We start from the raw sequence: 56,503 nt of genomic DNA on the forward strand, positions 1-56,503 counted from the left end.
ATTGTCTTTGCCCTTGTTCTTTTTGCTTCAACGTTCGCAATGGCGCAGAAAAATATTTATGAGAGCATACGGTTTGATGAATACACCGAAGACCATGAGGTATTGGCCATTGTTCCCTTTATAGCGCATTTGGAACTCAAAAAAGCAGTGGACAGGGACGAACTGAGCATATTGGCGGAAAAAGAAGGATATGCAGTACAGAACGCCTTGGAAACCTATTTCTCCAAGCGAAAAAAACGTAAAAAGTTCAATGTGGATTTCCAAAATATAATGAACACCAATGCCATATTGGCCCAAAACAATATTAACTACGAAAACATCGATACCTATACCACCCAGGAGTTATGTGAAATTTTGGACGTTGATGGAATCATTAGTGGCAATCTTAATCTCAACATTCTACTTTCCAAAGGCGTGCCCACCGATTTCAGTATTTTGGACTATTTTAGCGGGAATGCCAACTACGGAAGAATCGGCGTTAAAATAAGTGATGGCGAAACCGGAAAATTGCTTTGGAAGTACGAGAACGAAATTTCCAAGAAAACAGGTAAAAACACCATGGAGCTCATTGATAAAATGATGAAGACCGCCACCCGAAAATTCCCTTACGATAGGGAAAAAAGAAGAGACAGGAATTAATTAACTGTTCGCGAACTCTTTTAAAACTTCAACCACATAGTCAAGCTCTTCTTTGGTGTTGTACATGGAAAAAGAGAAGCGCAAACTTGGCTTTTCAAGTTCCTCGCCAGATAAAATCTCGTTGAGTACGTGGGAGCCTTGATTGCTTCCGGATTGGCAAGCACTTCCTTTGGAGCAGGCAATGCCCTTCATATCCAAATGGAACAAAAGCATCAACCCTTTTTGTTTATCGAACGGTAAGCGGATATTGGTCAGAGTATAGGTACTTTTTTCCAAATCTCCAGAAAGCCCATTGCATTGAGCTCCCGGAATTTCTTCCAACACCTTGTCCACAAAATATTTTTTAAGACTTTTTACCGTTTCAATTTCTTCGTCCAGGTGCTCGTAAGATTTTACAAAGGCCTCTTCCAGCCCGACTATATTGTGAAAAGGCTCCGTACCCGCCCTAAAGCCTCTTTCCTGTGACCCACCAACAATCATTGGCCTAAGTCCAGAATTTTTTCTGATAAATGCAAAACCAATTCCTTTGGGACCATGGAACTTATGGGCCGCAGCAGTCATAAAATCAATGTTTATCGCTTGTACGTCCCAGGGGTAATGACCTATGGACTGAACGGTATCAGAATGAAAAAGTGCATCGTTCAACTTACAAAGCTCACCAACAGCTGCAATATCCGTGATGTTGCCAATCTCATTGTTCACATGCATTAAACTTACCAATTTTTTGGAGTCATCATTTTGGAGCAATTGCTCCAGATGTTCAAGGTTGGGATTGCCAAATTCATCCAAATCCACATAAAGCAATTGGATGTTGTACTCTTTTTCGAGTTCTTCAACCGTATGCAGTACGGCGTGGTGTTCAATTTTGGAAGTGATAATGGTCTCAACCCCCAAATCCCTCACGGCACAACGTAAAATCATATTGTCGGCCTCAGTTCCGCCCGAAGTAAAAATAATTTCAGAAGCTTGTGCATTCAAGGTTTTAGCAATGGTCTTTCTTGCTTGCTCTACAGCGGTTTTTGCAGATCTTCCAAAGCTATGTGTAGAAGAGGGGTTACCGTACTGCTGTGCAAGGGCTTCTTGCATTCGCTTGATTACTTCTTCCCTTACCTGCGTTGTCGCAGCATTGTCCAAATACACTTTTTGCATGGTTGAGTTCACTTTTTAACAGGTGCAAAAATACAGGAAATAAAGTTAATTTCTTTTAAAGTACACTTTAGTATTGGCATAATAAAAAGGATTTGCGTTAAATTTGGCGCATGAGAAAATGTATCTTTTCAATGCTTACTTTGGTTCTGCTCTTTTCTTGCAGCGACGGTGATCTACAAATTGAAACTATTGATTTTGATAGTGTTTCCCTTCAATATTGCGCTGCCCCGGTCAGAAACGCAAAAAACCTGATGTTCAAAATAAATGAGAGCGAAGCCCTTATTTTAGAACTTCAAAGTGGCGCTCTTAACAACGGCGTTGTTGGGGAAACGGTTACTACGGAAAGTACCGTTCCCAGTCAGTCACAAGTCACATACCGGGTTTTTTCCGACGCTGTGAACAATGCTTATTTCTGCGATGATATTCCTGTAGTAAGTCCTACGGTGATTGATGAAGTTATTGCTGAGGACGGTCTGGTGATTATTGAAACGATTGTAGACCCTGAGGATGAGACGATTTTCGTCCATACCATAAGTTTGAGCGGCATTTCCTTTGTTACGGGCAACGGAGAGCGTATCACCAATTTGGCAATCAGCGAATTTGGCGAGGTAACCACTGCTATTCCCAACTAGCTATTCTGAAAAATATAAACTTCGGTTGCTCCGAGACCGTATTTTTGATAATCGGCATCGTAAAATTTCACATTGTCGTACCTATTGAACAAATAGTGGAGCTCTTCTTTTAAAACACCTTCGCCCACGCCGTGTATAAACACCACTCTTTGGATACGCTTTCGCATGGCAAAATCCAACTGTCTTTTGGCTGTGTCCAACTGAATGTTGAGGATATCGTAATTGCTCATTCCTCTGCTGGACTTTACCAATTGATGTATGTGCAGGTCCACTTCCATTTTGGGAGCACTGCGTTCCTTGGGTTTTACGGTTGGTGTTTTTCTCCGTTTGGGGAGTTCCTTTTGCTTTTTAACTTGGTCAGCTTCATAATTGCTCACCGAAATATCCCCCTCAATTTTAACCAGATCGCTGATGGAATACTGCATCGGAAAGCCATCTTCGGTAATCAAGGTGACCCTGTTTCCGTCCACTTTTTGTACAATGCCCGCAATTGCCTCGTCCAATACTTCTGCCCTATCTCCAATAGAAAATTTGCCCATAATTAGTTTTTGCGGTAAAAAATGATGTAAAAAATAAACTTGAATACAAAAATAATAGTATTTTTCGGTCGCTACAGACTATGATGCAACTAACACCGACCATAACCGCCATTAATTTAGAAGATTATATGCTGCCCTGTCTCAACAAGCAGCTACTGGGCCTGGATTGCCCTGGTTGTGGGCTGCAACGTTCGGTTGATTTGTTATTGCACGGTGAGTTTGTGGCCGCTTTTCAAATGTATCCGGCTATTTATCCGATATTGATATTGCTTTCTTTTTTGATCACGAGCAGTTTTGTGCAATTCAAATACTCCCGACAAATCAAGTTGGCTTTGATGCTGATGACAGCTGGTACAGTCATCATAAGTTACATCTTGAAAATGAATAACCTTTTTTAATCAAAAACTTAAAATTATGGAACAACAAAAACTTCCAAACGCAACATTGATCCTGGTATTCGGTATCATTTCAATCGTAACCTGCTGCTGTTACGGAGTAATTGGACTAATATTTGGGGTGATTGGACTAATATTGGCCAACAAGGCCATGAAGCTATATGCTGAAAACCCAGAAATCTATGAAGGCTTACAAACGGTAAAAACTGGTAGAATACTATCCATTATCGGTATTGTTCTTAACGTAATTTACTTGTTGTTGTCTATCTGGGCCATTTCTAAATTTGGTTGGGACACCCTTCAAGACCCACAAAGAATGCAGGAAATTCTTGAACAATATCAATAAGAAAATCATATGAGCCAACAACCCTTACCCGGGGCAAGCACAGTGTTGACAATGGGGATACTCTCCATTGTCGGTACTTTGTTCTGCTGTGGTCCTTTTGGGGCCATCTTCAGCATTATTGGATTGGTAAAAGCGAAGACCGCTGACCAACTATATCGAGAAAGCCCAGAAAATTACACGGATTACAGCAATGTAAAAACCGGCAAAATCCTTTCCTATATTGGATTGGCTTTGTCACTTATTTCCTTGGTGTTCGTAATTCTTTACTTTGGATTTATAATAGCGGCAATTACAACAGGAGAGTTGAGTGGCGAATTTTAATTCGCCACTTCACTTATAAATTTTAGTCGGTACAAACGGAGTTCTTCATCTTCGTAGTCACCATCAAATTCATCAACGGCAGCAGAAATGGAATCCGAATCCGCTTCCAAAAAGTAGTCGTGTATTTCTTCTTGTTGATCCTCGTCAAGGATTTCATCTATCCAATAACCGATGTTCAACTTGGTACCGCTAAATACAATTTGTTCCATCTCCCTGATCAATTCGGGCAGTTCCAATCCTTTGGCAGAAGCAATATCGTCCAATGCCAATTTTCTGTCCACGCTTTGAATCACATATAGTTTTAAGCCGGAATTGGCCCCTGTACTTTTTACTACAAGATCGTCCGGTCTTACAATATCATTTTCCTCCACATATTTGGAAATCAAATCCACAAAGGCTTTTCCATATTTTTTTGCTTTTCCCTCTCCCACCCCTTGAATATTGAGAAGCTCTTGCATGGTAACGGGATATTTTAGGGACATATCCTCCAAAGATGGGTCTTGGAAAACCACAAATGGCGGTACTTCTCTTTTTTGCGCCTCTTTTTTTCGGAGATCTTTAAGCAATCTCAATAAATTCTCATCGGCAACAGCACCATTGGATTTTTCTGCAATGACAATATTACCCGTATCCTCTTTGGAATATACATGGTCTTTCGTCATCATAAAAGATTTTGGGTTTTCCATGTATTTTTTTCCCAAATCGGTCAAGTGAAGAATTCCGTATCGCTCAATTTCCTTTTTTAGAAGACCGGCAACCAAAACTTGTCTGGCCAAGGCCATCCAAAATTCCTTGTCATGGTCCTTGCCTATGCCAAAAAAACTTTTTTCATCCGTTTTATGAGAGGATATCATAGCATTGGTCTTACCGATCAAAACCCTGACAATTTCTTTGGTCTTAAATTTTTCGTTGGTATCCCTTACGACACTCAAAAGCTTGACCACCTGTTCCTTTGCTTCTTCTTTGGGTTTAGGGTTTCTGGCATTATCGTCCATATCCGCCCCCTCACCGTTTACCTCATCAAAATCTTCGCCGAAGTAATGTAGTATAAATTTTCTACGGGACATGGACGTCTCAGCATAGGCCACAATTTCTTGTAGCAATGCATTTCCAATTTCTTGTTCCGCCACGGGCTTGCCAGACATAAACTTTTCCAGCTTTTCCACATCCTTGTAAGCATAGTAGGCCAAACAATGACCTTCGCCCCCATCCCTTCCTGCTCGTCCGGTTTCCTGGTAATAGCTTTCAATACTTTTGGGAATATCGTGGTGGATCACAAAACGCACATCAGGTTTGTCTATTCCCATTCCAAAGGCAATTGTGGCCACGACCACATCAACCTCTTCCATCAAGAACATATCCTGATATTTGGAACGGGTCTTGGCATCAAACCCAGCGTGATAGGGAACGGCACTAACACCATTCACCTGCAGTACTTGAGCCAGTTCTTCAACCCTTTTACGGCTCAAACAATATATAATCCCTGACTTTCCTTGGTTCTGCTTTACAAAACGAATGATATCGGCATCGACATCCTTGGTTTTGGGACGTACTTCGTAAAATAAATTGGGGCGGTTGAACGATGCCTTGAAGACTTTAGCATCCGTCATACCCAAATTTTTAATAATATCTTCTTGTACCTTGGGTGTTGCCGTGGCGGTAAGCCCGATAATGGGAATGTTGTCGCCCAACCTATTGATGATGCCGCGAAGATTTCGATACTCCGGTCTAAAATCGTGCCCCCATTCGGAGATACAGTGAGCCTCATCAACCGCAACAAAGGAAAGCTTCACTTTCTTAAGAAAATCTACGTTTTCCTCCTTGGTTAAAGATTCGGGGGCTACGTACAATAATTTGGTCACCCCATTGGCAATATCTTGTTTCACCTGTTTTACCTCGGTTTTGGTCAAAGAAGAGTTTAATACATGTGCAATGCCATGTTCCTCGGATATGCCGCGTATGGCATCCACTTGGTTTTTCATTAATGCGATCAAGGGTGAAACAATGATCGCGGTCCCCTCCTCCATAAGCGCGGGCAATTGATAGCACAAGGATTTCCCCCCTCCCGTGGGCATTATCACAAAGGTATCGTTGCCACTAAGTATATTTTGAATTACACCTTCTTGTAATCCTTTAAACTTTGAGAAACCAAAATATTTTTTGAGCGAGGAATGCAAATCAGTGTTTGTTAGGCTCATTTCCGCATTTTTCAATTTATAACAAGCAGCCTAAAAGGCAGTTAAAGCTTTCATATTTACCTTTCTTGTACAGATGAATGTATTCTCACTTCCATAATAGTCTGTAAAAGATAGTTTGATTAGTTTTGTAATCTTAAATATAACACATTCTTTTAGGAATACAATCAGTAAATCGGTTTATTACTTTTTAATACTTTGAGCGACATACAATCAATATTAGCCATTGCAAAACGGACCCTTGAAATCGAGAGCAAGGCCGTAGCCCATTTGATTGGCCTTTTGGATGATCAATTTGCGCATGCCGTACAACATATTTTGGAATCCGACGGAAGAGTCATTGTTTCGGGCGTTGGCAAGAGTGCCATTGTAGCATCAAAAATTGTAGCGACATTGAACTCTACGGGAACCCCGGCCATTTTTATGCATGCCGCAGATGCCATTCATGGCGATTTGGGCACCATTCAACAAAACGACGTGGTGATTTGCCTATCCCAAAGCGGAAACACTCCCGAGATCAAAGCTTTGCTTCCTTTGATTAAATCAGGAAATCACAAACTTATCGGTATTACAGGCAATATGGACTCCGTATTGGCCAAACAGGCCGATTTTGTCCTGAACACCTATGTGGAAAAAGAGGCTTGCCCCAATAATTTGGCACCTACCACAAGTACCTCCGCGCAAATGTCCATGGGCGATGCCCTTGCGATAAGTCTTTTGGAACTCAAAGGATTCAGCAGTTCTGACTTTGCCAAGTATCACCCTGGTGGAGCTTTGGGAAAGAAGCTATATTTGCGCGTCGCCGATATTGTGGTTAAGAATCAAAAACCCCAAGTCGATATCAATGCGGACATTAAAGAGGTGATCATGGAAATATCCGAAAAAATGTTGGGTGTTACCGCTGTGCTGGATCAGGGTAAAGTGGTTGGCATTGTAACCGATGGCGACGTGAGAAGAATGTTGAGTAAATACGATAATATAAGTGGACTGACCGCCAGAGATATCATGACCTCCAATCCCAAAACAATAGATACGGATACTTTGGCCGTAAAGGCTTTAAAACTATTGCAAGAAAAGAGCATATCTCAATTGTTGGCCTTTGACGGTGAAACCTATGCAGGAGTGGTCCACATCCATAACCTTATAAACGAGGGAATCCTATAATGGCAAAAAAAGAGAGAAAAAGCCCGGATGAAATGTCCTTTTTGGACCATTTGGAAGAATTGCGTTGGCATTTGGTACGCTCCACCTTGGCAGTTGTAATCATTGCCTGTGTGGCCTTTGCATTCAAGGGCTTTATTTTTGATACGATTTTATTTGGTCCTAAAAATATGGACTTTCCCACCTATCAGTTCTTCTGCAACATTGGAAAGTTTTTCGGGATAGACTCGGAATTTTGTGGGGACTCCTTACCGTTCACCATCCAGAGTAGATTAATGGCAGGACAGTTCTCCGCACACATCTGGACTTCCATTTGGGCAGGGGTAATTCTTGGATTCCCCTATATTCTGTGGGAATTGTGGAAATTCATCAGTCCTGGACTTTACGAGAACGAAAGGAAACATTCCAGAGGATTCATTATTACGGCATCGGGATTGTTTTTCCTTGGTGTATTGTTCGGATACTATGTGGTAGCTCCATTGTCCATCAACTTTTTGGGGTCGTACCAAGTAAGTAAAGAAGTATTGAACGAAATCGATTTGGCATCCTACGTGGGAACAGTAAGGGCATCCGTTATTGCCTGTGGTATCATGTTTGAGTTGCCGATCATTATTTTTTTCCTGACCAAAGTTGGACTGGTAACCCCGGAAATTCTTAAGAAATACCGAAAAATAGCCTTGGTAATTATTCTGATTCTATCCGCGATCATTACACCTCCGGATGTGACCAGTCAAATATTAGTATGCATACCCGTGCTTATTTTGTATCAGGTGAGCATATATATTTCCAAAATGGTAGTTAAAAACGAAGCTAAAAAAGAGAAAGCCAGAAACAATGCCAAATAAAGTAGAAGAGTTCAATGCCTATCGTGCAAAGATGAACGATAAGCTGCTTGCAGAGAACAACAAGCTCATAAAACGTATTTTCAACCTGGACACCAACGCCTTTATGGAAGGTGCCTTGGATGTCAAAACCAAAGAATTATTGGGATTGGTCGCCTCTGCGGTACTCCGTTGCGACGACTGTGTAAAGTACCATTTGGAAAGCTCCAAAGAAGCTGGCGCTGATAAAAAAGAGGTAATGGAAACCCTTGGCATCGCCACTTTGGTGGGCGGAACCATTGTAATACCCCATTTGCGACGCGCCTACGAGTATTGGGAAGATTTGGAGGAAAGCGAAGCTTAAAAAAAACCAAAAGACCATACAGCAGAAAAAGAATATGTTTAGTTTTGGCAAGTTCCTATGAAGCTACGCGCAGAAAACATAATGAAGGCCTATCGTGGGCGAAAAGTTGTTAAAGGCATTTCCCTTGAAGTAAATCAAGGGGAAATTGTTGGTCTTTTGGGGCCCAATGGAGCGGGTAAAACCACTTCGTTCTATATGATTGTAGGCTTGATAAAACCCAATAGCGGAAATATTTACTTGGATGGCACCAACATTACCAGTTTCCCTATGTACAAAAGGGCACAGCACGGTATTGGCTATTTGGCGCAAGAAGCATCCGTTTTCCGAAAACTGAGCATAGAAAAAAATATCCTCAGCGTGTTGCAGCTTACTAATTTGAGTAAAAAGGAACAACATATGAAGATGGAGTCCCTCATCGATGAGTTTGGTCTGGGACATATTCGCAAAAACCGAGGAGACCTACTCTCCGGTGGTGAGCGCCGCCGCACCGAAATTGCGCGCGCTTTAGCCACCGACCCTAAATTTATATTGTTGGATGAACCGTTTGCCGGGGTTGACCCGGTAGCCGTGGAGGACATTCAGCGCATTGTGGCCCAGTTGAAGAACAAAAACATTGGTATTTTGATTACCGACCACAACGTTCAAGAAACTCTGGCCATTACCGAAAGATCTTACTTAATGTTCGAAGGTGGCATCCTAAAAGCAGGGATTCCCGAAGAACTCGCTATGGATGAAATGGTAAGAAAAGTGTATCTAGGGCAAAACTTTGAGCTACGAAAAAAGAAGCTGGATTTTTAAAACTACTTTTCCGAAGGCATCAGCAAAGAAGCCAAAACATAAAAGAGAATTATCACAGGTATTGCCAAAAAACGCAGCGTTAGCAGCATTACCAAGCTTCCGATAATGAACAAGTAACGAATTCCATTGTCCTTAAAGCTTTTATTTTTGAATTTCAAGGCAAATAGTTTGATGGGAGAGTTCAACAAGTAAGAGCTCAAAACCGTCAAAAACACTAAAAACCAAGGATTTAGGATGATGTTGTTCAGCTCTTCGTTGTTATGGTACAGAAGAATCATGGGCAACGACAAAATCATAAGTGCATTGGCCGGTGTTGGCAGCCCTATAAATGAGGATACCTGATTTTCATCTACATTAAACTTGGCCAATCGGTAGGCCGAAGCCAGTGTTATAGCAAAACCAACAAAAGGCAACAGGGTAATCTCTGCATCGTGACCAATAAAACCAAGATTCCATCCACCTCGTTCGGCCATGCTCAACAATTGAAACATCACCACTCCCGGTACCAAACCGCTGGTAATTACATCTGCTAAGGAATCCAGTTGTATCCCAATTTCACTTTGTACATTAAGTGCCCTAGCTGCGAGACCATCAAAAAAGTCAAAGAAAATCCCGATAAACACAAAAAGTGCGGCCCATTCCAAATGATTCAGCACTGCAAACACCGTCGCAACACAGCCGCTCAACACATTGAGCAAGGTTAAAAAATTGGGAATATAGGACTTCATACAATTAAGATTTCCGTAAAAATAAAGGAAAAATTAAACTGTGGGCAACGTATGGCAGACCGAGTCGTTTTTATTCTGATATTTGCTTTGATAAAAATCAGAATGAGACGAAAGCTCCATCTATTATTTTTTTTCTTGATTATCGGGAAATTCCTTTTTTCCCAAGCCCCAGAACTTACCGAAAATTCAAAGATAAGCTTGCTTACCTGTGCAGCGGGTGACGAACTCTATTCCGCTTTCGGGCACACAGCTTTCCGTGTACAGGACCCATCACTTGGTATTGATGTGGTCTACAATTACGGTACTTTCGATTTCAATCAACCTAACTTTTATTTGAACTTCACCAAAGGTAGAATGATATATTCCCTTTCCCGGAGAAATTTTGAAACCTTCCTTTACGAATACGAACTGGAAAAAAGATGGGTGAAAGAACAGATTTTGGACCTTAATCTGGAACAACGCAATCAGCTCCTTGCCTTTTTTGAAGAAAACTATCTGCCACAAAATCGGGATTACCCCTATGACCCTCTATTGAACAACTGCTCCAGCATTACTGGCGATATTTTAAAAGAACAATTTGGAGATGCCGTTGTTTTTGACGACTCCCATCTCGAAAAACGATACACCTTCCGCCAATTGGTGCGTCAGTTTATGGATGTGAATACTTGGTCCATGTTTGGGATTGACTTGGCTTTTGGGTCACCAGTTGACAGAAAGGCCACCGTTCTGGAACATATATTTTTGCCCTATTATGCCATGGAGCAGATGCGAAACACCACATTGGATGGAGCTCCTTTGGTAAAGCGAGAACGCACCATTTTGGATTACAGCGAACACACGCAACAAAGTTTTTTTCCGCTATCACCATTATTTTGGTTCATTTTGCTATTGGCTTTCACTGGAATCATCACCTATTTTGATTACAAACACAAAGCACGTAGCCGTTGGCTGGACTTTTCGCTGTTGTTTATAACAGGTTTTGCGGGAACCTTCCTGTTCTTGCTTTGGGTAGCGGCCGATCACACCTCTACCCCGTACAACTACAATATTTTATGGGCATTCCCCATAAATATCATAGTTGCCTTTGCCCTGGTAGTTCAAGATAAGGTGCCACAATGGGTTTCAAAATATTTATGGTACGCCTTGGTGTTGATCGGCATAGTGTTATTGCTTTGGATAATTAAGGTCCAGATTTTTTCTCCTGTGCTTATTCCGTTACTTTTGACCCTGGCTATCCGATACCTGTACATGATCAAGTATTCCAAACTATAGGCTGGCGCACAAACAACACCCATGAACTTATTAACGGTCGAAAACATATCAAAATCGTATGGGGAGCTGGTGCTCTTCTCCGATATTTCTTTTGGAATCAATAAAGACCAAAAGATTGCCCTTATTGCCAAAAACGGAAGTGGTAAAACGTCCATTCTCAACATTATGGCAGGTAAAGATACCTCCGAGACAGGCCAAGTAACCACCCGAAAAGGTATCAAGATTTCATTTTTGGAGCAAGAACCCAATTTGAACCCCAATTTGACGATTGAGGAGACCATTTTTGCCACCGACAGTGAAATACTAAAAGTGATTTCCGCTTACGAAAAAGCCGTGGAGAATCCAGAGGATACCGATCAATACCAAAAGGCTTTTGAGGCCATGGAGCGCCACAATGCCTGGGATTTTGAAACGCAATACAAACAAATCCTTTTTCAATTACAGCTTTCCAAACTCGATGCCAAAGTGAGTACGCTTTCGGGCGGACAAAAAAAACGATTGGCCTTGGCCAATGCCTTGCTCAACAAACCCGATTTGTTGATTCTGGATGAGCCCACCAACCATTTGGACCTTGAAATGATCGAATGGCTGGAAGCTCACTTTGCCAAAGAAAATATCACCTTGTTTATGGTCACGCACGACCGTTATTTTTTGGACAGGGTATGCAATGAAATTTTGGAGCTGGACAACAATCAACTGTTCACCTACAAGGGAAACTACTCCTATTATTTAAGCGAAAAGGAGGCCCGAATGGAGCGTGAAGCGGTAGAACAGCAAAAATCTAAAATGCTGTACAAAAAGGAACTGGATTGGATGCGGAGACAACCCAAGGCCCGTACCACAAAATCCAAATCCCGTATTGATGATTTTGCTGAAATAAAAGCACGTGCCCACCAGCGTCGCCAAGAGCATGAGGTGCAACTGGAACTGAACATGGAACGCTTGGGAAGCAAGATTTTGGAATTGCACAATGTTTCAAAATCCTATGGGGACAAAACCATATTGGATAAGTTCGATTACAACTTCACCAAAGGTGAACGGATCGGAATCATCGGGAAAAACGGAACAGGAAAATCCACGTTTCTGAATATCCTCACACAACAGGAAGCTATTGAAGGGGGCAAGGTTGTGGTTGGCGATACCGTAAAATTTGGATACTACACCCAAAAGGGAATTCCTGTCAAGGAGGGCCAAAAAGTAATTGATGTTATTCGAGAGTACGGAGATTACATTCCATTAAAAAAAGGACGTCAAATCTCTGCGCAACAATTATTGGAGCGTTTTCTTTTTGACCGTAAAAAACAATATGATTTTGTTGAAAAACTAAGTGGTGGCGAACGCAAGCGTTTGTACTTGTGTACCGTACTGATTCAAAACCCCAATTTCCTTATTCTGGATGAGCCCACCAACGATCTGGACATTGTTACCTTGAACGTACTGGAAAGTTTCTTGTTGGATTTTCCAGGATGTTTGATCGTGGTCTCCCACGACCGCTATTTTATGGATAAAATTGTGGATCATTTGTTTGTCTTCAGAGGTGAAGGGATTGTAGAGGACTTTCCGGGCAACTACTCCGATTACCGGGTTTACGAGAATAGTAAAGTACTTGAGGAAAGGGAGAATAAGACCCCTTCTTCAGAAAAAACCGAAAATACTTGGAGGGACACCAGTGGAGGCAAACTTTCCTATGCAGAGCAAAAAGAATACAAACAACTGGAAAAGGACATCAAAAAATTGGAAGAGAAAAAAGGAGTGCTCCAAAGCAAATTCACAGATCCAGAATTGGATGGGGATCAAATTGCAGATCTGTCCATTGAACTAAAAGAAATCACGGACGCCATTGAAGAAAAAACAGAGCGCTGGTTCGAACTTTCTTCCATTATTGAAGGCTAAACAATGTGGTTTCGGTTTGTTTCATATCTAAAGTTTCTGGCCAAATCCACCAATCAACACGGGGTTCACTCCCCTTTTGTGTTCAGTTATGTGACCCAATGCCTCTATTCCAAAAAAAGGCTTCACAAGAACAAAAGCATCAATTTGCTGCTCAAGACCATTTCGTATTTCAATTTTGATGGTGTTTCGGTACATAATAAATCTATCAGGGAATTGGTAAAACAAAATTTTCCCGAGGTACAGTTTGATAAAAACACTGTTGACCTCCTTTTTATAAACGAATTGAGTGCTTCCAGCTTTGAAAAAATACTTTCCGAAGGAAAATTGCACAACGATAGTCTTATTCTGATCGATTCAATTTATGCCAATCAACAAAATTTGGAACAATGGAACCAGTTGATTGCCCTACCAGAGGTTACGGTAAGCATCGATATGTATTATTGCGGACTTATTTCCATTAGAAGGGAGCAGGTAAAGGAACATTTCAGGATTCGGATTTAAAGCGGTAATTTTAGGTTATGGAAAATATAGCATCAGATAACACCATTTGGTATGTATTGGCCGTTTTGGGGCTCATTTATTTAATTATCTTGTTCAGAAACAGAAAAGCAACAAAGCGAAGAAAGTCCCGAAAGTTTATGGAGGGCAAAAGACAACACGATAAAAACAATAAACAATGAGCAATGTACAGTAATCATTATGAAATTAACAATGACATTCCAAAATTCTGTAAACAGCCATTACGGATAATTGTTAATTGATTATTGAACATTGATAACTGACACTATGAAGATATATACCAAAACGGGAGATAAGGGCACTACATCGTTATTTACGGGCACCCGTGTCCCAAAGCACCACGCACGTATAGAAAGTTACGGCACCATTGATGAGCTCAATTCCCATTTAGGGCTTTTGCGTGACCAGGATATGGACAAGCACAGCAAAAAAACGCTCGCCTTGATCCAAGAAAAACTTTTTACGGTAGGTTCCATATTGGCCACAGAGCCCAAAAAGGACAATAGACTCAAAATTCCAAGAATCAGTTCTGAGGATATAGCGCTTTTGGAGCAGGAAATGGACCAAATGAACGAAGATCTTCCGGAAATGACACATTTTATCCTTCCGGGAGGACACACCACCGTGTCATACTGTCATATCGCCAGAACGGTTTGTAGGCGTGGAGAGCGTATGATTTCGTATCTGCATGAAAATGAGCCTGTACCGGACAATGTGCTTTCCTATATCAACCGTCTTTCCGATTATTTATTTGTTCTGGCACGCAAGTTGTCCAAAGATTTAAATGCTCAAGAGGTCAAGTGGATTCCTGAGAAGTTGGACTGACAAAATCGTTTTTTTATCCCAATTGTTTTGTCAACAATAAAATAATTTTTAAATAATTGTGTTTTTACTTGGCAGATTGAGTTTAAAAATTACTTTTGCAAAAAATTTAAAATCAAACCGTTACTATGTACTGGACTTTAGAATTAGCTTCATATTTAAGTGATGCGCCTTGGCCAGCAACCAAAGACGAACTGATAGATTATGCGATTCGAACAGGAGCGCCGTTGGAAGTTGTAGAGAATTTACAATCGATGGAAGAAGAAGGAGGCGAGATATACGAATCCATCGAAGAAATTTGGCCGGATTATCCCACCGAAGAGGATTACCTCTGGAACGAGGATGAATATTAGTTTCAAAAAACAAACCGCGTTAAAAAGTCTCATTTGAGGCTTTTTTTTATGTAATTTTGACAGCCTAGCGAAAGAATTGCATTGGAATCCCATCAATGGAACAGCTTTTGACATTCAATAGAAAAAATATTTCATGAGTTTTATTAATTCCGTACTTAAGGTATTTGTAGGAGATAAATCGGAGAAGGATGTAAAATCGTTACAGCCTTTGGTGAATGAGATAAAATCCTTTGAGAAACAACTAGAAGGATTATCACATGACGAACTGAGAGCAAAAACCGTTGCTTTTAAAGCAAGAATAGCCGAGGACTGCAAGGAAATTAACGATAAGATTGCCGAGCTAAAAGCAGAAGTTGAAAATTCCAACGATATTGACCGTAACGAAGAAATCTACGCTGAAATCGACAAGCTCAACGAAGAAGCCTATACAATTTCTGAAAAAACATTGGAAGATATTCTGCCCGAAGCCTTTGCCGTGGTAAAGGAAACTGCCAAGCGATTTGTTGCCAACGAAACACTTACGGTCACGGCCAGCGAATTCGACAGGGTACTTTCCGGAGACAAAGATTACGTTTCTTTGGACGGAGATAAAGCGGTTTGGCTAAACTCATGGGATGCAGCAGGAAAAGAAGTAACCTGGGACATGGTGCATTACGACGTGCAGCTTATCGGTGGTATTGCCCTGCATCAAGGTAAAATTGCCGAGATGCAAACGGGTGAAGGTAAAACCTTGGTGGCCACGCTCCCACTCTACCTCAATGCCTTGGTAGGAAAAGGAGCTCACTTGGTAACCGTTAACGATTACCTTGCCAAAAGGGACAGTGCTTGGATGGCTCCCATATTTGAATTCCATGGCCTTTCCGTGGACTGTATCGATAAGCACAAACCCAACTCCGATGGAAGAAGGGCCGCTTACAATGCCGATATTACCTACGGAACCAACAACGAATTCGGGTTTGATTACTTGCGGGACAACATGGCGCACACACCAGATGATTTGGTACAGCGCCCCCACCACTACGCCATTGTGGATGAGGTAGATTCCGTGCTTATTGATGATGCCCGTACGCCATTGATCATATCCGGTCCCGTTCCCGAAGGTGACCGCCACGAGTTCAATGAACTCAAGCCACAGGTATCCGACATTGTTCAAAAACAACGTCAACATTTAACAGGTGTTTTGGCCGAGGCCAAAAAACTGATCAAGGAAGGAAACACCAAAGAAGGTGGTTTCTTGTTGCTTCGCGTTCACCGCGGACTACCAAAAAACAAGGCACTCATCAAGTTTTTGAGTGAAGAAGGTGTAAAGCAATTGCTTCAGAAAACCGAAAACTTCTATATGCAGGACAACAATAGGGAAATGCCCAAAGTGGACGAAGACCTGTTGTTTGTGATTGATGAAAAGAACAATCAGATAGAGCTAACCGATAGGGGTGTCGAATATATCTCAACAGACCAGGACAAAGAGTTTTTTGTAATGCCCGATATTGGCAATGAAATAGCCAAAATCGAAAGTCAAGAACTGGACATTGAAAAAGAAGCAGAGCTTAAAGAAGAACTCTTTAAGGATTTCGCCGTAAAAAGCGAGCGTATCCATACAATGACCCAATTGCTAAAAGCCTACACCCTTTTTGAAAAAGATGTGGAGTATGTGGTAATGAACAACAAAGTCATGATCGTGGACGAGCAAACGGGCCGTATTATGGACGGACGTCGTTACTCGGACGGTCTCCACCAAGCCATTGAGGCCAAGGAGAACGTGAAAATCGAGGCGATGACCCAGACGTTCGCAACCGTTACCCTACAGAATTATTTTAGGATGTACAACAAGCTGTCCGGTATGACAGGTACGGCAGTTACGGAAGCAGGCGAATTTTGGGAAATTTATGAGTTGGACGTGATGGAGATTCCAACCAACCGACCCATTGCCCGTGATGATAGGCAAGATTTAATCTACAAGACCAAACGTGAAAAATACAATGCCATCATAGATGAGGTGACTAAAATGTCTCAATCAGGAAGGCCTGTATTGATTGGTACCACATCCGTTGAGGTTTCCGAGCTACTATCCAAATTATTGAGCGTACGCAAGGTTCCCCATAACGTATTGAACGCAAAACTGCATAAAAAAGAAGCCGATATCGTAGCCGAAGCCGGTAAAGGTGGCGTAGTGACCATTGCAACCAACATGGCCGGTAGGGGTACCGATATTAAATTGTCCTCCGATGTTAAGGAAGCCGGTGGTTTGGCCATTATTGGTACGGAGCGCCACGATTCCAGACGTGTGGACAGACAGTTGAGAGGTCGTTCCGGACGTCAGGGAGACCCAGGTAGCTCGCAGTTTTATGTTTCGTTGGAAGATAACCTGATGCGCTTGTTCGGGTCCGACCGTGTCGCCAAAATGATGGACCGCATGGGCTTGGAAGATGGTGAAGTGATCCAGCATTCCATGATGACAAAATCCATTGAGCGTGCACAGAAAAAAGTGGAGGAAAACAACTTCGGTATCCGTAAGCGTTTGCTGGAGTACGATGATGTAATGAACGCCCAACGGGAGGTCATCTACAAAAGAAGAAGACACGCATTGGAAGGTGAGCGCCTAAAAGTGGACATCGCCAATATGATCTATGATACCTGTGAAGCCATTGCCGAGAGCAATAAAATGGCGGATGATTACAAAAATTTTGAGTTCGAGCTCATCAAATACTTCTCCATCACGTCACCCATCAGTGAAGAGGAGTTCAAGAAAATGAGCTTCCAGCAAATCGCGAACAAAATCAATGATGAGGCCTACGATTTCTACAAGCAGAAGATGGAACGTAGCGCAACGGTTGCATTTCAGGTCATCAAAAAGGTATACGAGGATGAGTCCAACAAGTTCGAGCGCATCGTAGTTCCTTTTACGGACGGCATAAAATCCTTGAACGTGGTCACCAACTTGGAAAAGGCCTACAAGTCGGATGGAAAACAGTTGATCACCGATTTTGAGAAAAACATCACTTTAGCTATCATAGATGATTCTTGGAAAACCCACCTGCGCAAAATGGACGAATTGAAACAGTCCGTACAGTTGGCTGTTCACGAACAAAAAGATCCGTTGCTGATCTATAAGTTCGAAGCTTTTGAACTTTTCAAGGAAATGATCGACAAAGTAAATCGTGAAGTAATCTCTTTCCTTTTCAAAGGAGAGTTGCCTTCCGAGAATACGACTCAAATCCAAGAGGCGAGAAATGTTCGCAGACCAAAGGAAAACATACAGACATCTAAAGAAGAAATTCCGAACAGTGATGAATTGGCCGCACAAAATAGGGCTGCTGGCCAAACACAAGGGCAACGCCCTCAGGTAACCGAAACCATTGTTCGTGAAAAACCGAAAATTGGTAGAAATGAAAGGGTTACCATAAAAAATGTAATGTCCGGCGAGAGTAAAACAGTAAAATATAAGCAAGCTGAACCTCTTATAGACAAAGGTGAATGGGTCTTAGTAAACGACTAAACCCCCTCCGCAAAACCCACAAAGTGGCAGTTATTAAAGCTGCCACTTTTTTTATATCAAAAACATAGTTAGATTTACAGCTTAAAAACACCCCATTAAGTTACTCTACCGCACATTTTTAACTTTTTGTGGTAGGGGAATATTCACTCGCAGCATATGAAAGTTCCTGGTAAGGATACATATAGGATTCAAGACAAGATTGATTTGATACTTAAGGTTAATTATAACTCATCCTTCTTTGCTGCCATTTTCGGATTGGTGTGTTTCTTCTTTTTGGATATTAAGGGGGTTATTCCCTATACTTTTTTGGGCTATGCCTTTATCAACTTGTTGAACACATTGCTATACAAACAGCATGAAAAGTTGGTGTTCACCTACAATTCGACCTCCATCCTTTCCATGTTGGGCGCCATCATTATCACGCTTTACAGTGGGGGAATCGAAAGCCCGTTTGTTTTTGTCTTGGCCATCATTGTTTTTGCAGGATATGTGACCACCAAAGTGTTTGGCCAACTTTATTTGATTTTAAATTTAGCCGTGCTAACCCTTCTTTTTCTGTATGATATTGGAGATTTCAAAATATCCGAGAACACCGTTCCGGCAGAATCAAGACACTGGTTTGCTTATTTGAGCGCGATGTTTGCCGTGTATTTGCTGGGTGGAGTCTTTGGAAAGAATCTTTTAAGGGCCCATCACAGACTGTACAAGTCTCGAAACGAGATCCAGGAACGCATAGAGGAGAAAGAAACGCTTTTAAAAGAGGTCCACCACCGCGTCAAGAACAATCTTCAGACGGTTTCAAGCCTGCTGAGCCTTCAATCCCGTTCTATTGATGATAGCAAAATCAGCAATATCATCAAAAGCAGTCAAAATAGGGTTGTTTCTATGGCCATGGTCCACGAAATGCTGTACAAACGGGATGACTATCTGTCCAAAATAGAGCTTAAACCCTATGTGCAGGAACTGTGCGATTATTTAGTACGTTCCGTTAAGGGAAGTGGCAACAATGTCCATGTAAATCTTGACATTAAAAACTATAAGCTCAGTATTGACACCGTTATCCCGTTGGGACTGATTATCAACGAGACCATAACCAATGCTTTAAAATACGGTATTGCAGAGGTCCGTGATGGCAAAATCCATGTATCGGTAGAAAAAATAGCGGACAATAGATACAAAATGTACCTTGGAGACAATGGTATTGGCTATTCCGAGGAAATAAACCCCAAGACAACCAATTCGTTGGGATTAAAACTTATTTATAACCTGGCACGGCAGCTTAGAGGTTCCATTACCAGGGACTACGCCAAAAAAGGTACTCACTATACCATCGAGTTTGAGGAGGTCATTGAGCAGTTTAACTCAGTGGACCAATAGGCAACCCTATCTTTTTCAAAAAAAAAGGCCGGAATACACCGACCCATCTTTACCTATTCCAACATGAACTTAAACTTTAATTTTTTTTCCTTAAGGAAAATGCAATGGTTGCCAAAACAAAAGCAACACTAAGGAACAACACAAAAGGTATTACCACATCCAATATCATGATTATGCCAATTTTGCGCTATTCTTTTTAGTTTTGAAAGAAAGCTCCTTTTTTATACGGGAGTTTTTAAACTTGTACAACCTAGCTGTTTTTCTGTCCTTAATAACAGAATTATTGATTTCAATTTTCATTTCAACACCGATGGTAATGGTGTCCACCTTAGCTTCTTTGGAAATATCTTGGGCAGAAGCCATGGTTCCGAAAAAAGTTACTGCGATGATGGTGAAAATTGTCTTCATTTGTTCTGTTTGTTTTACAATGTAAAAGTACTTTCACAGACAAGTTCAACTCGATTTCCATCGCTCAACACCCCTTTTCTTTCGGTGAATAAATTTTTTTCGGGTGAAATGTTTTTTATCGTCGACGAACGTTTTTAAGGTCAAAATCAACATACCGAACTCATATGCATTTCGTCGATAATTTGTTATGCAGTTCATCAGTAACTTACTGAACCGCAATAATTTATTTGTAAGAAAAAGATTATATTTATGTATTCTTTGTAAGAAAAAACAACGCTATTTGACCTTTATCAATCTAACCAAAGAGGAACGGGTTTTATGCCCATAGAAGGGATGATTAACATTTTTTAACGGCCATCCAAGTAATTGTTGGTATCTTATTACAACTAAACAAAAAACTAAAATGAACATCGTGAGAACTCCATTTTTAATTCTACTCTTATTGGCATCCATAAGTTGCCAGCCAAAGAACAAATCCGATAAACAAGAAGTTGCTCAAAAAGAGGAATCAAAAACCCATATGGCAACCAAATTGAGTGCAGAACAACTCCAAGAATATGAGACCGCTTATTTTGCCAGCGGATGTTTTTGGTGCGTGGAAGCTATTTTTGAAAGCGTAAAGGGCGTTAAGGAAGTATATTCGGGATATTCCGGTGGTTCGGAGAAAAACCCGACCTACCAACAGGTTTCGTATGGCAGAACCAGTCACGCAGAAGCCGTAGAGGTATATTACGACCCCAATGTAATATCCTTTACGCAATTGGTTCAGGTATTCTTTGGTTCGCACGACCCGACTACGTTAAACAGACAGGGGCCGGACCGCGGAACACAATACCGCTCCATTGCTTTTTATAAGAATGACAAACAAAAGAAAATTATTCAGGATTATATTGATAAACTGGAGGCGGAGAACGTTTATGGCGACCGAGCCATAGTAACGGAGGTAAAGCCTTTTGACAAATTTTATATGGCCGAAGCGTATCATCAGGATTACGAAAAGCGAAATCCGAATAACAGTTACATCAGAAATGTATCCATTCCCAGATTAAATCGTTTTAAAAAGAATTTTGAGTCCTACCTAAAAGAAGATGCACACTAAATATTGAAGGGTAGTTTGGCCGTTGAAGAAATTTTGGCAATAAGCAAAGAGTGGTTCCTTGGGACATCTTTAAACAAGCTAGTTCTTAAGAACCACCTCGCTGTATTTGGAGTTGATTTTGATGGTTTTCCCATCATTTTTACTAATATGATATCCCGTATGGATATTGGAACCATTGCTCTTGGTAGCTGTCAATTTTAAAGCCTTCGGGTATGTAAGGTCTGAGATAGTCTCATGTACGGAAATGGTATAAGGTGTTACAGGCAGTTTACAGTCCAACTCTCCATTTTCCATGGAAATGTCAATGGTATTAAAATTATCGGAAATCTCATCAATACTGAGTATGCCAAAATTATTGTTAAGCATAGCCTTGTTGGCAATTTTACCAATCAACACATTGGATGATACGGAATTTAATTTTAGCTGCTTTACGGCTTTTAAATTGATTTTATCCGAATAATCCGCACTAAGGCTGCCATAGTTCCAATTTTGGACCACCACCGGCGAGTAAGATACCCGAATGTCGGTATTGGCACCTTCAATGGTAGAGGCAAGCAAGCTTGCGTAGGACAAGCTTGCATTGATGTTTTTGGTGTTTTCGGCAAGTTTTACCTCACCGTGCCTCACGTTCAAGTTCAATTTAATGTACTTGGGCATTTTAATGATGATTCGTTTTTTGACCTTATACTCTTTGTGCTTTCCATCAGAAGAAAAATAAAACACATTGGGACTTCCATGAATGGTTCTTGCTTCTTCCCGTGCCTGTTTTCTTAGCTCTGCCTGTTCGCTCCTTAGCTCTTCCCTTTGGGCACGAAGTTCTTCTTGCTGTTCCCGTAGCTGTTCATGCATTTCTTCGCGCACTTTTTCTCGTTCTTCCCTGAGTTTTTCCCGTTCCTCCCTCATCTTTTCTCTTTGGGCCTCACGTTCTTCGGCCATTTTTTCCATACGCTTGCCCCATTCCTCAAAACTTTTCTTGTATTCATCATCAAAGGTTTTGTCGAACTCCTTTTTCCATTCCTTCATATACTTATCACCATCCTTTTTATAGGCATCGTAATCAAACTCTATTGGCGGCATCGGTGGTATGGGAGGCATAGCGGGCATCACATTGATTTCTGGTATGGTAAACTCCGGGATTTCCACACTCGCCATAATATCGGCAACCGAGGGCATTTCAGGAATATCGATATTAAATCCCTGAAAATCGAAGGCATAACTCGGTCCAGCACCTTCGGTACTTACCTCTATTTCCTTGCTATTGCCCATTATTTTGACCAAATCCCGCTCAAAATAAGCATTGGCTTCCTCTTGGTCCACGCCTTCCAGTTCGATGATCGCTGTAATTTCCACTTCATCCTTGTTCCACGTTTCAAATTCAATATCAGCGTAACTGGTATTGATGTTCAGTTCTGTGTCATTGTTGACGTTGAAAGTTTCCTTGTAGGTTTTGGACTTGTCCTGCGCATGACCGGTAAACCCGACCAAGACAAGAAGCAATCCGCTACACAATATTTGATGATTCCTGTTCATTTTTTGATGATTTTAATTGATTCAACTTTGTTTTTAACTTTTGCAATAACTGCAAGCGTAGCTGTAAATTATTGATCAAAGCGTTAATGGTTTGATCGTTGGGGCCCAATTCATTCAATTCCTCATTCAGCCTTTGATATTCCTTGTTCAGCTCTGCCAATCGATCCATATAACTATCCACCAGTTCCTTATTTCCTGGGTCATCGGCCAATTCCGATAGTTGTAGGTTGATGTTAGTTGTGTAATAAGTTTCTATTTTTTTAAGGTCTGGGGACAAATCACCCAACGAAATACCCTGAACTCCACCACCTGGATTATTGCGCTCCACAACAGTAACTTTTTCATCAGTACCCACCGGACCTTCATTACTGCTGAAGTAATAAAAAGAGAGTCCCACAGCCACCACAATCGATGCTGCAATCTGCATCCAGAGGGAAATGACCTTCTTCTTGGGAGGGTCGTTGGGCAGCTCCTTTTCCAGCTTCGAGAAAAAGCGGTCTTCGTGCCCATCCTTCATCTTGAAGCGTTTCTGCTCCCTTTCCTTTTCAAACAATTCTCTAAGATCACGTGCCATAAGCCAAATCTTTTAGTTTTTCTTTTAATTGTGCTTTTCCTCTTAGCAATCGAGTTCTAGATGCCGTTTCCGTGATACCCAGTATTCCAGCTATCTCCGAATGGTCATACCCTTCCACCAAAAACAATTGCACTACATATCTATATTTTTGGGGCAGCTCCTCAATGGCTTCCTTCACCTGTTCAATGGAAATCCCTTCCTCCACCGTCCAATCGTCCTCTTCCGCCACTTGCAAGTAATTTTCGTTCAATTCCACCGTTCGCTGGTGTTTCGACTTTAAAAAGTCGATACTGCCATTAACAACTATTCTTTTCAACCAGGCCCCAAAGGTAACATCGCCTTTAAACTGTTCAATCCGTTGAAAAGCTTTGATAAACGAATCTTGCAACACATCCTCCGCATCGTCCGAATTTTTAAGAAAGCGCATAGCCACACAGAACATACCATCGCAATACTGACGGTACAGTTTCATTTGTGCCTGGCGGTCGTTTGCCTTGCACTTTTCTACAAGCTCAATATGGAGCACACTCGGTTCTATGTTTGGTTTTTTAGTTGTTCTGTAATAAAGACGATGCAAAAAATACAACGTTGCAAATTAGGGTGTTTTTGGCGCATTTTTAACAAAAAAAGCCCCGCTGATTTTTCAACGGGGCTCATAATTAAAAAGTTACGTGACTTATTCGTCCAACATTAAATTTAAGTGCACGGTAATATTATCGCGTGTGGCCTTGCTGTAAGGGCACATTTCGTGGGCCTCCTTTATAATGGTCTCACCCATTTCCTTATCTACGGTCGGTAAATAGGTGTCCAAGGTTACTTCCAAGAAAAAGCCCTCTTCCTCTTTGTTGAATGCCACTATTGCGGTTACATTAAAATCACCAAGGTCATCCACATCGTGACTTTTAGCAACAGCTTCTACCGCGCCAGCATAGCAAGTGGCGTATGCGGCGGCAAAAAGTTCTTCAGGATTTGTAGATTTAGGGTCTGGCTTGCCATTGGAGTTTGGCATACTTATGTCAAAATCCAAAACGTCATCTTCACTCTTCACGTGTCCAGCTCGTCCTCCTGTATTAGTGGCCTTGGCCTCAAAAATAGTCTTCATCTTTTAAATGTTTATAGGTTCATAAGTATCGGTACCTGCGCGGTGACCGATAATTTAACGAAAAAGGTACCAATTTGTGGGCGGAAGTCCACCTTAACAGATATTAAATTTTTGTGAAATGGATAAATGAAAAAATATGGTGTATTCCCTTGTAAGTACAATCAAACCCGCAAAATCTTTATAAATTCGTATAAACTGATGAACAGTACTCTTGGCAGACGATAACAAAACACCTTCGGACACTATTTCCAAAATCAAAGCACTTAGAAAACAAGAGCTTTCTGCAGATGCTTTGGCTCAAGGTATTTTTGATGGCAATAAAGCGATGCTTGCCAAGGCCATAACCCTTTTGGAAAGCACAAAGGCCGCTCATTTTGAAAAAGCCAATGCCGTAATCGAGAAATGTTTGACCCAACCTACAAACAGTATCCGTTTGGGAATTACAGGCGTACCTGGGGTTGGCAAAAGCTCCTTTATTGAAACTTTGGGCAAAGCTTTGACCGATCAAGACAATAAAGTAGCTGTTTTGGCCGTGGATCCTACCAGTTCCTTGAGCAAGGGAAGTATTTTGGGCGATAAAACCCGAATGGAAACCCTGGCTAAAGATCCCGATGCTTTTATACGCCCCTCCCCTTCCGGAACATCATTGGGCGGTGTAGCTCGAAAAACCAGAGAAAGCATCATCCTTTGTGAAGCAGCTGGCTACAATGTAATCTTGGTGGAAACCATAGGTGTAGGCCAAAGTGAGATTGCCGTGCACAGTATGGTAGATTTTTTCCTTTTATTGAAACTATCGGGTGCCGGTGACGAACTTCAAGGTATTAAAAGAGGGATTATGGAAATGGCAGATGCCATCGCCATAAACAAGGCGGATGGCAGTAATTTGGAGCACGCAAAACTTGCGGTTACTGAATTTTCCAGGGCCTTGCACCTATACCCGCCCAAGGCAAATGGTTGGATACCCAAAGTGATGAAATGTTCCGCGGTAGAAAATACCGGCATCGAAGATATCTGGAAAATGGTCCAGCAATTTGTGGAGCATACCAAGGAAAACGGCTTTTTTGAAAAGAACCGACAACAACAAAACAAAAACTGGTTCCTTCAAACCGTGGATGAGTATATCAAACAATTTTTTCATCAAAAAGAAACCTTTAAAAAGGAACAGGCCAAATTGTTGGCGGAGATTGAAGCACACAAAATTTCACCTTTTTACGCGGCAAAAATCCTATTGGACAAGATTACCGAGGAACTTTAAATAAAAGCAATAAATTTGCACAGATTTTATACTGAATGAGCACCGTCACCGATTCCCTTTTATCCATAGTGGTTCCTTTGTACAATGAAGAGGACAACGTGGTTCTTTTAACCCAAAAAATCAATGAAAGCCTTGAGGGTTACAACTACCAAATTGTGTATGTGGATGATTTTTCCACGGACAAAACTCGTATCAAGGTCAAGGAAATGGACGATAAGAATGTCCATCTCATTGAACTGAAAAAGAACTATGGTCAAAGTTTGGCCTTGGCCGCAGGAATCGATTATGCCGAAGGAGAATACATCATCACGATGGATGGAGACCTCCAAAACGACCCTTCGGACATTCCACAGATGTTGGAATATGCCATCACCGAAGAATATGATTTAGTTACGGGCATCCGTCAGAAAAGAAAAGATTCCCAGGTAAAAAAAATACCATCTAAAATTGCCAACTTTTTGGTGCGCAGAGTGACTAAGTTGGATATTAAAGACAACGGTTGTGCCCTAAAAGTTTTCACCAAGGACATCGCAAAAAGCCTTAATCTGTATGGTGAAATGCACCGTTTTATTACACTTTTGGCATATTTGGAAGGTGCACAGATAAAACAAGTGCCCGTGAAGCACCACGCAAGACACGCAGGGGTTTCCAAATACGGATTGGAACGTGTTTTTAAAGTAGTCGCCGATATGATGCTGTTACTCTTTATCCGAAAATATTTTCAGCGTCCCATCCACCTCTTCGGAATCTTCGGGGTGTTGTTGGTGATCTTGGGAATTTTGATCAATGTGTATTTGTTGATCGTAAAACTAGGATTCGGACAGGATATCGGAACGCGGCCTTTGCTCATTTTTGGTATGATGTTCATTGTGGGAGGGATTCAATTATTTACTATTGGCATTGTTATGGAACTCTTGATTCGTACCTATTACGAATCGCAGCAAAAAAGACCGTATCGTATCAAAAAAATCAGCATAGGTGACGGAAAAGTTGCGTAAAAAACTCATTACTGCCTTAAAGATTGTTGTAAGTGCGGTCCTGATATACTTTATTTTTACCAAAATAGAGTTCAAAGATGTACTCCAGACCCTAAAAAAGAGCGACCCCTTATTTTTACTCTTGGCGCTGCTGTTTTTTGTGCTGTCCAAAGTTTTAGCTGCCTTTAGGACAAACTTATATTTCCATCAAATCGGAGCTAAGATTTCCCAGTTGAGCAATTTGAAACTTTACCTGTTGGGAATGTTCTACAACCTCTTTTTACCTGGAGGCATTGGGGGTGATGCCTACAAAGGCTACATCATCCAAAAAGAATACCAACCCGGTACCAAAAAAGTCGTTTCCAGTTTGCTACTAGATCGTTTAAGTGGGATGTTGTTACTTTTTGTGTATGCTTGTGCGCTTGCCCTCTTGGCAAAAAATGAATTTTTCCAAAGCTTTTATTGGTTGATAACTGCGGCCATTCCCTTGAGTGTGGTTGTGTTTTGGTTCGTGAACAAAATATTCTTCATCACTACCCTGCCTGTATTTTGGAAATCCGTAGGGTTTTCGGCCTTGGTGCAACTGGCACAATTGATCAGCGTATTATGTATTTTGAAGTCCTTGTCCGTTAGCTTGGACACTATTGAATACCTCTTTGTGTTCTTAGTTTCTTCGATTGTCTCCGTGATACCCTTGACCATTGGCGGAATCGGAAGTCGAGAAGTCACTTTTTTATACGGTGCTGAATGGTTGGGCCTGGATGCCAACACTTCCATCGGTATCAGTTTCACCTTCTTTTTGATAACGGCACTCACCTCACTTTTCGGAGTAATCTATCACTTTAAAAAGCCAAGACTGGATTCAGTAGATTAGTTCAAATGCACCAAATGCATTTTGTTCAATTTTTCTTCTCGTGTATCGGGATTCAAGAATTTGATTTGTAGTCGGGTAATCCGGAATTGGTCCACCGTAATTTGATTATCCCAAGCAATTTCTTTTTTCTGTAGTTGCTCCAATTCCTTGTCAGTAGCGTACACCCAAACATCTTTCATATTCTTCAATTCTGATGCCGAGACAATATTTACGGGGTTTTGATTATAGAAATCCAAAGCCCAGGTATGCCTTTCGTTTATCTTATAAATTTCATCCACCGGTATATTTTCTGCCTTCACTCTTTCTGCCATTGTGGAGCCTCCCTGGTATTCGAGCAATTTTGGATAAAAATGGGCATTCATCAGGCCGTTCAACAGCAAAGAGCTAAAAATGGCAACAGTTACAATTTTGGCATATGCAGTTTCCTTTTTTAGAATGAAATAAGCCACTAATGCAAGCGCCATCAGCAAGAACAAATAACTGTACCAATGCTCCAGTTTAAAGACGTAAAAACTCACCAATAAAGTGAAGACCACAACCAGAATCAATATAAAATATTGGATGCCCACAATAATTTTGGCCATCTTTAATTTCTCCTTTTGATGGAGGACAAATAAGAATGCTGCCGATAGAATCGCATACAATGGCATAAGAACATTCATGTAATGCGGCAATTTAAACTGCGCAAAACTGATGAGCAGGAACAAAATGGAAATACCTCCAACAGTCAAAAATTCCAAGTTGGGTTTGTAAGCGAATTTTGCATCCCAAAAGGCTTTAATTTTCTTCCAATACCCAATCAAAGCGAGTACCGTCCAAGGCAGGAAAACCCATAAAAAGGTGTGGAAGAAAAAGAAAAAATCGCTACTGTTCTTTCCTACACCCTCGCCACTCATCCGCTCAAAGCTCTGTTCCCAAAAAATAAAAAAGATGCCGCTTCGGTTATCTTTTCCTCTGATTACTTTCTCGGGATGTAAATCAAACTGGTGGTAGTAGGCATACAGCATCGGTGCAATGGTCAACACAAATACCAAAATTGCTGCCAACACCCTCCAATTGCGCAATTGCTGCCATTTTCGGGTATAAGTTAGGTGACACAGTATCGAAATTCCAATCACTACCAAAGCAATCTGACCTTTGGTAGAAAAGGCTATCCCCGCCCCAAAGGCTCCCAAAGCTATGCTTTGCAAAGTGTTTTTCTCAATATAGGTTGCCAACTGCCAGATGGAAAATATCGTAAATCCCGTCAGAACTGCATCGGTACGCACATCGATATTGGCCAAGACCATGGTTTGGGCCGTCATAAAAATCAATGAAGCAAACCGCCCCACGTCCTTGTTGTAAAGCAATTTTCCGAGACCGTAGCAACTGTAAGCTCCCAACAAAGTGGACAAAATACCGGGAATTCGGTACGCCCAATCGTGAATTCCAAATATTTTATAGGAAAGTGCGGCCAACCAGTAGTGCATATGGGGCTTATCCAAATACTCTTCGGGACCTTTGAAGAGGCTCAAAAAATCGTTTTCCTGAACCATTCGCATGGCCATTACAGCAAACTGGGCCGAATCGTTCTCGAACAGGGTTACGAACATCCCAATGATATAGACCAACACAATCAATCCAATATAAAACCAGTATCTGGCGGTTGAGATCATACCCCTGTTTTTTGGAAAGCAAATATAGCCAACTTGGCCCACAACCATCCAAAAAGGGAACCTACCAAAGCGCCCGTTATCACATCCAACGGATAATGAACACCGATATAAATTCGGCTATAGGCAACAATACAGGCCCAAATCAACAATACCCAAGAAATGTATTTCACCTTATTCTTGAAAATTACGGTAAAGAAAATCGCAGGTCCAAAAGAGTTGGCCGCGTGAGCGGAAAAGTATCCGAACTGTCCTCCACAATAACTTTTTACCAAACGCATGGCGCCACTTACTTCGGGTTCGTGGCAAGGTCGGAGCCGACCCACGCCATACTTAAAAAAATTGGACAATTGGTCGGTACAGGTAATCAGCAAGGCGATGGATACCAAAATTATTCCTGTTCCCTTCCAACCAAAAGTTCGGTAGGATAAATAAAGTAAGAGCAGATAAAGTGGTGCCGAATTTCTTGTGGTGGTCATAAACATCCAGAAACCGTCCCAAGTTTCGGTTCCCAAACCGTTAAGGAACAAAAACAGCTCTTTATCGTATTGCAGCAACTGTTCGATCATCAATCGTCGTATCTGGAGACTTCTCGATCATAAAAAGCGGTAGCAGCCTCAATCAAGCTTTCGGCTTCCCCCATCAAATCTTCCTCATCTTGTTTGGAGAATTCTTCCATCCATTCCACTTCATCATTTTCTAAGTTGATAATAAAGCGCGGGTATTCGGTATGGACGATAAAAATGGCTTCAGGATGATCTGTATTATCGGCCAATAAAAATTTAGGTAGTTCCATGTATCAGATAGTTAGATTTCAAATTTTGGAATCTTCTTAATTCAATACCCGATGTGTATTTTGAAGATTTCTCGTCCAAAAACCGTCAATTCGAGTAAAATTCCAGAGGAATTTTGTATCGAGAATCGTTTTTTGGCTTGAAATTCTAGTTCTCGATACAATTTTCTTTTGTTTCGACTTCGCTCAACAACCAAAAATCACTCGAACTGACGAATTTCGTCCAAAATCCACAACTGGTTTCAAATTCATAATTAAATGTGCCATATTGAACTCCCGCCGACTGGCGTGGTGTTCAACATCACATATATTTTCATTTTATAATGAGACCCTGAGACGAGCTCAGGGTGACAACCATTCTAATTTAGTTTTCAATCAATTTCTTGGTCAAAAAGTTGAATCGAAGATACAACATTACAGCCGATGCCGTAAGCCCCGACAACAACCCAATCCAAATTCCCGTGCTCTCGAAACTTGTATGCAGTCCCAAGTAATAACTGATGGGAAAACCAATCAACCAGTAAGCGACAAAAGTAATAAGCGTAGGTATCTTCACATCCTGTAAACCACGTAATGCGCCCAAAACCACCACCTGTAGTCCATCAGAAATCTGAAAAAAGGCGGCGACCAAAAGTAGTTTCGCGGCAATGATGATTACTTCGGTGTTATCGGCTTGGTTTGCCATATCGTCCACATCCAAATAAATGGTCGGCAACCAATGTCTCCCCAATAAGAAAATCACAGCGAAAGCTATTTCCACCAATAGCGTTAAGAAAAACACAGATTCCGCGATTCGCTTCAACTCTTTATGATTCCGTAGCCCTTTCTGATTTCCGACCCGTACTATGGCAGCCACACCGAGGCCCATGCCCACCATAAAAGTCATACTGCTCAAGTTCAATGCAATTTGATTGGCCGCTTGTGCATTTTTTCCGAGCACTCCGCTCAACCAAATGGCCGCGGTGAAAATGGCCACTTCAAAAAACATCTGCAAAGCAGACGGGAAGCCCAAACTGATGATTTTGTTCATTACTTTTTTTTCAATCTTTCTAAAATTGAAATGGGTCACGTAGGGTTTAAATTTCTCCTTGCGTTTTAGCAAATACCAGATAAAGACTACCATTATTATCCGTGATACCAGAGTACCGACCGCAGCTCCCACAATCCCCATTTTAGGAAAACCCAAAGCACCAAAAATAAGAAGGTAGTTAAGGGTAATATTCACCACGTTGGCTACAATGGTGGTGTACATGGGGTATTTGGTCTGGGATAGACCGTCCGAAAATTGTTTAAAGGCTTGAAATATGATCAAGGGCACCAACGAAAATGCCACCAAATCCAAATAAGGTAAAGCGAGCTCCACTACTTCTGGGGGCTGCTCCATATAGTGAATCAATGGTTTGGAAATCTGTATAAGTCCAAAAAGGGATAAGCCCAGTACGGTACAGAGCACCAAACCGTGTTTTAAGGCACTTTTGCCCGCCGCTTGGTCCTTTGCTCCATCGGCTTCAGCGACCAATGGGGTGATGGCAGTGGAAAAACCAATACCAAGTGACATTGCGATGAACACAAAACTGTTGCCCAAGGAGACCGCTGCCAGTTCTGCAGTTCCCAATTGCCCCACCATAATATTGTCCGCAAAGGCCACAAAGGTATGTCCCAACATCCCCAAAATAACGGGATAGGACAGTCTTAGGTTATAGGCGAACTCTTTGGTGTAATTTTGAAACACAACGGATATTTAAAAGGAGGGCAAATATAGCTAGATTCGCGACAATTTTGGTCGGTTGAAATATTAGGGAATTAATAAAGTTTATAACTGCTTCGCCTCTTCCCAGTACACATCCATTTCGGCCAAGGTCATATCCTGTATGGACTTTCCTGCTTCCTTGGCTTTTCCCTCCAAATATTGAAAGCGTTTTATGAATTTTTTATTGGTCCGTTCCAATGCATTTTCCGGATTGATTTTTAGAAAACGTGCATAATTCACCATAGAAAATAGCACATCTCCAAATTCGGATTCCATTTTATCAGCATTGTTGGCCTCCACCTCTTCTTGAAGCTCGCCTAACTCTTCCTTTAATTTTTCAAAAACTTGTTCCGGCTTTTCCCAATCAAAACCTACACCTGAAACCTTATCTTGGATTCGGTTGGCCTTGACCAGCGATGGCAAACCATTGGGAACACCTTCCAGTACGCTTTTCTTGCCTTCCTTTAATTTAATGTTCTCCCAGTTTTGCTTTACCTCGTCTTCATTTTCAACTTTTACATCGCCATAAATGTGCGGGTGTCTGTTAATGAGCTTCTCGCAGATACCATTGGCCACATCGGCAATGTCAAAATCCCGTGTTTCGGAACCGATTTTGGCATAGAACACAATGTGCAATAAAATATCGCCCAGTTCTTTCTTCACCTCTTCCAAATCATTATCGAGAATGGCATCACCTAACTCATAGGTCTCCTCAATGGTCAAGTGGCGCAGGGTTTGCATCGTCTGCTTTTTATCCCAAGGGCATTGCTCCCGGAGTTCATCCATAATGGTCAAAAGACGGTCAATGGCTGCCAACTGTTCCGATCTAGTGTTCATTGGTTTCAATTTTGACCAAAAATACGAAGTACCTAGATTAGAAAATCCATCATCAAAATTTACTTATGAAAAATTCGTCATTTCGAGTGGTTTTTTTAACCGAAGGTCAAAAAATGGTATCGAGAAAATAATTTTCTTGTGCATAAACCTTGTTCCCGACCTGCCTGCCGGCAGGCAGGTACTTTTTCCTTCTGAAAAAAATCGAACTGACGGTTTATGAAAAGTATTCTTGTATTTTTCAACAAAGCATGCTTACGGAAAAATATTGCTATCTTCAACGCAATTTTAAGGCAAACCCCGGTAGCATGAAACACCTTTTTATTGCTTTGCTCATAACTCCTTTGCTAATGTTTGGGCAAACCGATAATCCGTTTAAAAACGAGGTAAGATCCATACAAGAAAAAAATGACTCCCTTTGGGATTCTTCCAAACCAACAATTGTGTTTACGGGAAGCTCCAGTATTCGTTTTTGGGAGGATGTACAAGAGAGGTTTCCAGAACACCAAGTGCTGAACACTGGTTTTGGAGGCTCCCAGTTTTCTGATTTAGAATTTTATTTAGATGAGTTAATTCTTAATTACGAGCCCGTAAAAGTCTTCATTTATGAAGGCGACAACGATATTTTCGCCAAAAAAAGACCTCGAAAAATAGTACAAAGAGCCGAATACATTCTTGGCGTCCTTCAACAACGCAACCCTGATATGGAAATCGTTTTGATTTCTGCCAAACCCAGTATTTCCCGTTGGAAATATCGGGGCAGGTATCGCCGATTAAACCGTAAGCTCGAGAGGCTGGCTTCCAAAACAGAGGGAATCTACTTTCTTGATGTATGGTACCCCATGTTGGACAAAAGAAAAGTAAAACAGGACATTTTTATTGAAGATGGCCTTCATATGAACGATAAAGGATATGACATCTGGTATGATGTTATCAAAAATTACATAGACTAAAACTAAACAAACGTGATTTACAGATCAATTTTGCTGTTCGTTGCAGTTATCTGCATGGCAGCTTGCCAAACCGAAAAAAAAGAAATCAATTTTCCTAAAACAGACCTTGCGAAAGCCCCATTGATTCCGAAACCCATTAAAACCATTCCCACGGGAAGCGCTTTTGGGCTGGATGCGGGCACAGCTATTTACACTTCGACCACCGACCCTGATTTTGAGAAGGTTGGGAAGTTTTTATCTGAAAGCATCAAAGAGAAAATAGGACTGGATGTTGCCGTAAATGCATCAACTGGGGAAAAATTAGAACGATTGATCTATATCAACCAATCGGACAGTGTGGATTTGGCTACACCGGAATCCTATCAACTCTACATTAAAAAAGATTCCATTTTATTGAATGCCAAAACTGCAGCCGGTGCATTCCGGGGTGTGCAGACGCTTCGCCAACTTATTCCAGAGACCAGTAATGACACTTTGACGGACCGCCCCATGTGGGTTATTCCTTCGGGCAAGATAATGGATGCCCCTAAATTTGGTTACCGTGGCTCCATGCTGGATGTTGCCAGACACTTTTTCACCGTGGATGAAGTCAAAAAATATATTGATGGCTTGGCTTACTACAAATTCAACACCTTGCACCTACACCTCTCCGATGATCAAGGTTGGCGCATTGAAATCAAGTCTTGGCCCAAACTGACCGAGATTGGCGGTGCAAGCGAAGTCGGTGGTGGCGAGGGTGGATTTTATACACAAGAAGAGTATAAAGACATTGTAGCATATGCTGCCGACAGGCATATTACCATTGTTCCCGAAATTGATATGCCTGGACACACCAATGCGGCATCTTTGAGTTATCCTTTTTTACATTACGCTGGAGCTGAGACTCCTCGTGTACGAACCGACATGAAAGTTGGTTACAGTTCTTTTGATGCAAGAAAGGATACGGTGTACAGCTTTTTGGATGATGTAATTGGCGAAATCGCTGCAATGAGCCCTGGCCCATACTTCCACATTGGAGGTGATGAAAGCCACGTTACCAAAAAGAGTGATTACATACATTTTGTGGAAAAAGTGGAAAAAATTGTTGAAAAGCACGGCAAAAGAATGATTGGTTGGAACGAAATTGCGCAAGCTGAAATTAGTTCCAACGCTATTGCGCAACTTTGGAACGAACCAGAAAATGCCTTGAAAGCAGCCGAAAATGGTTCTAAAATTATTATTTCCCCTGCAAAAAAAGCCTATTTGGACATGAAATACGATTCCATTTCGGAATATGGCCTGAAATGGGCAGGTTACATCCCTGTTGATGTGGGATACCAATGGGATCCCGAAACTTATGTTGAGGGGCTCTCCAAAGAAAATATTCTCGGTATTGAAGCTCCGCTTTGGTCGGAAACGATTAGCAACGGTGCCGAATTGGAATATTTAGCCTTCCCACGAGTCATAGGGTATGCCGAATTGGGTTGGTCTCCCGGCGAGCACCTTGATTGGGACGACTACAAAGAACGCCTAGCTGCTCAGGTTCCTTACTTAGAATCCAACCAGATTAATTATTACCCAACAAAGTTGGTGGATTGGAAAAAAGAATAGTGTTTATTCTTCCTCTTCGGAGGCAGAAACAGTAGGTTCTTCAGCATCCTTTTCGTCTTCAACAAAGTCAGTAATGTTGTTGTCGATAAGGATGTTGTACCACTGTATGATTTTCTTGATGTCACTGGCGTACACACGATCCTCATCATAGTTGGGAAGTACTTCGAAGAAATACTCTTCCAACTCGATTTTGTCAGCTTTATGACTGATAGCCGTTTTTTTACCTTCTTCTCTTTCCTTGATTTTTTGGAATACTTCTTTTAGAGGAAGCTCTTCTTCCAAAGTGTAAATGGCTATTTCGGACAACACGCTTACATTGCTTCTTAAACCAACGGTTACACGTTTGCCATCCAAAAGGGATTCGCCAACAAAGCCACCTCGGGTTTGGGTCAATAATTTGTAAAGTCCTGGTTTACCTCCAATAGATAAAATCTTGTCTAATGCCATTCAAATAGTAATTTATGGGCGCAAAAATATGTTTTTATCGCAAACTGCGATTTTTTTAACGTCCTTTTTTGATATTGGGGAATCTCATTCTATAATCCACATCTATTTTTCCTTTGGAAATCTTCTCCAATCTGCTTTTTAATAGTCGCTTTCTCAAGGATGAAAGCTTATCGGTGAATAAAATGCCTTCAATGTGATCATATTCGTGTTGAATCACTCGGGCCAAAAGGCCGTCAAAGGTTTCGGTATGTTCTTTAAAATCTTCATCTAAATAAGTGATGGTGATTTCGGGCTTACGTTTTACGTCTTCTCGGATATCGGGGATACTCAAACAACCTTCGTTAAAGTCCCACTCCTTGCCACTCTCCTCCTCAATTTTGGCATTGATGAATACTTTTTTAAATCCATCAAGCTGTTTTTGTTCGGCTTCGGTCAATTCATCATCATCCGCAAAAGGCGTGGTGTCCACCATAAACATTCGAATGGGCAGACCTACTTGCGGGGCGGCCAGACCAACACCGTGGGCATTGTACATGGTCTCCCACATATTAGTAATCAATTCATCCAGTTTTGGATATTCTGAGGTAATATCCTTCGCTTTTTTACGCAAAACGGGGTCGCCATAAGCTACTATGGGTAAAATCATAAATCAAAATCTGTTTAAATAGGCCTGCAATATCAGCGTGGCACTTATTTCATCAACTAGGGCCTTGTCCCTTCTTTTTTTCTTTTTCATTCCACTGTCCAACATGGACTGTACCGCCATTTTGGAAGTGAACCGCTCATCTTGGCGCTCCACGGGAATGGAGGGAAATTTGGCTTTCAGCTTATTTAAAAAACCTTGGATCAGTGTTTCGGACTCAGAAGCTGTGTTGTCCATTTGCTTTGGCAATCCAATCACAAAACGTTCCACGGATTCCTTTTTAGTATACTCTTCCAAGAAGGTGAGCAGATCTTTGGTTTCAACAGTGGTCAAACCAGAAGCGATTAACTGAAGTTCATCGGTAACCGCTATTCCTGTCCGCACCTTTCCAAAATCCAAAGCCAAAATTCTAGCCAAAATATTTTTTTGGCAAAAATAACCTTAAAAATGTTATGCGCTTAAAAATGGGAACCATAATTCTGCCATGGGCCTTATCTTTGTCAAAACTTTAAGAAAAATGACAGGATTAAGAGCGGTGATAGAACAGGCGTGGGACAATAGAGCGTTGTTGGAAGATGAAAAAACGCAAGTCGCCATACGTGAAGTGATAGACCTAATCGACCTTGGCGAATTACGATGTGCTGAACCAACAGAAGGTGGTTGGCAAATCAACGAATGGGTGAAAAAGGCGGTGGTACTTTACTTCCCTATCCAAAAAATGGAGGTGTTGGAAGCTGGTATTTTTGAATATCACGATAAAATTCCTTTGAAAAAAGGTTATAAAGAAAAAGGGGTCCGAGTGGTTCCCCATGCAGTTGCCAGGCATGGCGCGTATATTTCCAAGGGAACCATCTTAATGCCCAGTTATGTAAACATCGGGGCTTATGTGGATGAGGGCACCATGGTGGATACTTGGGCCACGGTAGGCAGTTGCGCACAGATCGGTAAAAACGTCCACTTAAGTGGTGGTGTTGGTATTGGTGGCGTATTGGAACCTTTGCAGGCGGCTCCTGTAATTATTGAGGATAATGCCTTTATTGGTTCCAGATGTATTGTTGTGGAAGGTGTTCGTGTGGAGAAAGAGGCCGTTCTGGGTGCCAATGTGGTGTTGACTGCCTCCACCAAAATAATTGACGTTACCGGAGACGAACCCGTGGAAATAAAAGGCCGTGTACCTGCAAGGTCTGTGGTTATTCCTGGAAGTTATACCAAAAGTTTCCCTGCTGGGGATTATCAAGTTCCATGTGCCTTGATTATTGGGCAAAGAAAAGAAAGTACTGACAAGAAAACTTCGTTGAACAATGCCCTTCGTGAGCATAATGTAGCCGTATAATACCAAGTACGCTCAAATTTTTAGTCATCGATTGACCATATATTATGCATAGGGTTGTTTTTTTAATGAAAAAGAAGCAACCCTATCGCTTTTTTACCCTCTATCATATACTGAACAGAATTAAAATTTATGGTTTTAACATTTAATGAGTAGGGAAATTGCCAAGTTGATTGTTTGTAAGAAAAAGTAACACTTGAACAATTTTCACACTATTTTTTTGTTATAGATTTGTAAATACCAAACCCTACACCAATAAATTATGGCTGTATTGAGCGCCCCAAAGCAAAAATTATCAGCACTTATTATCACCTACAATGAGATGGGATACATTGAAAAATGCATTGATTCCGTTTCATTCGCTGATGAAATTATCGTTGTCGATTCCTATAGTACCGATGGTACCTACGAGTATCTTGTAAATCATCCAAAAGTCAAGGTAATTCAAAATCCGTTTGAAAACTTTACCGCTCAAAAGTCATTTACGTTAAAGCAATCCTCCAATGATTGGGTCCTGTTTTTGGATGCCGATGAAGTAGTGACCGATAAACTGCAAAAGGAAATCATCGAAACCATAAACAAGCCCGATGCACATGAGGCATATTGGTTCTACAGAAGCTTTATGTTCCAAAACAAACCGTTAAATTATAGTGGTTGGCAAACCGATAAAAACCACCGACTTTTTAGAAAAAGTAAAGCGTATTTTACAGATAGAAAGATTGTGCACGAAACCTTAGTGGTTGATGGAAAATCTGGAATCCTAAAGGAAAAATTAACCCATTTTTGTTACAAGAACTATGAGGATTACCGGATTAAAATGATTCATTATGGTGAGTTAAAAGCGCAACAAGAGTTTTTTAATGGCAAAACTTTTAACTACTTCAAGTTTGTAATCAAGCCGTTATGGCGCTTCTTCCACAATTATTTTTTACGTTTAGGATTTATGGATTTAAAAAAGGGTATTACCATTTGTTACTTAAATGCACTTAGTGTTTTTGTAAGGTATCGACATCTATACCTATTGGAAAAACAATACAAGTATGCTTCCGAACTAAAAAAAGAGAAAACTATGTCTAAATTACCTGAGAAGTCACTGGCCTCATTTTAATTCTTGGGATTCTGGGCAAGATTGCGACTTACAAATACTTGTTTGGTAATATTTGCATACTTTCGCAATAACCATCATACTTAAATGAAAGTAGTTTTAGAGAGTTCTTCTTTGTTTTTCAACAATTACACCGGTATACCATTTTATATTCTTAACCTTTATCAATCATTGTCACAAAACAACGATATTGAACCCGTTTTGGGCTTTCGATTAAAAAAGAGGTTTCAAAAAAAGAGCGACCTACAGATTGAGATTTTGAAAAACAATCATATTTGGCATCAAAATAATCTAGTGCTCTCCAAACAAAAAATTGATGTTGCCCACAGCCTTCATACTCCATTCTTAAATCCAAGTAAAACTTTAAAAGTCGCCACTGTACATGATTTAGCTGTTCACTTGCCAGAATTCAAAGAGTACGATTTCGCAAGTGAGTACTTTAAAAATAAAAGACTCCATCTCTTTAAGGAATTTTCAAAAAAAGCTGATGCCCTTATTACCGTGAGTCAATCCACCAAAGCCGATTTTTTAAAGTTTTTTGACTTCCCCGAGGAAGACATTCACGTTGTCCCATTGGCTCCTTCAAGATTTAGCATAACAAAAACCACAACGGATCATCCAATCATTTTAAATAAATTGAACCTGAAACGAAAAGAGTATTTTCTATTTGTTGGAGGTGTATCCCTAAGAAAAAACACACTAAACCTCATAAAGGGCTATCATCAATCAGCATCGAATATAGACACGAAACTTGTTATCACAGGAAAGATCCAAGAGTCTTTCCAATCGGAGGTTATAAAATATATCGTAAAACATCAGTTGGGAGAAAAAGTTGTTATAACGGACTACCTTAAAAAAAGTGAGGTCCAGTTTTTGTACGAACATGCCAAAGCTTTTTTGTTCCCGACGTTTTATGAGGGATTTGGAATTCCAATTTTAGAAGCTATGCACCATGGCTTACCCGTGCTAACAAGTAATACCGGAGCTGCACCCGAATCCGCAGGGGAACATGCCGTTTTGGTAGATCCATTTTCTCCCGAAAGTATTGGAGACGGAATAGAAAAAGTGGCCAACATTGACCAATCCCTGTTAGCAAAAGCGAAAAAGTATGCAGAACTATTTACTTGGGAACGAACTGCAAAAATGACCGCAGATGTTTACAAAAAGTATATATGATCCGTTAACAGACAAGGATAAATACGAACCAATAATCACTCGATAGGATATTTTTGTTTTATTTTTGACTCAAAATCCCCTAGAAAGTCAAGAACGTATGAGAATCGGCTTTGATGCCAAGCGCATTTTTCATAATTCAACAGGATTGGGCAACTACGGACGCGATGTTGTTCGTATTCTGAGTGAACATACCAATGTCTCGTGTTTCTATCTATTCAACACGAAACAATCCAATATAAAATTCACTCTCCCAGAGCGTAATGCGACGGTAGTATTTCCCGAGAGCTGGTTTTGGAAAAGCTTTCCATCTTTGTGGCGCCTTCTCGGGCAATGGAAGCAAATTATGGCATATGATTTAGACTTATATCATGGCCTATCTGGGGAAATACCTTATAATTTCAGAAAAAAATCAGTCGCCAAAACAGTTACCATTCACGACTTAATCTTTTTAAGTCATCCCCATTACTATAACTTCTGGGATCGATTAATTTACAAGCTGAAGTTTCGCTATGCTTGCCGAACAGTTGACCACATTATCGCAATAAGCAAAGAGACGAAATCGGAAATCATCAAATATTTTAATGTTGATGAGAAAAAAATCTCCGTAGTTTATCAAGGATGTCATGCCCTCTTTAAAACGGAAATAGAAACGGATAAAAAAAATGCTGTCAAGGACAAGTATCGACTTCCCAGCGAGTATGTTCTATATGTAGGAACCCTGCAAGAAAGAAAAAATGCCCTAACCCTTATAAAAGCTGTTGAAGGTACCGAACATCAATTGGTTCTTGTCGGAAAGGAGAAAAAATATGCCAGAAAGCTTTACGACTATGTTGAGAAACACCATCTTCAATCCCAAATAACTTTTATCAAAGATGCCGATTTAGAGCAATTAGTAGCAATCTATCAAAACGCCACCGTGTTTTGCTATCCTTCCTTTTGTGAAGGTTTTGGTATCCCCATTATCGAAGCACTTTATAGCAAAGTTCCAGTAGTCACAACAAAAAGTGGGTGTTTTCCTGAGGCTGCCGGTCCCGATTCTATTTTTATTGACCCAAGTAGTCCAGAAGATATTAGAAATAAAATAGTTTGGCTTTTCCAAAATCCAACCGAACGAAAAAAAATTGCTGAAAAAGGGTATCAATACGCTCAGCAGTTTAATGATGAAAACGTGGCGAAAAACCTAATAAACACCTATAAAAAGATATTATAAGTGGGCAAAATCTGTTTTTTTAATACAGCAAAAGCCTGGGGAGGTGGAGAAAAATGGCATTTTGAGGTCAGCAAGCAACTTAACGCAAAGGGTTATGATGTAATGGTTATCGCTGGAGAGGATAGCGCTTTGCTTAAAAAAATAAAGGAAACCAATATTCCTTACAGGGGTATACAACTATCCAACCTAAGTTTTCTGAACCCATTGAAACACTTGTCACTTACCTCAACTTTTAGAAAGGAGCGTTTTAACACTATTGTAATGAACCTTTCTCGAGACGTCAAAATTGCTGGACCATGTGCCAAAAGAGCTAATGTTAAAAGAATTATTTATCGTCGCGGTAGTGCGATTCCCATTAAAAACTCGTTTTTAAATCGGTATTACTTTAAAAACATTGTCACTGAAATACTTGCCAATTCACAAGCGACAAAAAAAACGGTTCTGGAAAACAACACAAAATTGTTTCCACAGAAAGATATACGGGTAATCTACAATGGGGTTGAAATTCAGGAATCTACAGAACAATTCAATCATCATAGGAAAACGAATTCCAAAGAACTTTTTTTGGTCAACTTAGGAAGGCTTGAATATCAAAAAAATCAAAAGTTTTTGATTCGATTATCCAAACAACTCAAGGATAAAAACATATCCCATAAAATGATTATCGGAGGCACTGGAAGATTAAAGGGAGAATTGGAATCATTGATACAAAAATATGGAGTGTCCGAGCATGTTCACCTAAAGGGTTTTATTGAAGAGCCTATTCATTTCATTTCACAAGCAGATGTTTTTGTTCTATCCTCTTTATGGGAGGGTTTTGGGTATGTTTTGGCTGAAGCAGCCATGTGCAAAAAACCAATAGTCGCCTTTAATGTCAGTAGTAATCCGGAACTTGTTCTCGATGGAAAAACAGGTTTCTTAGTACCGCTGAACAATTTAAAAGATTTTACAAACAAAATAATTCGTTTACAAAAAAACCCCACAATGAGAAAGGAAATGGGCATTGCGGGCAGAAATCACATAGTCCAAAATTTTGACAAAACACAACAAGAAAAAAAAATAGAATCGTATTTAATCAATGGCGAATAATAGAGCTAACAAAATATCAGCATTATTGATTACTCTCAATGAAGAGAAAAATATTGACGAAGTGCTGGAAAATTTAGCATTTGCAAATGAAATAATTGTCGTTGATTCCTTTAGTACCGATAATACAGTTGAAAAAGTAAGTCAACATAAAACCGTAAAGCTTATTCAAAGAGAATTTAAAAATTATACGGACCAAAAAGGATTTGCTTTGGAACAGGCTAACTATGAATGGGTTCTTTTTTTGGATGCAGACGAGCGTGTTACTCCCGAATTAAAAGAAGAAATCCTTCAAATTGTAAATCACAAAGAGAATACGGCTTCAGCTTACTATTTTTTGAGAACCTTCATGTTCAAAAACAAAGTACTTCATTTTAGCGGTTGGCAGACCGATAAAAATTATAGACTTTTTAAAAAGGATAAGGTACATTTTGCAAAGGACAGGATTGTTCATGAGACTTTGGTGGTAGAAGGAGAATCGGAAACACTAAAAAATAGGCTTATTCATTATTCCTACGCCAACTATGCTGACTACAAAAGAAAGATGGTCAAATATGGCAAAATGAAGGCAATGGACGAATTTAAAAATGAAAAAAAAGGAAGTTGGCTACATAGTATCTTTCGGCCACTATATAAATTCTTAAATCACTATATAATCCGCCTAGGTTTTTTAGATGGGAAAAAAGGTATTATCATTTGCTACTTGAATGCCTTAGGGGTACATGCAAAATACAAAGAGCTCAAACGGCTCCACAAAAATTTATAGGATGGACACGTTTCAAAATGAAATCAACAACTGCAATAAGGTACTGGAAGATGGAGGGCTCATCCTCTACCCTACCGATACTGTTTGGGGCATTGGCTGCGACGCCACGAATCCAGAAGCCGTAAAAAAAGTGTACGCCCTCAAAAAACGGGAAGATAGCAAAGCGCTTATTTGTTTAGTGGCCAATCAAGCTATGTTGGAGCGCCACGTAAAAGAAGTGCCCGATGTGGCCTACGATATTATGGACTTGGCCACAAAGCCCACCACTATTGTCTTTGACGAACCCATGGGCATTGCCAGCAACCTGGTGGCGGAGGACAACACATTGGCCATCCGCGTAGCTTCAGATAAATTCTGCCAATATCTCATCAATAAATTCAGAAAACCCATTGTTTCGACTTCGGCGAATATTTCCAGCAATCCCACCCCAAAACAATTCAAGGATATTGATGAAGAAATTTTAAAAGGAGTGGACTATGTGGTAAACTTGCAAGACGAAAATATAAACCCTTCTCCCTCCGCGATCATTAAATTGAGCAACGACGGACAAGTGAAGGTTATTCGGGAATAAGGTAAATAAAAAGGGGGGGGCAAAATAACCCCCTTTTTATTCTACAATGCTTTACAAAGTTATTGTATACCTCCGTTTCCAGGTCCAGGGCCACCACCTCCACCGGAACCACATGCGGGATCACTATAATCATGAGGACAATTATATAAATAATCTGACCATATATTTAAAGCTATACTCGGCACATCCTCTTCTGAAGATGAAGTAGCCCAGAATGAGGTGATTACATCATTCCATTCATGTAAATAATTTGCTTGTATCGTTGTGCCCCTGGCGTCAGCAAATACAAGACCACCTGTATTGCTGAAACTTCCCGGATAAAATTCAATGTAGGCATTAGTCACTTTAAAAGAACTAATTTCATCGTTAAAGTTAATACAATTAGTTTCATATTGATTACATCTCAAGTGGGGGTTAACATATAAATAACTAAATGATTTAGTAAATGTGTAGCCCCCTAGACTGTGGGCAGTCGCAATCGTAAAACTTGGTCCTGAAGCATCAGCAGTGGCACCTTTATCAACTTCTTTAATCATTAATGGGTCAAGTGCTTTAATTCTATCCAAAAGTTCACTGTATTGAACTGGGTTCTCGATAAAGCTTTTCATTTTATCTTTTGAAGTGAAGATTAGAAAATCCTTCAATTCACCGTTAATGTAATACACAAGTTGTTCATTATCATAAAATGTAGATAAATCAACATAATCATCACCATTTAAAACCATGAATTTCCCACTAGGCTTTTCAGAATAAACTGTTGTTCTTACTCCGTCAATATATGCAATACTCTGGGTTAGTTCCAATTCCAATGAAGTTTCGTCACTAAAACTAGGATTCAGTATTTCTTCGTCTTGACAAGAGAAGAATATAATCATCCCAAATAAATAAATAAAAAATTTTTTCATAATTAAAATTGTTAATGGTTACTATTCTTACAATTATAAACATTCTTTTACTACATAATGTAAGTTTTATGTTAATTTTTTAACAGTTTTTTATGGTCAGTAGTTATAGAATTATCTTTCATTGAAAAAAGCATCGTATGTGGTAAATTTGCAAGATGAAAACATAAACCCTTCCCCCTCCGCTATCATCAAATTAAGCAACGACGGAAAGGTGAAGGTTATCCGGGAATAAGAATGGCGAAGGAATTCCATACAGAGGCAATACAACATCCTATTTTTACACTTATTGGCGAAGCTTCAGATGAGTTGGGCGTGGACGCTTATGTCATCGGTGGTTTTGTGCGCGATTTCTTTCTAAAAAGGGGTACTCCAAAGGATATTGATATTGTTGCCATCGGTAGCGGAATAGCGTTGGCCAAAAAAGTAGCCTCCAAACTACAGGGGAAACCGGAGATTTCGGTTTTCAAGAACTTTGGAACGGCCATGATCAAGCACAAGGATTTGGAATTGGAGTTTGTGGGTGCCCGAAAAGAAAGTTACAATCGTGATAGCCGAAAACCCATTGTAGAGGACGGCACCTTGGAAGATGACCAAAACCGTCGGGATTTTACCATAAATGCCATGGCATTGGCATTGAACCGTGCCAATTTCGGTGAACTTTTGGACCCTTTTGATGGGTTGGCAGATTTGGACCGAAAAATTATCCGTACACCTTTGGAGCCGGGCATCACGTATTCAGATGATCCCTTACGGATGATGCGTGCCATCCGATTTGCCACACAATTGCATTTTACGATTGAACTGAAATCACTACAAGCCATTACGGAAAACAAAGAACGCATCAAAATAGTTTCCAAGGAACGGATCGTCGACGAACTTCACAAAATTTTGATGAGTTCCAAACCATCCGTGGGTTTCAAATTGATGCACCAAACCGGCCTGCTACCATTGATTCTTCCTGAACTGACCGATTTGCAAGGCATCGAGGAAAAAGAAGGGCAGCGCCATAAGGACAATTTTTGGCATACGTTGGAAGTAGTGGACAATATCGCCGAAACCACTGACAACCTTTGGTTGCGCTGGGCCGCATTGTTGCACGATATAGGAAAGGCGCCCACTAAAAAGTTCCACAAAAAAATTGGTTGGACTTTCCATGCACATGAGTTCGTGGGAGCAAAAATGGTGTACAAACTATTCAAAAGGCTGCGAATGCCTTTGAACGAGAAAATGAAATTCGTTCAGAAAATGGTGTTGATGAGTTCCCGACCCATCATTCTCTCCGAAGAACACGTAACAGATTCCGCGGTTAGGCGATTGGTCTTTGATGCTGGTGATTTTGTAGAAGACCTTATGACCTTGTGCGAGGCTGACATCACGACCAAAAATCCGAAAAAACAGAAAAAGTATAAGAACAATTTTAAGATTGTCCGCCAAAAAATAGTCGAGGTCGAGGAACGGGACCATATCCGAAACTTTCAGCCTCCTGTTTCCGGTGAAGAAATCATGAAAACCTTCAATCTAAAACCTTCCAAAGAGATAGGCATCATCAAAGATGCAATCAAAGAAGCCATTTTAGAGGGTGAAATCCCGAACGAATATGAAGCTGCCTACGATTTTATGTTGAAAAAAGGCAGGAAAATGAACCTAAAAGTCCATTCCGAATGAAGAAGAACAAATATGTAGTGTATTGGTTGTTAACAGGGTGCTTGCTAATTTTTGTTATGGTTTTGGTGGGAGGCATTACACGATTGACCCATTCCGGACTTTCCATTTCGGACTATAAGTTGATTCAGGGCACCATTCCGCCAATGAACGAGCAGGAATGGCAAGAAGCCTTTGAGCTTTACAAACAATATCCCGAGTACCAAAAACTAAACTATCATTTTGGGATAGAGGAATTTAAGGACATCTACTTCTGGGAATGGCTGCATAGGGTGATTGGAAGATTTATTGGGGTGGTATTCATTTTGCCGTTCCTTTACTTTTTAGCGACCAAAAAATTGGACCGTCCCACCATCAAAAAATGTTTGATTTTACTCTTTATGGGCGGATTCCAAGGCTTTTTGGGCTGGTATATGGTCAAAAGTGGCCTTGTGGACCGTCCCGATGTGTCCCATTATAGATTGGCAGCACACTTGACCACAGCCTTCCTCACTTTTGCCTATAGTTTATGGGTGGCTTTGGACCTTATCTATCCAGACCGAAAAGCAATCAATATAAAAATCAGGAATTTGATTCGGGTTGGACTTGTGCTCTTGTTGATACAGATTATCTGGGGTGCCTTTGTGGCAGGCTTGGATGCAGGTTTTATACACAACCATTGGCCCTTGATGAGCGATGGCAAACTGATGCACGAAACCGTGTACATTGAGCAACAACGCGTCATCAAAAACTTTTATGAAGGGAAAAGCGGCGTACAATTTGTACACCGATACCTAGCTTATGTTGTAGTTGGTTTTATTGCATTGATTTGGTACAGAACACGTAAAATACAGACAAGTTCATTACAGGAAAAGGGATTAAAAGCTTTATTGGCATTGGTCTTTGTTCAATTTTTATTGGGTGTGCTCACGCTGATTTACGCTGTGCCACTTTGGTTGGGAGTCGCGCATCAAATTGGGGCGTTTTTCCTATTGGCAGCAATGACTTTTACCTTGCACAGGTTCGCCAAATAAGGTCTATTATTGTACCTTTGTGCCCACTTTAAAATTTGATGGATGATTTATAAAATCAGGATAATACTTGATGCTGAGGAAGATATCTTTCGCGATATCGAAATTGAGGACCAAAGCAATTTGGAGGATTTCCACAATGCCATAACACAAGCTTTTGGTTTTGAGGGGAGCGAGATGGCCTCGTTTTATACCTGTGATGAAGAATGGAACCAAGACGAGGAGATAGCGCTTTTTGATATGAGTGAGAGCGGTTCCGATATCCGATTGATGAACGAAACCACTTTGGGCGATGTAATGACCGAAAACGACCCAAAGCTGATTTACGTGTACGACTTTTTTAGCATGTGGACCTTTTTTGTGGAACTTGCCGATATTGTGGAAAAAGAAGACGGCCGGGTCTATCCGAACCTACTGTTTACCTTTGGGGAACTTCCCGATGCCCCACCAGAGAAGCAATTTGAAGCAAAACCAAGCGATGACGAAGGGGATTTTGACGATCTATTAGATCGTTACAATGATATGGATTTTGACGAAAACTGGAATTGAAAGAACACTTGACCTAAGTTTTAACCACTAATACTTCACCTAAAAATGCTAAACCTATATTCCGCCCAAATCGAGAGCATTTCGCTTCATCGTGTTGGCAATAAAAGTAAAAATGAATCTGCCTTTTTATCCGCTGAGCCTTTTTCGTTGAACGATGAAATGTCAGGGCTTTTAAAGGAATATTTCTTCAAGCCATTCAGGGAAAAGGAGGAAAACTATTATAAATTTAGCCACGAGGTGGATTTGGAGTTCAATGAGGTTTGCACCGCGGTAACAGGAATTTTCGAAAATCCGTCCGATAACCATAGGTTGTCCAAAAAAATAACCACGCACCTGTACGAACAATCCAACCACCCGCATATAAAAAGTGGGGAAGTTTATGTAGTGCACTTTTCGGATATGGTCATTGATAACCAAAAAACGGATGCCGTCGGTATTTTTAAAAGCGAATTAAAACACGATTTCCTTCAATTTGAAGAAAAAGAGCACAACTTGGAAATCTTGATTCGACAAGGAATCAACATCAACAAACTGGACAAGGGCTGTATTGTGTTCAACGTGAGCAAGGAAGAAGGTTACAAAGTGCTTTCAGTGGACAGTAACCGATACGATGCAAAATATTGGTTGGAAAACTTTTTGGGGGTGGCCCCGTTGACGGATGAAAACTTTTACACCAAGAATTACCTTAAATTCTGTCAAAACTTTGCCAAGGACGTTGTTCTTCCTGCCGAGGACAAGCAACAGGAAGTAATGTTTATGAACCGTGCGGTAAACCACTTTGCCAAAAACGACAATTTTGAGGAGACCTCATTTTTGAACGAGGTAATGGAAAACCCGGAATTGATTCCAGAATTCAAGCATTACAAAGTTGAAAAAGGTCCAAAATACAGCATTGAGGACGTTTCCAATTTTGATATTGCCAACAAGGCGGTGAGCGATGCTCGAAAGAAGATCAAGAATGTCATCAACTTAGACACCAATATTCAAATTAAGATGGATTTCATCAACCCGGAATCCGCGGAAAAATTTGTGGAAAAAGGTTGGGATGAAGAAAGACAGATGTATTACTATCTTGTTTATTTCAACAAAGAGCAAAAGAGTTAGAATTTCTTCTCTATAATCTCTCGCATACTTACATCTTCGTAATTTCGCTTTACAAAATCCAGGGCGTGGATCAATACCTCTCCCATAGTTTTGCTGTCCCTAAAATTAATATCGCCCGTTAGCTCCAACAATTGGGTTTTCAACATTTCCATATTTTCTGTAGGGGCAATAGTATCTTCTTTGCACACATCCAATAGTCTTTTAAGCCGTCGCCCCCAACTCAATATTCTTTTTGCGATAATGGATCGTTCCTCCACAATGTATTGGTTTACAGAGTCTATGGTCAACTTACTCTGCACCAAATCCACCATAACCTTGTTCTCCTTAAAGAATTGGGGGCGGTAGACCTTTATTTTCCCTTCGTAACATTGTTGGTCAAAATCAATGGCCCTGATTTTATAGACCACACTATCAAAATCGTGGGTCGGCACGATCACGTAGTTGTAGGATCGCATATCACCCAGCAAACGAATCATACACCGTTCGTTGAACTTCACAAACTCCTTCGCAATCTGCGCTTTGTCAAATTCCGAACATTCTGGCAGGTTTTTTTTAAAGAACACATCTCCTGGGATGCCAACAATATGTTCCTCGATCAATGTGTTTTCATAAATGACAAAATTGAGGTTGTACGGGGAGAGCATGTGTTCCAATTCCAGCCCGTACACACGGGAGGCATCGGTCTTTTTCACGTACAACAGGGTATAGTTGTCGTTTAAAATGTTACGCACCTTGATCCTGAAGGGTTTTGAGTTCCCAAAAGTGCAATAATCCACATAGTCCACATTCAAATACGGGAAGATGGAGTCGCTACCATCGGAAACAAAATTGGAATAGACCCGTTTTAGCGCCAAGTCGATTTCATCCCGGTCAAACTCCGGATAGAACACCCGTACCCAAAGGGTATCTTCGTCGTTGGCATCATATACGGCAACACTTCCCGAGAACCGGAGCAAATCATCATAATGGATGGGAATCTCGATTTTCCGGTTGTAGTATTTCAAATATTCGTCCAGCTCCTTGCTTATGGGATAGGCAGGTTTCTTTTTCGACATCAACTTTTCTTCCGACATTGTATTCGATTATTTTGTAACAAATTGCAATATACTTCGTCAAGTTAGTATAAACCATTCAAAAAAACGACAGCATATCTTGGAAACAATACTAAACGTTAATCATCTTACCAAAAAATTTGGTTACCTCACCGCCGTAAAAGACCTTTCCTTTACCATAGAAAAAGGAAATGTTTACGGCATTTTGGGACCCAACGGAAGCGGTAAATCCACCACATTGGGCATTATCCTCAATGTAGTGAACCGCACTTCTGGTGATTTCAGCTGGTTCGATGGCACCATGTCCACGCACGAAGCTCTTAAAAAGGTAGGCGCCATCATCGAACGCCCCAACTTTTACCCATATATGAACGCCATCCAGAATTTACGTTTGGTTTGTAAGATCAAGGATGTTCCCGAGACCAAGATTCAGGAAAAACTGGAACTGGTTGGATTGTGGGATCGTCGCAATAGCAAATTCAAAACCTATTCTTTGGGGATGAAGCAGCGTATGGCCATTGCCTCTGCCCTGCTCAACGATCCTGAAATACTGATATTGGACGAGCCCACCAATGGTCTGGATCCACAGGGAATCCATCAAATTCGGGAAATCATCAAAAAAATTGCAAGTCAAGGTACTACCATTTTATTGGCTTCCCACTTATTGGACGAGGTGGAAAAGGTATGTTCGCACGTTGTCATTCTTCGAAAAGGCGAAAATTTATACTCAGGGCCGGTGGACAGTATGTTGGCCAGTCACGGCTTTTTTGAGCTGAGGTCCAACGATCTAGATCAATTACAGAAATTGCTCGAAAAAAGTGCCAGTTTTGGGAAAATCGAAAATTTTAATGGAACCCTTACCGCTTATTTAAAGGAAGAAATGGATGCCGAAAGTTTAAATAGGATGCTGTTTGATAAAGGGATTACCCTATCACATCTTGTAAAACGAAAAGAAAGCCTCGAAGAACAATTTTTAACCTTGACCAAGAACCAATAATCAAAAACGAATGCTACGTCTTTTACAAATAGAATTTATAAAACTTTGGAACAATAGGGCCAGCAAGGTGCTGATCATCTCTTATTTTGTGCTCCTAACTTCCATTGCGCTTATTGCTGCAATAAAATTTGATATTGGCCCGGTTCAATTTCACTTGGCCGACCAAGGGATTTTTAATTTTCCCTACATCTGGCACTTTAATACCTACGTCACGGCGTTGTTCAAACTGTTTTTGGCCATTGTCATCGTATCGATGATGTCCAACGAATACAGCAACAAAACCATCAAACAAAACTTGATTGATGGATTGTCCAAAAAGGAGTTCATCCTGTCCAAGGTACTTACCGTGATTTCATTCGCATTGATTTCCACGGTATTCGTATTTCTGGTTTCCATGATTCTAGGTCTCATTTATTCAGATTACAACGAAATCTCCATTATCTTCTCCGATATGGAGTTTTTGCCAGCTTTCTTTTTCAAATTGGTGGGTTTTTTCTCCTTCTGCTTGTTTTTGGGAATTTTGGTCAAACGTTCGGCCTTTGCACTAGGTTTTCTCATTCTTTGGACCATTTTGGAACAAGTAGTATTCGGGCTTTTGGGCTGGAAAGTAATGAGCTGGGAAGCAGCCAAAACGGTCAAACGTTTTTTTCCATTGGAATCTATGGCCAACTTGATCAAAGAACCAGTAACAAGACTATCCGCTGTACAGAACATCGGTGAACAGATTGGAGAAAACATGAAATTTGATTACCATGTGTATTGGTACGAGTTTCTAATCGTCATCGTTTGGACAGCCATTTTTATCTATTTATCCTACGCATTATTGAAGAAACGTGATTTGTAGTATCTTGTGAGGTGCACATAATCATGTAAATGCTGAACAGATTATACGTATTGTTGGTTCTTTTGATGGGCATATCGACCTATGCCCAGGAATGCCCCAATATGTTATTCCCGGCGGATGGCGTCACCAATATTCCTTTGGATGCCACTATTGATTGGGAAACCGTGGATGACGTACCATCCTACAACATTACTTTGGGCACCACACCGGGTGGGGATGACATCTTGACCTCTCAATTTGCCAGTAGCTCCTCCTACACCCCAGCTCTTGGGTTACCGGCCAACACCACAATTTATGTGACCATTACCTTGTTTTTTTTCGATAAGCCCAACATAACCTGCCCCAGCACCAGCTTTACCACGGAGCCGTTGACCGCCATTCCCGATTGTACCCAGCTCACCAACCCATCGGATATGGCCGTGGATGTCAATCCCAACACAAATATCTCATGGAACTATGTTTATGGGGCTGAAGGCTATCGGTTGAGCTTAGGAACCACTCCCGGGGGGGCGGAGCTATTGAATAATTTCGATGTCCAAAACACATTGACCTATAACCCAACTTTTGAACTTCCTGCAGAGTCAACCATTTACGCCACCGTAGTCCCCTACAATTCATTGGGTGCGGCAATGGGATGCACCTACCAGCAGTTTACGACACGAGCCCCATCGGCCCTACCGGATTGTACAACAATCATATATCCACAAAACGGGGAGACCAATGTGCCCCTATCTCCATTTTTGGAATGGTCTGCCGTATCCGATGCCACAGGATACATCGTTACCATTGGCACCACACCCGAAGGAAGTGATATTTTGGAAGAAGGTACTTTCTATACCAACTCGACTCCAGTGGTTAATTTTGAGCCCAACAAGACTTTTTTTATCACCATCGTTCCTTTTAATGATGCAGGGCGGGCAGAAGGCTGTACTCAAACAAGTTTTACGACCCTTTTAGGTTGTGGCCCTTATTTGGATTTTGATACAGGGGAGTATGTTACCATAAATCCTGAAATTGATTTTCCCAATACTATTTCCACCTGTGAGAACGAAGGACCGCTCACCATAGTTTCAACCGATGAAGCCGAAGGTTTTCGATGGTACCGGATAGATCAATTCGGCAATGAAACTTTGATTTCATCCAACAGAGAAGTGACCATTACCGAAAACGGTCAATATCGATACGAAGCCTACAATACGGTAAATCAAAGTGGAAACACTATTGAATGCCCCTCTTCCAAAATATTCGAAGTGGTATCCTCCGAAATTCCCACTATTGATGGAATTCGACCAGAAAGTTTCAACGGAAACCTATCTTTAGTTGTCAATGTATCCGGCAATGGGGATTATGAGTATGCCATTGATAATATTGATGGACCCTACACGGACAATAACACCTTTGAAAATATAGCGCCTGGAAACCATACCATTTATGTCCGCGACAAAAATGGCTGTGGGATCGCCGAAAAAGAATTCACTCAAAACCTCACGGTGGAAGGTTTTCCGAAGTTTTTTACCCCCAATGGAGATAACATCAACGATTATTGGCAATTTATCCAACCCAAAAGTTCCGAACCCGTACTTTTCCGAAGCATTCGAATCTTTGATCGATACGGTACTTTTTTAAAGCAAATTTCTCAATATTCACAAGGTTGGGACGGAACGGTTCAAGGGAATCGGTTGCCATCTGGCGATTATTGGTTCGTGGCCGTGAATGATTCGAACCAACAGTTCAAGGGGCATTTTACCCTAAAGCGATAATCCCTTCTTTTTGCTTCATTTTTGGGGAAGCCTTTAGTATTTTTACGTGATGAAATTTCAGGTAGTATCCGACTTTAAACCTACGGGCGACCAACCCGAAGCCATAAGACAATTGGTAGAGGGCATCGAAACCAAAGCCCAGCACCAAACATTGCTCGGAGTAACCGGGTCGGGCAAAACGTTTACCGTGGCCAATGTAGTGGAATCTGTTCAAAAGCCGACCTTGGTCTTGGCCCACAACAAAACCTTGGCAGCGCAGCTGTATTCGGAATTCAAGCAGTTTTTCCCAAACAACGCGGTAGAATACTTTGTGTCCTACTACGATTATTATCAGCCCGAAGCCTATATTCCAACCAGCGGACTTTACATTGAAAAAGACCTCTCCATAAACGAGGATATTGAAAAACTGCGTTTGAGCACCACCTCCTCCCTCCTGTCGGGACGACGGGATGTACTTGTGGTAGCCTCCGTTTCGTGCTTGTACGGTATCGGAAACCCGATTGAGTTCCAAAAAAACGTAATCACCATACATAGAGACCAAGTCATTTCCAGAACCAAGTTTCTAAAACAGTTGGTGCAGAGCTTGTATGCGCGGACCACCGCAGATTTTAGGAATGGAAATTTTAGGGTTAAAGGTGATGTGGTCGATGTTTTCCCCGGATATGCAGATCATGCCTTTCGCATTCATTTTTTTGGAGATGAAATTGAGGAAATCGAAGCACTGGACCCGTACAACAACAAAGTCATCGAGATCTATGAAACCTTGAACATTTATCCTGCCAATATGTTCGTTACCTCTCCGGATGTGCTGCAAAATGCCATCAAGGAGATTCAGGACGATTTAGTGACGCAGATAGATTATTTCAAAGAAATAGGCCGTCCTCTTGAAGCAAAACGCTTGGAAGAGCGCACCAATTTTGATTTGGAGATGATCCGCGAACTGGGCTACTGTTCTGGAATCGAGAATTATTCACGCTATTTGGATGGAAGAAAACCAGGAACTAGACCTTTCTGTTTGCTCGATTATTTCCCGGATGACTACCTGATGGTGATTGATGAAAGCCACGTGACCATTCCACAAGTGCATGCGATGTACGGGGGAGATCGTTCCAGAAAGGAAAATTTGGTGGAATACGGCTTCCGCTTGCCCGCGGCCATGGACAACCGTCCGTTAAAGTTTGAAGAGTTTGAAGCCCTGCAAAACCAGGTGCTCTACGTTAGCGCCACACCGGCCGATTACGAATTGGAATTGAGTGAGGGTGTTTATGTGGAGCAAATTATTCGTCCCACAGGTTTGCTGGATCCGGTTATTGAAGTACGACCCAGCGAAAACCAGATTGATGATTTGGTAGAAGAGATTCAGCAGCGTGTGGAGCTGGACGAACGCACACTGGTGACCACGCTTACCAAACGAATGGCCGAGGAGCTTACTAAATATCTGTCCCGAATTGATGTTCGCTGTCGTTACATCCACAGTGATGTGGACACCTTGGAGCGGGTGGAGATCATGCAAGACCTGCGAAAAGGACTCTTTGATGTACTTATCGGGGTGAACCTTTTGCGTGAAGGTTTGGATTTGCCCGAAGTATCGCTTGTGGCCATTCTAGATGCAGACAAGGAAGGTTTTTTACGCAGCAACCGTTCATTGACTCAGACGGTGGGTCGTGCAGCTCGAAACCTCAACGGAAAGGCCATTATGTATGCGGACAAAATTACCGAAAGCATGCAAAAAACCATTGACGAAACCAACTATCGTCGTGACAAACAAATTTCCTACAATAAGGAAAACAACATCACCCCAACGGCCTTAAAGAAAAATCTGGACAGTGCTTTGGCCAAAAATTCGGTCTCTACCTATCATTTCCAGAAAGAAGAGTTGCGTGCGGCTGAACCAGATCTGAAATACATCACCGAAGACCAAAAGGAGAAAATGATCCGAGATAAAAGGAAAGCTATGGAAAAAGCTGCCAAGGAACTCAACTTTATGGAGGCGGCCAAGCTCCGTGACGAGATCAAAATGCTTCAGGAAAAAGAATGAAAAAAAGCGCGCCCCCGCAAGTGCAGGGGCGCGCCTCAAACTAACCAACTAATCCAACCATCATGAAACACCTATAGTTGGTGTTCTAATGTTTTATGCGATTTCAATCAATCGTTTTGGTTTTGGCAATGCCTCTTGTTTTTTGGGCAATGTCAATTTCAATATTCCATCTTCGTACTTGGCGTCGATTTTTGACCCATCTACGGTTTCCGGCAATGTGAAGGCTCTTTTAAACGAAGCATAAGAGAATTCCTTTCTGGTATAATTGTCATTCTTCTCTTCGTTTTCGGTCTTGATTTCACTGGAAATGGTCAACACATCGTTATCAACTTCGACTGTGAAATCATCTTTCTTCATCCCTGGAACAGCTAGTTCCAATTCAAATCCTTCAGTATTGTCCTTTATGTTTACAGCAGGCACAGAAGTATTCCACTTTTCTGTTCCACCGAACCAATCAGGGCTTACAAAATCGTTCATCAAGGATGGAAAAAACAGGTTGTTTCTTTTTACTATACTCATGGCGATTCAATTTTAGTTAAACATTTAAATCACTTATATAAAGACAAAACTTATACCAATAGAACAAACATGTCTTTTTGACATGTTTTACATTAAAATAGATGTCATTTTGACATTAGTTGTAATGTGCCTTGAAGATATTGATCAGCACATCCGGTGGGACAATCTTGTTGGGGTAGCGGTGCATAATTTCAAGCACCTGACTGATTGCCGCAGGAGGCAACCCCATTTTGAGTCCAATATTATAAAGTGTATTGATTTCCTTTTTATGTTGCTCTTGATCTACGTTCATGAGCAAAATCAGTCTATGGAACTGCACAATCCGCTCTGCTTGTGTTTTTAGCCGGACTTTAGGAGACTTTTCTTTTAGAAGACCATCAAAAACTTCTTTGCTCACATCTAAATTTCGGGCCACTTTCAGCAAAAATTCGTACTCAGATTGCTTTAAGGAATGATCCACCCTTGCAAAGCCGATCATCTCCGAAAGTATGCTCAATTTTTCCTTATATGTACCCATA

The 56,503-nt window shown here is 41.0% G+C and carries 59 protein-coding genes (1 of these 59 running past the window's edge); 38 read left to right on the top strand and 21 right to left on the bottom strand.

The genetic code is table 11. From position 1 onward, the window contains the following. Positions 1 to 639, top strand: partial view of a hypothetical protein gene (locus tag J4E06_RS00490; protein ID WP_349522086.1) — the 3' portion only. 9 nt of this gene lie to the left of the window's left edge; the window shows 639 of its 648 coding nt (coding positions 10–648); its start codon lies off the left edge, out of view; it ends in the stop codon at positions 637 to 639. On the opposite strand, the gene J4E06_RS00495 is transcribed toward J4E06_RS00490, so the two are convergent. Further along, entirely contained in the window at positions 640 to 1,788 is a 1,149-nt protein-coding gene (locus tag J4E06_RS00495; RefSeq protein WP_349522087.1) for a cysteine desulfurase family protein, read from the bottom strand. A 110-nt stretch (positions 1,789 to 1,898) separates the two neighbouring features. On the opposite strand from J4E06_RS00495, the gene J4E06_RS00500 reads away from it, so the two are divergent. Next, positions 1,899 to 2,420, top strand: coding sequence for a hypothetical protein (locus J4E06_RS00500; RefSeq protein ID WP_349522088.1), 522 nt, complete (start codon positions 1,899 to 1,901; stop codon positions 2,418 to 2,420). Here the strand turns inward: J4E06_RS00500 and J4E06_RS00505 are convergent. Next, positions 2,417 to 2,959 carry a DUF8465 domain-containing protein gene (locus J4E06_RS00505; protein ID WP_349522089.1) on the bottom strand — a complete coding sequence of 181 codons (543 nt, stop codon included), beginning with the start codon at positions 2,957 to 2,959 and terminating at the stop codon, positions 2,417 to 2,419. The genes J4E06_RS00500 and J4E06_RS00505 overlap by 4 nt on opposite strands. A gap of 80 nt (positions 2,960 to 3,039) precedes the next feature. On the opposite strand from J4E06_RS00505, the gene J4E06_RS00510 reads away from it, so the two are divergent. From J4E06_RS00510 to J4E06_RS00520, 3 genes are read left to right on the top strand one after another with little or no spacing between them, the layout of a single operon-like run. Further along, a complete protein-coding gene (locus J4E06_RS00510) occupies positions 3,040 to 3,357 on the top strand; it encodes a DUF2752 domain-containing protein (protein WP_349522090.1) in 318 nt (105 codons plus the stop codon). A 16-nt stretch (positions 3,358 to 3,373) separates the two neighbouring features. Beyond that, on the top strand, positions 3,374 to 3,700 hold the full coding sequence (locus J4E06_RS00515; RefSeq protein WP_349522091.1) for a CCC motif membrane protein: 327 nt from the start codon (positions 3,374 to 3,376) through the stop codon (positions 3,698 to 3,700). A gap of 9 nt (positions 3,701 to 3,709) precedes the next feature. Beyond that, complete coding sequence (locus tag J4E06_RS00520) at positions 3,710 to 4,021, top strand: CCC motif membrane protein (protein WP_349522092.1); 312 nt, start codon at positions 3,710 to 3,712, stop codon at positions 4,019 to 4,021. Here J4E06_RS00520 and recQ read toward each other — a convergent pair. After that, on the bottom strand, positions 4,018 to 6,219 hold the full coding sequence (gene recQ, locus J4E06_RS00525) for a DNA helicase RecQ (protein ID WP_349522093.1): 2,202 nt from the start codon (positions 6,217 to 6,219) through the stop codon (positions 4,018 to 4,020). The two genes, J4E06_RS00520 and recQ, sit on opposite strands and share 4 nt — an antisense overlap. A gap of 195 nt (positions 6,220 to 6,414) precedes the next feature. On the opposite strand from recQ, the gene J4E06_RS00530 reads away from it, so the two are divergent. From J4E06_RS00530 to lptB, 4 genes are read left to right on the top strand one after another with little or no spacing between them, the layout of a single operon-like run. Then, on the top strand, positions 6,415 to 7,380 hold the full coding sequence (locus J4E06_RS00530) for a KpsF/GutQ family sugar-phosphate isomerase (RefSeq protein ID WP_349522094.1): 966 nt from the start codon (positions 6,415 to 6,417) through the stop codon (positions 7,378 to 7,380). Continuing rightward, positions 7,380 to 8,222, top strand: a complete 843-nt coding sequence (tatC, locus tag J4E06_RS00535) for a twin-arginine translocase subunit TatC (protein WP_349522095.1) — start codon at positions 7,380 to 7,382, stop codon at positions 8,220 to 8,222. The genes J4E06_RS00530 and tatC overlap by 1 nt, the downstream gene beginning before the upstream one ends. Continuing rightward, positions 8,212 to 8,562, top strand: coding sequence for a carboxymuconolactone decarboxylase family protein (locus tag J4E06_RS00540; RefSeq protein WP_349522096.1), 351 nt, complete (start codon positions 8,212 to 8,214; stop codon positions 8,560 to 8,562). The genes tatC and J4E06_RS00540 overlap by 11 nt, the downstream gene beginning before the upstream one ends. Positions 8,563 to 8,619: 57 nt before the next feature. After that, positions 8,620 to 9,360 (top strand): LPS export ABC transporter ATP-binding protein, encoded by a 741-nt coding sequence (lptB, locus tag J4E06_RS00545; protein WP_349522097.1) that lies wholly within the window; start codon positions 8,620 to 8,622, stop codon positions 9,358 to 9,360. A gap of 2 nt (positions 9,361 to 9,362) precedes the next feature. Here the strand turns inward: lptB and J4E06_RS00550 are convergent, their stop codons facing one another. Further along, a complete protein-coding gene (locus tag J4E06_RS00550; protein WP_349522098.1) occupies positions 9,363 to 10,088 on the bottom strand; it encodes a CDP-alcohol phosphatidyltransferase family protein in 726 nt (241 codons plus the stop codon). 102 nt (positions 10,089 to 10,190) lie between these two features. Between J4E06_RS00550 and J4E06_RS00555 the strand changes: the two genes are divergently transcribed. The 8 genes from J4E06_RS00555 (at position 10,191) to J4E06_RS00590 (ending at position 19,820) form a co-directional block, all read left to right on the top strand. Next, positions 10,191 to 11,360 carry a lipoprotein N-acyltransferase Lnb domain-containing protein gene (locus J4E06_RS00555; protein ID WP_349522099.1) on the top strand — a complete coding sequence of 390 codons (1,170 nt, stop codon included), beginning with the start codon at positions 10,191 to 10,193 and terminating at the stop codon, positions 11,358 to 11,360. 21 nt (positions 11,361 to 11,381) lie between these two features. Next, the gene (locus J4E06_RS00560; RefSeq protein WP_349522100.1) at positions 11,382 to 13,253 is read left to right on the top strand and encodes an ABC-F family ATP-binding cassette domain-containing protein; all 1,872 of its coding nucleotides are present in this window, start codon (positions 11,382 to 11,384) and stop codon (positions 13,251 to 13,253) included. A 3-nt stretch (positions 13,254 to 13,256) separates the two neighbouring features. Then, the gene (locus tag J4E06_RS00565; RefSeq protein WP_349522101.1) at positions 13,257 to 13,754 is read left to right on the top strand and encodes a hypothetical protein; all 498 of its coding nucleotides are present in this window, start codon (positions 13,257 to 13,259) and stop codon (positions 13,752 to 13,754) included. Between the two features lie 17 nt (positions 13,755 to 13,771). Then, entirely contained in the window at positions 13,772 to 13,933 is a 162-nt protein-coding gene (locus tag J4E06_RS00570; RefSeq protein WP_349522102.1) for a hypothetical protein, read from the top strand. 106 nt (positions 13,934 to 14,039) lie between these two features. After that, on the top strand, positions 14,040 to 14,597 hold the full coding sequence (locus J4E06_RS00575; RefSeq protein ID WP_349522103.1) for a cob(I)yrinic acid a,c-diamide adenosyltransferase: 558 nt from the start codon (positions 14,040 to 14,042) through the stop codon (positions 14,595 to 14,597). Positions 14,598 to 14,722: 125 nt separating this feature from the next. Next, positions 14,723 to 14,947, top strand: a complete 225-nt coding sequence (locus J4E06_RS00580) for a DUF2795 domain-containing protein (protein ID WP_013551418.1) — start codon at positions 14,723 to 14,725, stop codon at positions 14,945 to 14,947. Positions 14,948 to 15,080: 133 nt separating this feature from the next. Then, positions 15,081 to 18,443, top strand: a complete 3,363-nt coding sequence (gene secA, locus J4E06_RS00585; protein ID WP_349522104.1) for a preprotein translocase subunit SecA — start codon at positions 15,081 to 15,083, stop codon at positions 18,441 to 18,443. Between the two features lie 156 nt (positions 18,444 to 18,599). Continuing rightward, positions 18,600 to 19,820 carry a sensor histidine kinase gene (locus J4E06_RS00590; protein WP_349522105.1) on the top strand — a complete coding sequence of 407 codons (1,221 nt, stop codon included), beginning with the start codon at positions 18,600 to 18,602 and terminating at the stop codon, positions 19,818 to 19,820. 171 nt (positions 19,821 to 19,991) lie between these two features. On the opposite strand, the gene J4E06_RS00595 is transcribed toward J4E06_RS00590, so the two are convergent. Then, positions 19,992 to 20,228, bottom strand: coding sequence for a hypothetical protein (locus J4E06_RS00595; protein WP_349522106.1), 237 nt, complete (start codon positions 20,226 to 20,228; stop codon positions 19,992 to 19,994). A gap of 403 nt (positions 20,229 to 20,631) precedes the next feature. Here J4E06_RS00595 and msrA point away from each other — a divergent pair, with 403 nt between their 5' ends. Next, entirely contained in the window at positions 20,632 to 21,327 is a 696-nt protein-coding gene (gene msrA, locus J4E06_RS00600; protein ID WP_349522107.1) for a peptide-methionine (S)-S-oxide reductase MsrA, read from the top strand. 78 nt (positions 21,328 to 21,405) lie between these two features. Here the strand turns inward: msrA and J4E06_RS00605 are convergent, their stop codons facing one another. The 4 genes from J4E06_RS00605 to J4E06_RS00620 all read right to left on the bottom strand — a co-directional run bounded on the left by J4E06_RS00605 (position 21,406) and on the right by J4E06_RS00620 (position 24,533). Continuing rightward, positions 21,406 to 22,857 carry a hypothetical protein gene (locus J4E06_RS00605; protein ID WP_349522108.1) on the bottom strand — a complete coding sequence of 484 codons (1,452 nt, stop codon included), beginning with the start codon at positions 22,855 to 22,857 and terminating at the stop codon, positions 21,406 to 21,408. Beyond that, entirely contained in the window at positions 22,829 to 23,431 is a 603-nt protein-coding gene (locus J4E06_RS00610) for a hypothetical protein (RefSeq protein WP_349522109.1), read from the bottom strand. The genes J4E06_RS00605 and J4E06_RS00610 overlap by 29 nt, the downstream gene beginning before the upstream one ends. Then, a complete protein-coding gene (locus J4E06_RS00615) occupies positions 23,421 to 23,957 on the bottom strand; it encodes an RNA polymerase sigma factor (protein WP_349522110.1) in 537 nt (178 codons plus the stop codon). Before J4E06_RS00615 ends, J4E06_RS00610 begins: the two co-directional genes overlap by 11 nt. Positions 23,958 to 24,107: 150 nt before the next feature. After that, a complete protein-coding gene (locus J4E06_RS00620; RefSeq protein WP_349522111.1) occupies positions 24,108 to 24,533 on the bottom strand; it encodes an Ohr family peroxiredoxin in 426 nt (141 codons plus the stop codon). Between the two features lie 211 nt (positions 24,534 to 24,744). On the opposite strand from J4E06_RS00620, the gene meaB reads away from it, so the two are divergent. Genes meaB through J4E06_RS00635 form a run of 3 tightly spaced genes read left to right on the top strand, consistent with a single transcriptional unit; the run spans position 24,745 to position 27,639 of the window. Beyond that, positions 24,745 to 25,788, top strand: coding sequence for a methylmalonyl Co-A mutase-associated GTPase MeaB (meaB, locus tag J4E06_RS00625; RefSeq protein ID WP_349522112.1), 1,044 nt, complete (start codon positions 24,745 to 24,747; stop codon positions 25,786 to 25,788). A 35-nt stretch (positions 25,789 to 25,823) separates the two neighbouring features. Continuing rightward, complete coding sequence (locus J4E06_RS00630; protein WP_349522113.1) at positions 25,824 to 26,786, top strand: glycosyltransferase family 2 protein; 963 nt, start codon at positions 25,824 to 25,826, stop codon at positions 26,784 to 26,786. Continuing rightward, positions 26,767 to 27,639 (top strand): lysylphosphatidylglycerol synthase transmembrane domain-containing protein, encoded by an 873-nt coding sequence (locus J4E06_RS00635; protein ID WP_349522114.1) that lies wholly within the window; start codon positions 26,767 to 26,769, stop codon positions 27,637 to 27,639. Before J4E06_RS00630 ends, J4E06_RS00635 begins: the two co-directional genes overlap by 20 nt. On the opposite strand, the gene J4E06_RS00640 is transcribed toward J4E06_RS00635, so the two are convergent. From J4E06_RS00640 to mazG, 5 genes are all read right to left on the bottom strand, one after another. Further along, positions 27,636 to 29,294, bottom strand: coding sequence for an ArnT family glycosyltransferase (locus J4E06_RS00640; RefSeq protein ID WP_349522115.1), 1,659 nt, complete (start codon positions 29,292 to 29,294; stop codon positions 27,636 to 27,638). The two genes, J4E06_RS00635 and J4E06_RS00640, sit on opposite strands and share 4 nt — an antisense overlap. Continuing rightward, the gene (locus tag J4E06_RS00645; protein ID WP_349522116.1) at positions 29,291 to 29,860 is read right to left on the bottom strand and encodes a phosphatase PAP2 family protein; all 570 of its coding nucleotides are present in this window, start codon (positions 29,858 to 29,860) and stop codon (positions 29,291 to 29,293) included. Before J4E06_RS00645 ends, J4E06_RS00640 begins: the two co-directional genes overlap by 4 nt. Beyond that, the gene (locus tag J4E06_RS00650) at positions 29,860 to 30,087 is read right to left on the bottom strand and encodes a DUF8828 family protein (RefSeq protein ID WP_349522117.1); all 228 of its coding nucleotides are present in this window, start codon (positions 30,085 to 30,087) and stop codon (positions 29,860 to 29,862) included. Before J4E06_RS00650 ends, J4E06_RS00645 begins: the two co-directional genes overlap by 1 nt. A 361-nt stretch (positions 30,088 to 30,448) precedes the next feature. Continuing rightward, positions 30,449 to 31,816, bottom strand: coding sequence for an MATE family efflux transporter (locus J4E06_RS00655; RefSeq protein WP_349522118.1), 1,368 nt, complete (start codon positions 31,814 to 31,816; stop codon positions 30,449 to 30,451). A gap of 81 nt (positions 31,817 to 31,897) precedes the next feature. Further along, positions 31,898 to 32,671 (bottom strand): nucleoside triphosphate pyrophosphohydrolase, encoded by a 774-nt coding sequence (mazG, locus tag J4E06_RS00660; protein ID WP_349522119.1) that lies wholly within the window; start codon positions 32,669 to 32,671, stop codon positions 31,898 to 31,900. 305 nt (positions 32,672 to 32,976) lie between these two features. Between mazG and J4E06_RS00665 the strand changes: the two genes are divergently transcribed. Next, the gene (locus J4E06_RS00665) at positions 32,977 to 33,621 is read left to right on the top strand and encodes a GDSL-type esterase/lipase family protein (RefSeq protein WP_349522120.1); all 645 of its coding nucleotides are present in this window, start codon (positions 32,977 to 32,979) and stop codon (positions 33,619 to 33,621) included. A 54-nt stretch (positions 33,622 to 33,675) separates the two neighbouring features. Then, complete coding sequence (locus J4E06_RS00670) at positions 33,676 to 35,211, top strand: beta-N-acetylhexosaminidase (protein WP_349522601.1); 1,536 nt, start codon at positions 33,676 to 33,678, stop codon at positions 35,209 to 35,211. Positions 35,212 to 35,214: 3 nt separating this feature from the next. Here J4E06_RS00670 and J4E06_RS00675 read toward each other — a convergent pair whose 3' ends face one another. The 3 genes from J4E06_RS00675 to ruvX are packed head-to-tail and all read right to left on the bottom strand — an operon-like array spanning position 35,215 to position 36,718. Beyond that, positions 35,215 to 35,658: a DUF5606 family protein gene (locus tag J4E06_RS00675; RefSeq protein ID WP_349522121.1), complete on the bottom strand. Its 444-nt coding sequence runs from the start codon at positions 35,656 to 35,658 to the stop codon at positions 35,215 to 35,217. 55 nt (positions 35,659 to 35,713) lie between these two features. Beyond that, a complete protein-coding gene (def, locus tag J4E06_RS00680; protein ID WP_349522122.1) occupies positions 35,714 to 36,304 on the bottom strand; it encodes a peptide deformylase in 591 nt (196 codons plus the stop codon). Positions 36,305 to 36,307: 3 nt separating this feature from the next. Beyond that, on the bottom strand, positions 36,308 to 36,718 hold the full coding sequence (ruvX, locus tag J4E06_RS00685; protein WP_349522123.1) for a Holliday junction resolvase RuvX: 411 nt from the start codon (positions 36,716 to 36,718) through the stop codon (positions 36,308 to 36,310). A 100-nt stretch (positions 36,719 to 36,818) separates the two neighbouring features. On the opposite strand from ruvX, the gene J4E06_RS00690 reads away from it, so the two are divergent. The 7 genes from J4E06_RS00690 (at position 36,819) to J4E06_RS00720 (ending at position 43,545) form a co-directional block, all read left to right on the top strand. After that, the gene (locus tag J4E06_RS00690; protein WP_349522124.1) at positions 36,819 to 37,634 is read left to right on the top strand and encodes a 2,3,4,5-tetrahydropyridine-2,6-dicarboxylate N-succinyltransferase; all 816 of its coding nucleotides are present in this window, start codon (positions 36,819 to 36,821) and stop codon (positions 37,632 to 37,634) included. Positions 37,635 to 37,893: 259 nt separating this feature from the next. After that, a complete protein-coding gene (locus J4E06_RS00695) occupies positions 37,894 to 38,739 on the top strand; it encodes a glycosyltransferase family 2 protein (RefSeq protein WP_349522125.1) in 846 nt (281 codons plus the stop codon). A gap of 84 nt (positions 38,740 to 38,823) precedes the next feature. Continuing rightward, on the top strand, positions 38,824 to 39,912 hold the full coding sequence (locus J4E06_RS00700; RefSeq protein WP_349522126.1) for a glycosyltransferase family 4 protein: 1,089 nt from the start codon (positions 38,824 to 38,826) through the stop codon (positions 39,910 to 39,912). 97 nt (positions 39,913 to 40,009) lie between these two features. Then, entirely contained in the window at positions 40,010 to 41,122 is a 1,113-nt protein-coding gene (locus J4E06_RS00705) for a glycosyltransferase family 4 protein (RefSeq protein WP_349522127.1), read from the top strand. Continuing rightward, positions 41,123 to 42,211 carry a glycosyltransferase gene (locus tag J4E06_RS00710; protein WP_349522128.1) on the top strand — a complete coding sequence of 363 codons (1,089 nt, stop codon included), beginning with the start codon at positions 41,123 to 41,125 and terminating at the stop codon, positions 42,209 to 42,211. It begins immediately after the preceding gene. Beyond that, entirely contained in the window at positions 42,201 to 42,974 is a 774-nt protein-coding gene (locus tag J4E06_RS00715; RefSeq protein ID WP_349522129.1) for a glycosyltransferase family 2 protein, read from the top strand. Before J4E06_RS00710 ends, J4E06_RS00715 begins: the two co-directional genes overlap by 11 nt. Before the next feature lies 1 nt (position 42,975). Continuing rightward, a complete protein-coding gene (locus J4E06_RS00720; protein ID WP_349522130.1) occupies positions 42,976 to 43,545 on the top strand; it encodes an L-threonylcarbamoyladenylate synthase in 570 nt (189 codons plus the stop codon). A gap of 59 nt (positions 43,546 to 43,604) precedes the next feature. Here the strand turns inward: J4E06_RS00720 and J4E06_RS00725 are convergent, their stop codons facing one another. After that, on the bottom strand, positions 43,605 to 44,450 hold the full coding sequence (locus J4E06_RS00725; protein ID WP_349522131.1) for a hypothetical protein: 846 nt from the start codon (positions 44,448 to 44,450) through the stop codon (positions 43,605 to 43,607). 234 nt (positions 44,451 to 44,684) lie between these two features. Here J4E06_RS00725 and J4E06_RS00735 point away from each other — a divergent pair, with 234 nt between their 5' ends. Genes J4E06_RS00735 through J4E06_RS00750 form a run of 4 tightly spaced genes read left to right on the top strand, consistent with a single transcriptional unit; the run spans position 44,685 to position 48,775 of the window. Then, the gene (locus J4E06_RS00735) at positions 44,685 to 46,115 is read left to right on the top strand and encodes a CCA tRNA nucleotidyltransferase (protein WP_349522132.1); all 1,431 of its coding nucleotides are present in this window, start codon (positions 44,685 to 44,687) and stop codon (positions 46,113 to 46,115) included. Further along, positions 46,112 to 47,125, top strand: a complete 1,014-nt coding sequence (locus J4E06_RS00740; RefSeq protein WP_349522133.1) for a COX15/CtaA family protein — start codon at positions 46,112 to 46,114, stop codon at positions 47,123 to 47,125. Before J4E06_RS00735 ends, J4E06_RS00740 begins: the two co-directional genes overlap by 4 nt. Before the next feature lie 42 nt (positions 47,126 to 47,167). Then, positions 47,168 to 47,671 carry an IS1096 element passenger TnpR family protein gene (locus J4E06_RS00745; protein ID WP_349522134.1) on the top strand — a complete coding sequence of 168 codons (504 nt, stop codon included), beginning with the start codon at positions 47,168 to 47,170 and terminating at the stop codon, positions 47,669 to 47,671. Between the two features lie 45 nt (positions 47,672 to 47,716). Next, positions 47,717 to 48,775: a nucleoid-associated protein gene (locus tag J4E06_RS00750; protein ID WP_349522135.1), complete on the top strand. Its 1,059-nt coding sequence runs from the start codon at positions 47,717 to 47,719 to the stop codon at positions 48,773 to 48,775. On the opposite strand, the gene J4E06_RS00755 is transcribed toward J4E06_RS00750, so the two are convergent. Further along, positions 48,772 to 49,848 carry a hypothetical protein gene (locus tag J4E06_RS00755; protein WP_349522136.1) on the bottom strand — a complete coding sequence of 359 codons (1,077 nt, stop codon included), beginning with the start codon at positions 49,846 to 49,848 and terminating at the stop codon, positions 48,772 to 48,774. The genes J4E06_RS00750 and J4E06_RS00755 overlap by 4 nt on opposite strands. 79 nt (positions 49,849 to 49,927) lie before the next feature. Between J4E06_RS00755 and J4E06_RS00760 the strand changes: the two genes are divergently transcribed. The 4 genes from J4E06_RS00760 to uvrB are packed head-to-tail and all read left to right on the top strand — an operon-like array spanning position 49,928 to position 55,466. Next, positions 49,928 to 50,824, top strand: a complete 897-nt coding sequence (locus J4E06_RS00760; RefSeq protein ID WP_349522137.1) for an ABC transporter ATP-binding protein — start codon at positions 49,928 to 49,930, stop codon at positions 50,822 to 50,824. A 10-nt stretch (positions 50,825 to 50,834) separates the two neighbouring features. Then, positions 50,835 to 51,668, top strand: a complete 834-nt coding sequence (locus J4E06_RS00765; RefSeq protein WP_349522138.1) for an ABC transporter permease — start codon at positions 50,835 to 50,837, stop codon at positions 51,666 to 51,668. A gap of 29 nt (positions 51,669 to 51,697) precedes the next feature. Continuing rightward, positions 51,698 to 53,428, top strand: coding sequence for a T9SS type B sorting domain-containing protein (locus J4E06_RS00770; RefSeq protein ID WP_349522139.1), 1,731 nt, complete (start codon positions 51,698 to 51,700; stop codon positions 53,426 to 53,428). A gap of 49 nt (positions 53,429 to 53,477) precedes the next feature. Beyond that, positions 53,478 to 55,466, top strand: a complete 1,989-nt coding sequence (gene uvrB, locus J4E06_RS00775; protein WP_349522140.1) for an excinuclease ABC subunit UvrB — start codon at positions 53,478 to 53,480, stop codon at positions 55,464 to 55,466. A gap of 93 nt (positions 55,467 to 55,559) precedes the next feature. On the opposite strand, the gene J4E06_RS00780 is transcribed toward uvrB, so the two are convergent. After that, a complete protein-coding gene (locus tag J4E06_RS00780) occupies positions 55,560 to 55,985 on the bottom strand; it encodes an Hsp20/alpha crystallin family protein (RefSeq protein ID WP_349522141.1) in 426 nt (141 codons plus the stop codon). A 115-nt stretch (positions 55,986 to 56,100) separates the two neighbouring features. Then, positions 56,101 to 56,502, bottom strand: coding sequence for a TerB family tellurite resistance protein (locus J4E06_RS00785; RefSeq protein WP_349522142.1), 402 nt, complete (start codon positions 56,500 to 56,502; stop codon positions 56,101 to 56,103). Position 56,503 lies beyond the last annotated feature (1 nt).

Origin of the sequence: Allomuricauda sp. NFXS6 (assembly GCF_040148835.1) — a bacterium.
Taxonomy (GTDB): Bacteria; Bacteroidota; Bacteroidia; order Flavobacteriales; family Flavobacteriaceae; genus Flagellimonas.

What these genes read in the sequence shown, in the direction of transcription:
- J4E06_RS00495 (WP_349522087.1), bottom strand. Translation starts at nt 1,788, where the DNA reads ATGCAAAAAGTGTATTTGGACAATGCTGCGACAACGCAGGTAAGGGAA.
- J4E06_RS00500 (WP_349522088.1), top strand. Translation starts at nt 1,899, where the DNA reads ATGAGAAAATGTATCTTTTCAATGCTTACTTTGGTTCTGCTCTTTTCT.
- J4E06_RS00505 (WP_349522089.1), bottom strand. Translation starts at nt 2,959, where the DNA reads ATGGGCAAATTTTCTATTGGAGATAGGGCAGAAGTATTGGACGAGGCA.
- J4E06_RS00510 (WP_349522090.1), top strand. Translation starts at nt 3,040, where the DNA reads ATGATGCAACTAACACCGACCATAACCGCCATTAATTTAGAAGATTAT.
- J4E06_RS00515 (WP_349522091.1), top strand. Translation starts at nt 3,374, where the DNA reads ATGGAACAACAAAAACTTCCAAACGCAACATTGATCCTGGTATTCGGT.
- J4E06_RS00520 (WP_349522092.1), top strand. Translation starts at nt 3,710, where the DNA reads ATGAGCCAACAACCCTTACCCGGGGCAAGCACAGTGTTGACAATGGGG.
- recQ (WP_349522093.1), bottom strand. Translation starts at nt 6,219, where the DNA reads ATGAGCCTAACAAACACTGATTTGCATTCCTCGCTCAAAAAATATTTT.
- tatC (WP_349522095.1), top strand. Translation starts at nt 7,380, where the DNA reads ATGGCAAAAAAAGAGAGAAAAAGCCCGGATGAAATGTCCTTTTTGGAC.
- J4E06_RS00540 (WP_349522096.1), top strand. Translation starts at nt 8,212, where the DNA reads ATGCCAAATAAAGTAGAAGAGTTCAATGCCTATCGTGCAAAGATGAAC.
- lptB (WP_349522097.1), top strand. Translation starts at nt 8,620, where the DNA reads ATGAAGCTACGCGCAGAAAACATAATGAAGGCCTATCGTGGGCGAAAA.
- J4E06_RS00550 (WP_349522098.1), bottom strand. Translation starts at nt 10,088, where the DNA reads ATGAAGTCCTATATTCCCAATTTTTTAACCTTGCTCAATGTGTTGAGC.
- J4E06_RS00555 (WP_349522099.1), top strand. Translation starts at nt 10,191, where the DNA reads ATGAGACGAAAGCTCCATCTATTATTTTTTTTCTTGATTATCGGGAAA.
- J4E06_RS00560 (WP_349522100.1), top strand. Translation starts at nt 11,382, where the DNA reads ATGAACTTATTAACGGTCGAAAACATATCAAAATCGTATGGGGAGCTG.
- J4E06_RS00565 (WP_349522101.1), top strand. Translation starts at nt 13,257, where the DNA reads ATGTGGTTTCGGTTTGTTTCATATCTAAAGTTTCTGGCCAAATCCACC.
- J4E06_RS00570 (WP_349522102.1), top strand. Translation starts at nt 13,772, where the DNA reads ATGGAAAATATAGCATCAGATAACACCATTTGGTATGTATTGGCCGTT.
- J4E06_RS00575 (WP_349522103.1), top strand. Translation starts at nt 14,040, where the DNA reads ATGAAGATATATACCAAAACGGGAGATAAGGGCACTACATCGTTATTT.
- J4E06_RS00580 (WP_013551418.1), top strand. Translation starts at nt 14,723, where the DNA reads ATGTACTGGACTTTAGAATTAGCTTCATATTTAAGTGATGCGCCTTGG.
- secA (WP_349522104.1), top strand. Translation starts at nt 15,081, where the DNA reads ATGAGTTTTATTAATTCCGTACTTAAGGTATTTGTAGGAGATAAATCG.
- J4E06_RS00590 (WP_349522105.1), top strand. Translation starts at nt 18,600, where the DNA reads ATGAAAGTTCCTGGTAAGGATACATATAGGATTCAAGACAAGATTGAT.
- J4E06_RS00595 (WP_349522106.1), bottom strand. Translation starts at nt 20,228, where the DNA reads ATGAAGACAATTTTCACCATCATCGCAGTAACTTTTTTCGGAACCATG.
- msrA (WP_349522107.1), top strand. Translation starts at nt 20,632, where the DNA reads ATGAACATCGTGAGAACTCCATTTTTAATTCTACTCTTATTGGCATCC.
- J4E06_RS00605 (WP_349522108.1), bottom strand. Translation starts at nt 22,857, where the DNA reads ATGAACAGGAATCATCAAATATTGTGTAGCGGATTGCTTCTTGTCTTG.
- J4E06_RS00610 (WP_349522109.1), bottom strand. Translation starts at nt 23,431, where the DNA reads ATGGCACGTGATCTTAGAGAATTGTTTGAAAAGGAAAGGGAGCAGAAA.
- J4E06_RS00620 (WP_349522111.1), bottom strand. Translation starts at nt 24,533, where the DNA reads ATGAAGACTATTTTTGAGGCCAAGGCCACTAATACAGGAGGACGAGCT.
- J4E06_RS00630 (WP_349522113.1), top strand. Translation starts at nt 25,824, where the DNA reads ATGAGCACCGTCACCGATTCCCTTTTATCCATAGTGGTTCCTTTGTAC.
- J4E06_RS00640 (WP_349522115.1), bottom strand. Translation starts at nt 29,294, where the DNA reads ATGATCTCAACCGCCAGATACTGGTTTTATATTGGATTGATTGTGTTG.
- J4E06_RS00645 (WP_349522116.1), bottom strand. Translation starts at nt 29,860, where the DNA reads ATGATCGAACAGTTGCTGCAATACGATAAAGAGCTGTTTTTGTTCCTT.
- J4E06_RS00650 (WP_349522117.1), bottom strand. Translation starts at nt 30,087, where the DNA reads ATGGAACTACCTAAATTTTTATTGGCCGATAATACAGATCATCCTGAA.
- mazG (WP_349522119.1), bottom strand. Translation starts at nt 32,671, where the DNA reads ATGAACACTAGATCGGAACAGTTGGCAGCCATTGACCGTCTTTTGACC.
- J4E06_RS00665 (WP_349522120.1), top strand. Translation starts at nt 32,977, where the DNA reads ATGAAACACCTTTTTATTGCTTTGCTCATAACTCCTTTGCTAATGTTT.
- J4E06_RS00670 (WP_349522601.1), top strand. Translation starts at nt 33,676, where the DNA reads ATGGCAGCTTGCCAAACCGAAAAAAAAGAAATCAATTTTCCTAAAACA.
- J4E06_RS00675 (WP_349522121.1), bottom strand. Translation starts at nt 35,658, where the DNA reads ATGGCATTAGACAAGATTTTATCTATTGGAGGTAAACCAGGACTTTAC.
- def (WP_349522122.1), bottom strand. Translation starts at nt 36,304, where the DNA reads ATGATTTTACCCATAGTAGCTTATGGCGACCCCGTTTTGCGTAAAAAA.
- J4E06_RS00690 (WP_349522124.1), top strand. Translation starts at nt 36,819, where the DNA reads ATGACAGGATTAAGAGCGGTGATAGAACAGGCGTGGGACAATAGAGCG.
- J4E06_RS00695 (WP_349522125.1), top strand. Translation starts at nt 37,894, where the DNA reads ATGGCTGTATTGAGCGCCCCAAAGCAAAAATTATCAGCACTTATTATC.
- J4E06_RS00700 (WP_349522126.1), top strand. Translation starts at nt 38,824, where the DNA reads ATGAAAGTAGTTTTAGAGAGTTCTTCTTTGTTTTTCAACAATTACACC.
- J4E06_RS00705 (WP_349522127.1), top strand. Translation starts at nt 40,010, where the DNA reads ATGAGAATCGGCTTTGATGCCAAGCGCATTTTTCATAATTCAACAGGA.
- J4E06_RS00715 (WP_349522129.1), top strand. Translation starts at nt 42,201, where the DNA reads ATGGCGAATAATAGAGCTAACAAAATATCAGCATTATTGATTACTCTC.
- J4E06_RS00720 (WP_349522130.1), top strand. Translation starts at nt 42,976, where the DNA reads ATGGACACGTTTCAAAATGAAATCAACAACTGCAATAAGGTACTGGAA.
- J4E06_RS00725 (WP_349522131.1), bottom strand. Translation starts at nt 44,450, where the DNA reads ATGAAAAAATTTTTTATTTATTTATTTGGGATGATTATATTCTTCTCT.
- J4E06_RS00735 (WP_349522132.1), top strand. Translation starts at nt 44,685, where the DNA reads ATGGCGAAGGAATTCCATACAGAGGCAATACAACATCCTATTTTTACA.
- J4E06_RS00740 (WP_349522133.1), top strand. Translation starts at nt 46,112, where the DNA reads ATGAAGAAGAACAAATATGTAGTGTATTGGTTGTTAACAGGGTGCTTG.
- J4E06_RS00745 (WP_349522134.1), top strand. Translation starts at nt 47,168, where the DNA reads ATGATTTATAAAATCAGGATAATACTTGATGCTGAGGAAGATATCTTT.
- J4E06_RS00750 (WP_349522135.1), top strand. Translation starts at nt 47,717, where the DNA reads ATGCTAAACCTATATTCCGCCCAAATCGAGAGCATTTCGCTTCATCGT.
- J4E06_RS00755 (WP_349522136.1), bottom strand. Translation starts at nt 49,848, where the DNA reads ATGTCGGAAGAAAAGTTGATGTCGAAAAAGAAACCTGCCTATCCCATA.
- J4E06_RS00765 (WP_349522138.1), top strand. Translation starts at nt 50,835, where the DNA reads ATGCTACGTCTTTTACAAATAGAATTTATAAAACTTTGGAACAATAGG.
- J4E06_RS00770 (WP_349522139.1), top strand. Translation starts at nt 51,698, where the DNA reads ATGCTGAACAGATTATACGTATTGTTGGTTCTTTTGATGGGCATATCG.
- uvrB (WP_349522140.1), top strand. Translation starts at nt 53,478, where the DNA reads ATGAAATTTCAGGTAGTATCCGACTTTAAACCTACGGGCGACCAACCC.
- J4E06_RS00780 (WP_349522141.1), bottom strand. Translation starts at nt 55,985, where the DNA reads ATGAGTATAGTAAAAAGAAACAACCTGTTTTTTCCATCCTTGATGAAC.
- J4E06_RS00785 (WP_349522142.1), bottom strand. Translation starts at nt 56,502, where the DNA reads ATGGGTACATATAAGGAAAAATTGAGCATACTTTCGGAGATGATCGGC.